This is a genomic window from Phaeovulum sp. W22_SRMD_FR3, from assembly GCF_052113705.1.
Lineage (GTDB): Bacteria > Pseudomonadota > Alphaproteobacteria > Rhodobacterales > Rhodobacteraceae > JBGQOG01.
Genome location: NZ_JBGQOG010000003.1, coordinates 56,282 through 112,156 on the forward strand (window position 1 = coordinate 56,282; position 55,875 = coordinate 112,156).

General features: G+C 64.8%; 52 protein-coding genes (2 of these 52 only partly in view). 16 read left to right on the forward strand and 36 right to left on the reverse strand.

The genetic code is table 11. The features are described 5' to 3' along the window. From ACEN2S_RS04735 to ACEN2S_RS04770, 8 genes are all read right to left on the reverse strand, one after another. On the reverse strand, positions 1 to 678 hold the 5' portion of the coding sequence (locus ACEN2S_RS04735) for an SDR family NAD(P)-dependent oxidoreductase (RefSeq protein ID WP_441863065.1). Its footprint begins 24 nt before the window's first position; 678 of the gene's 702 nt are visible here — the first part of the coding sequence; it begins with the start codon at positions 676 to 678; its stop codon lies beyond the left edge, outside the window. 96 nt (positions 679 to 774) lie between these two features. Next, complete coding sequence (locus tag ACEN2S_RS04740) at positions 775 to 1,806, reverse strand: DUF475 domain-containing protein (protein WP_441863068.1); 1,032 nt, start codon at positions 1,804 to 1,806, stop codon at positions 775 to 777. Between the two features lies 1 nt (position 1,807). Beyond that, positions 1,808 to 2,776 carry a 2-hydroxyacid dehydrogenase gene (locus tag ACEN2S_RS04745; RefSeq protein WP_441863071.1) on the reverse strand — a complete coding sequence of 323 codons (969 nt, stop codon included), beginning with the start codon at positions 2,774 to 2,776 and terminating at the stop codon, positions 1,808 to 1,810. Next, positions 2,773 to 4,398, reverse strand: coding sequence for an ABC transporter ATP-binding protein (locus ACEN2S_RS04750; RefSeq protein ID WP_441863074.1), 1,626 nt, complete (start codon positions 4,396 to 4,398; stop codon positions 2,773 to 2,775). The genes ACEN2S_RS04745 and ACEN2S_RS04750 overlap by 4 nt, the downstream gene beginning before the upstream one ends. Beyond that, on the reverse strand, positions 4,391 to 5,314 hold the full coding sequence (locus tag ACEN2S_RS04755; RefSeq protein ID WP_441863076.1) for an ABC transporter permease: 924 nt from the start codon (positions 5,312 to 5,314) through the stop codon (positions 4,391 to 4,393). Before ACEN2S_RS04755 ends, ACEN2S_RS04750 begins: the two co-directional genes overlap by 8 nt. A gap of 7 nt (positions 5,315 to 5,321) precedes the next feature. Next, entirely contained in the window at positions 5,322 to 6,236 is a 915-nt protein-coding gene (locus tag ACEN2S_RS04760; protein ID WP_441863078.1) for an ABC transporter permease, read from the reverse strand. 60 nt (positions 6,237 to 6,296) lie between these two features. Beyond that, the gene (locus ACEN2S_RS04765; protein ID WP_441863080.1) at positions 6,297 to 7,796 is read right to left on the reverse strand and encodes an ABC transporter substrate-binding protein; all 1,500 of its coding nucleotides are present in this window, start codon (positions 7,794 to 7,796) and stop codon (positions 6,297 to 6,299) included. A 195-nt stretch (positions 7,797 to 7,991) separates the two neighbouring features. After that, positions 7,992 to 8,864 (reverse strand): DMT family transporter, encoded by an 873-nt coding sequence (locus ACEN2S_RS04770; RefSeq protein ID WP_441863082.1) that lies wholly within the window; start codon positions 8,862 to 8,864, stop codon positions 7,992 to 7,994. 207 nt (positions 8,865 to 9,071) lie between these two features. On the opposite strand from ACEN2S_RS04770, the gene ACEN2S_RS04775 reads away from it, so the two are divergent. Next, positions 9,072 to 10,001, forward strand: coding sequence for a LysR family transcriptional regulator (locus tag ACEN2S_RS04775; protein WP_441863085.1), 930 nt, complete (start codon positions 9,072 to 9,074; stop codon positions 9,999 to 10,001). 31 nt (positions 10,002 to 10,032) lie between these two features. Here ACEN2S_RS04775 and ACEN2S_RS04780 read toward each other — a convergent pair whose 3' ends face one another. The 5 genes from ACEN2S_RS04780 to araD are packed head-to-tail and all read right to left on the reverse strand — an operon-like array spanning position 10,033 to position 15,684. Continuing rightward, on the reverse strand, positions 10,033 to 10,743 hold the full coding sequence (locus ACEN2S_RS04780; protein WP_441863087.1) for a ribonuclease activity regulator RraA: 711 nt from the start codon (positions 10,741 to 10,743) through the stop codon (positions 10,033 to 10,035). 11 nt (positions 10,744 to 10,754) lie between these two features. Continuing rightward, positions 10,755 to 12,266: an aldehyde dehydrogenase (NADP(+)) gene (locus ACEN2S_RS04785; RefSeq protein ID WP_441863089.1), complete on the reverse strand. Its 1,512-nt coding sequence runs from the start codon at positions 12,264 to 12,266 to the stop codon at positions 10,755 to 10,757. A gap of 22 nt (positions 12,267 to 12,288) precedes the next feature. Continuing rightward, positions 12,289 to 13,026 carry an SDR family oxidoreductase gene (locus tag ACEN2S_RS04790; RefSeq protein ID WP_441863091.1) on the reverse strand — a complete coding sequence of 246 codons (738 nt, stop codon included), beginning with the start codon at positions 13,024 to 13,026 and terminating at the stop codon, positions 12,289 to 12,291. A 3-nt stretch (positions 13,027 to 13,029) separates the two neighbouring features. After that, on the reverse strand, positions 13,030 to 13,929 hold the full coding sequence (locus tag ACEN2S_RS04795; RefSeq protein ID WP_441863093.1) for a dihydrodipicolinate synthase family protein: 900 nt from the start codon (positions 13,927 to 13,929) through the stop codon (positions 13,030 to 13,032). 12 nt (positions 13,930 to 13,941) lie between these two features. Further along, positions 13,942 to 15,684: an L-arabinonate dehydratase gene (gene araD, locus ACEN2S_RS04800; protein WP_441863096.1), complete on the reverse strand. Its 1,743-nt coding sequence runs from the start codon at positions 15,682 to 15,684 to the stop codon at positions 13,942 to 13,944. A gap of 265 nt (positions 15,685 to 15,949) precedes the next feature. On the opposite strand from araD, the gene ACEN2S_RS04805 reads away from it, so the two are divergent. Genes ACEN2S_RS04805 through ACEN2S_RS04820 form a run of 4 tightly spaced genes read left to right on the forward strand, consistent with a single transcriptional unit; the run spans position 15,950 to position 20,071 of the window. Next, positions 15,950 to 16,993: a hypothetical protein gene (locus ACEN2S_RS04805; protein ID WP_441863099.1), complete on the forward strand. Its 1,044-nt coding sequence runs from the start codon at positions 15,950 to 15,952 to the stop codon at positions 16,991 to 16,993. A 57-nt stretch (positions 16,994 to 17,050) separates the two neighbouring features. Further along, on the forward strand, positions 17,051 to 17,470 hold the full coding sequence (locus ACEN2S_RS04810) for a tripartite tricarboxylate transporter TctB family protein (RefSeq protein ID WP_441863101.1): 420 nt from the start codon (positions 17,051 to 17,053) through the stop codon (positions 17,468 to 17,470). An 11-nt stretch (positions 17,471 to 17,481) separates the two neighbouring features. After that, a complete protein-coding gene (locus ACEN2S_RS04815) occupies positions 17,482 to 18,975 on the forward strand; it encodes a tripartite tricarboxylate transporter permease (protein WP_441863103.1) in 1,494 nt (497 codons plus the stop codon). Between the two features lie 55 nt (positions 18,976 to 19,030). Continuing rightward, positions 19,031 to 20,071 (forward strand): LacI family DNA-binding transcriptional regulator, encoded by a 1,041-nt coding sequence (locus ACEN2S_RS04820; RefSeq protein ID WP_441863106.1) that lies wholly within the window; start codon positions 19,031 to 19,033, stop codon positions 20,069 to 20,071. Here ACEN2S_RS04820 and ACEN2S_RS04825 read toward each other — a convergent pair. From ACEN2S_RS04825 to ACEN2S_RS04870, 10 genes are all read right to left on the reverse strand, one after another. Beyond that, positions 20,068 to 20,319, reverse strand: coding sequence for a hypothetical protein (locus ACEN2S_RS04825; RefSeq protein ID WP_441863108.1), 252 nt, complete (start codon positions 20,317 to 20,319; stop codon positions 20,068 to 20,070). The two genes, ACEN2S_RS04820 and ACEN2S_RS04825, sit on opposite strands and share 4 nt — an antisense overlap. 159 nt (positions 20,320 to 20,478) lie before the next feature. Next, positions 20,479 to 20,964, reverse strand: a complete 486-nt coding sequence (locus ACEN2S_RS04830) for a hypothetical protein (protein ID WP_441863111.1) — start codon at positions 20,962 to 20,964, stop codon at positions 20,479 to 20,481. A gap of 694 nt (positions 20,965 to 21,658) precedes the next feature. Continuing rightward, the gene (locus ACEN2S_RS04835) at positions 21,659 to 22,774 is read right to left on the reverse strand and encodes an ABC transporter ATP-binding protein (RefSeq protein ID WP_441863113.1); all 1,116 of its coding nucleotides are present in this window, start codon (positions 22,772 to 22,774) and stop codon (positions 21,659 to 21,661) included. A gap of 31 nt (positions 22,775 to 22,805) precedes the next feature. Next, positions 22,806 to 24,230, reverse strand: a complete 1,425-nt coding sequence (locus ACEN2S_RS04840) for an NAD(P)/FAD-dependent oxidoreductase (protein ID WP_441863116.1) — start codon at positions 24,228 to 24,230, stop codon at positions 22,806 to 22,808. Position 24,231: 1 nt separating this feature from the next. Continuing rightward, positions 24,232 to 25,086, reverse strand: coding sequence for a PfkB family carbohydrate kinase (locus ACEN2S_RS04845; RefSeq protein WP_441863118.1), 855 nt, complete (start codon positions 25,084 to 25,086; stop codon positions 24,232 to 24,234). A gap of 121 nt (positions 25,087 to 25,207) precedes the next feature. Continuing rightward, positions 25,208 to 26,041, reverse strand: a complete 834-nt coding sequence (locus tag ACEN2S_RS04850; RefSeq protein ID WP_441863120.1) for a carbohydrate ABC transporter permease — start codon at positions 26,039 to 26,041, stop codon at positions 25,208 to 25,210. Next, the gene (locus ACEN2S_RS04855; RefSeq protein WP_441863122.1) at positions 26,038 to 26,946 is read right to left on the reverse strand and encodes a carbohydrate ABC transporter permease; all 909 of its coding nucleotides are present in this window, start codon (positions 26,944 to 26,946) and stop codon (positions 26,038 to 26,040) included. The genes ACEN2S_RS04850 and ACEN2S_RS04855 overlap by 4 nt, the downstream gene beginning before the upstream one ends. Before the next feature lie 38 nt (positions 26,947 to 26,984). After that, positions 26,985 to 28,289: an ABC transporter substrate-binding protein gene (locus ACEN2S_RS04860; protein WP_441863124.1), complete on the reverse strand. Its 1,305-nt coding sequence runs from the start codon at positions 28,287 to 28,289 to the stop codon at positions 26,985 to 26,987. A 46-nt stretch (positions 28,290 to 28,335) separates the two neighbouring features. Then, positions 28,336 to 29,349 carry an SIS domain-containing protein gene (locus ACEN2S_RS04865; RefSeq protein WP_441863127.1) on the reverse strand — a complete coding sequence of 338 codons (1,014 nt, stop codon included), beginning with the start codon at positions 29,347 to 29,349 and terminating at the stop codon, positions 28,336 to 28,338. 224 nt (positions 29,350 to 29,573) lie between these two features. Further along, positions 29,574 to 30,623 carry a LacI family DNA-binding transcriptional regulator gene (locus ACEN2S_RS04870; RefSeq protein ID WP_441863130.1) on the reverse strand — a complete coding sequence of 350 codons (1,050 nt, stop codon included), beginning with the start codon at positions 30,621 to 30,623 and terminating at the stop codon, positions 29,574 to 29,576. 444 nt (positions 30,624 to 31,067) lie between these two features. Between ACEN2S_RS04870 and ACEN2S_RS04875 the strand changes: the two genes are divergently transcribed. The 5 genes from ACEN2S_RS04875 (at position 31,068) to ACEN2S_RS04895 (ending at position 36,333) form a co-directional block, all read left to right on the forward strand. Further along, positions 31,068 to 32,108, forward strand: a complete 1,041-nt coding sequence (locus ACEN2S_RS04875; protein ID WP_441863133.1) for a helix-turn-helix domain-containing protein — start codon at positions 31,068 to 31,070, stop codon at positions 32,106 to 32,108. Between the two features lie 194 nt (positions 32,109 to 32,302). Continuing rightward, positions 32,303 to 33,265, forward strand: a complete 963-nt coding sequence (locus ACEN2S_RS04880) for an efflux RND transporter periplasmic adaptor subunit (protein WP_441863135.1) — start codon at positions 32,303 to 32,305, stop codon at positions 33,263 to 33,265. Then, on the forward strand, positions 33,262 to 33,969 hold the full coding sequence (locus tag ACEN2S_RS04885) for an ABC transporter ATP-binding protein (RefSeq protein WP_441863137.1): 708 nt from the start codon (positions 33,262 to 33,264) through the stop codon (positions 33,967 to 33,969). Before ACEN2S_RS04880 ends, ACEN2S_RS04885 begins: the two co-directional genes overlap by 4 nt. Next, complete coding sequence (locus ACEN2S_RS04890) at positions 33,966 to 35,111, forward strand: ABC transporter permease (RefSeq protein ID WP_441863140.1); 1,146 nt, start codon at positions 33,966 to 33,968, stop codon at positions 35,109 to 35,111. The genes ACEN2S_RS04885 and ACEN2S_RS04890 overlap by 4 nt, the downstream gene beginning before the upstream one ends. Positions 35,112 to 35,115: 4 nt before the next feature. Further along, the gene (locus ACEN2S_RS04895; RefSeq protein WP_441863142.1) at positions 35,116 to 36,333 is read left to right on the forward strand and encodes an ABC transporter permease; all 1,218 of its coding nucleotides are present in this window, start codon (positions 35,116 to 35,118) and stop codon (positions 36,331 to 36,333) included. A gap of 203 nt (positions 36,334 to 36,536) precedes the next feature. On the opposite strand, the gene ACEN2S_RS04900 is transcribed toward ACEN2S_RS04895, so the two are convergent. Genes ACEN2S_RS04900 through ACEN2S_RS04910 form a run of 3 tightly spaced genes read right to left on the reverse strand, consistent with a single transcriptional unit; the run spans position 36,537 to position 40,512 of the window. Continuing rightward, positions 36,537 to 37,721 carry a zinc ribbon domain-containing protein gene (locus ACEN2S_RS04900; RefSeq protein WP_441863144.1) on the reverse strand — a complete coding sequence of 395 codons (1,185 nt, stop codon included), beginning with the start codon at positions 37,719 to 37,721 and terminating at the stop codon, positions 36,537 to 36,539. Beyond that, positions 37,718 to 38,908 carry a thiolase family protein gene (locus ACEN2S_RS04905; RefSeq protein WP_441863146.1) on the reverse strand — a complete coding sequence of 397 codons (1,191 nt, stop codon included), beginning with the start codon at positions 38,906 to 38,908 and terminating at the stop codon, positions 37,718 to 37,720. Before ACEN2S_RS04905 ends, ACEN2S_RS04900 begins: the two co-directional genes overlap by 4 nt. Then, a complete protein-coding gene (locus tag ACEN2S_RS04910) occupies positions 38,905 to 40,512 on the reverse strand; it encodes an AMP-binding protein (RefSeq protein ID WP_441863148.1) in 1,608 nt (535 codons plus the stop codon). The genes ACEN2S_RS04905 and ACEN2S_RS04910 overlap by 4 nt, the downstream gene beginning before the upstream one ends. On the opposite strand from ACEN2S_RS04910, the gene ACEN2S_RS04915 reads away from it, so the two are divergent. From ACEN2S_RS04915 to ACEN2S_RS04925, 3 genes are all read left to right on the forward strand, one after another. Next, positions 40,486 to 41,520, forward strand: a complete 1,035-nt coding sequence (locus ACEN2S_RS04915; RefSeq protein WP_441863150.1) for a LysR family transcriptional regulator — start codon at positions 40,486 to 40,488, stop codon at positions 41,518 to 41,520. The genes ACEN2S_RS04910 and ACEN2S_RS04915 overlap by 27 nt on opposite strands. Positions 41,521 to 41,858: 338 nt before the next feature. Beyond that, positions 41,859 to 42,161 (forward strand): SH3 domain-containing protein, encoded by a 303-nt coding sequence (locus tag ACEN2S_RS04920; RefSeq protein WP_441863152.1) that lies wholly within the window; start codon positions 41,859 to 41,861, stop codon positions 42,159 to 42,161. 286 nt (positions 42,162 to 42,447) lie between these two features. After that, entirely contained in the window at positions 42,448 to 44,817 is a 2,370-nt protein-coding gene (locus ACEN2S_RS04925; RefSeq protein WP_441863154.1) for a Hint domain-containing protein, read from the forward strand. Between the two features lie 105 nt (positions 44,818 to 44,922). Here ACEN2S_RS04925 and ACEN2S_RS04930 read toward each other — a convergent pair whose 3' ends face one another. From ACEN2S_RS04930 to hppD, 3 genes are all read right to left on the reverse strand, one after another. Continuing rightward, complete coding sequence (locus ACEN2S_RS04930; RefSeq protein WP_441863155.1) at positions 44,923 to 46,506, reverse strand: ABC-F family ATP-binding cassette domain-containing protein; 1,584 nt, start codon at positions 46,504 to 46,506, stop codon at positions 44,923 to 44,925. 300 nt (positions 46,507 to 46,806) lie between these two features. Next, a complete protein-coding gene (locus ACEN2S_RS04935) occupies positions 46,807 to 47,160 on the reverse strand; it encodes a Rieske 2Fe-2S domain-containing protein (RefSeq protein ID WP_441863158.1) in 354 nt (117 codons plus the stop codon). A 45-nt stretch (positions 47,161 to 47,205) separates the two neighbouring features. Continuing rightward, positions 47,206 to 48,321: a 4-hydroxyphenylpyruvate dioxygenase gene (hppD, locus tag ACEN2S_RS04940; protein ID WP_441863160.1), complete on the reverse strand. Its 1,116-nt coding sequence runs from the start codon at positions 48,319 to 48,321 to the stop codon at positions 47,206 to 47,208. 128 nt (positions 48,322 to 48,449) lie between these two features. Here hppD and ACEN2S_RS04945 point away from each other — a divergent pair, with 128 nt between their 5' ends. Beyond that, positions 48,450 to 48,911, forward strand: coding sequence for an Lrp/AsnC family transcriptional regulator (locus tag ACEN2S_RS04945; protein ID WP_441863163.1), 462 nt, complete (start codon positions 48,450 to 48,452; stop codon positions 48,909 to 48,911). Between the two features lie 159 nt (positions 48,912 to 49,070). On the opposite strand, the gene ACEN2S_RS04950 is transcribed toward ACEN2S_RS04945, so the two are convergent. The 6 genes from ACEN2S_RS04950 to ACEN2S_RS04975 form a co-directional block, all read right to left on the reverse strand. Then, the gene (locus ACEN2S_RS04950) at positions 49,071 to 49,829 is read right to left on the reverse strand and encodes an aldolase/citrate lyase family protein (protein WP_441863166.1); all 759 of its coding nucleotides are present in this window, start codon (positions 49,827 to 49,829) and stop codon (positions 49,071 to 49,073) included. Next, on the reverse strand, positions 49,813 to 50,640 hold the full coding sequence (gene hpaH, locus ACEN2S_RS04955; RefSeq protein ID WP_441863169.1) for a 2-oxo-hept-4-ene-1,7-dioate hydratase: 828 nt from the start codon (positions 50,638 to 50,640) through the stop codon (positions 49,813 to 49,815). Before hpaH ends, ACEN2S_RS04950 begins: the two co-directional genes overlap by 17 nt. After that, entirely contained in the window at positions 50,634 to 51,512 is an 879-nt protein-coding gene (locus ACEN2S_RS04960; protein WP_441863171.1) for a fumarylacetoacetate hydrolase family protein, read from the reverse strand. The genes hpaH and ACEN2S_RS04960 overlap by 7 nt, the downstream gene beginning before the upstream one ends. Before the next feature lie 120 nt (positions 51,513 to 51,632). Then, a complete protein-coding gene (gene hpaD / locus ACEN2S_RS04965) occupies positions 51,633 to 52,613 on the reverse strand; it encodes a 3,4-dihydroxyphenylacetate 2,3-dioxygenase (RefSeq protein WP_441863174.1) in 981 nt (326 codons plus the stop codon). Between the two features lie 69 nt (positions 52,614 to 52,682). Beyond that, entirely contained in the window at positions 52,683 to 54,194 is a 1,512-nt protein-coding gene (gene hpaE, locus ACEN2S_RS04970) for a 5-carboxymethyl-2-hydroxymuconate semialdehyde dehydrogenase (protein WP_441863177.1), read from the reverse strand. A gap of 9 nt (positions 54,195 to 54,203) precedes the next feature. Continuing rightward, a complete protein-coding gene (locus ACEN2S_RS04975; protein WP_441863180.1) occupies positions 54,204 to 54,593 on the reverse strand; it encodes a 5-carboxymethyl-2-hydroxymuconate isomerase in 390 nt (129 codons plus the stop codon). 102 nt (positions 54,594 to 54,695) lie between these two features. Between ACEN2S_RS04975 and hpaR the strand changes: the two genes are divergently transcribed. Further along, a complete protein-coding gene (hpaR, locus tag ACEN2S_RS04980; protein ID WP_441863183.1) occupies positions 54,696 to 55,157 on the forward strand; it encodes a homoprotocatechuate degradation operon regulator HpaR in 462 nt (153 codons plus the stop codon). Between the two features lie 57 nt (positions 55,158 to 55,214). Beyond that, positions 55,215 to 55,655 (forward strand): MarR family winged helix-turn-helix transcriptional regulator, encoded by a 441-nt coding sequence (locus tag ACEN2S_RS04985; protein ID WP_441863186.1) that lies wholly within the window; start codon positions 55,215 to 55,217, stop codon positions 55,653 to 55,655. Between the two features lie 60 nt (positions 55,656 to 55,715). Here the strand turns inward: ACEN2S_RS04985 and ACEN2S_RS04990 are convergent, their stop codons facing one another. Beyond that, positions 55,716 to 55,875, reverse strand: partial view of a TRAP transporter large permease gene (locus ACEN2S_RS04990; protein WP_441863188.1) — the end only. It continues 1,151 nt past the right edge of the window; 160 of the gene's 1,311 nt are visible here — the last part of the coding sequence; its start codon lies off the right edge, out of view — the gene reads right to left on this strand; the stop codon is at positions 55,716 to 55,718.

The following is a 55,875-nucleotide window of genomic DNA, read 5'->3' on the forward strand; positions in this document are numbered from 1 at the left end:
GAGAATTTCCTGTCCGGTGATCGCGCCCGCCGGAGGGGAGAGAAGAAAGCCGACGAGGGCGGCGACCTCTGCCGGATCAATCATCCGGCCAAGCGGCGGCAGACGCGGGGCCTCGCGCGCCCGCGCCGGATCGCGCAGCATGGGGGTATCGGTCGCCCCCGGTGCCACGATGTTCACCGTAATCCCGCGCGGTGCCAGTTCCGCCGCGACCGAGCGCACCAGCCCCGAGAGCGCCGCCTTGCTGGCCGCATACAGCGCCCGCCCCGGTGCCCCGCGCGCCACCCGGCTGCCGATGACCACGATCCGCCCGCCCTCCGGCAACCCCGGAGCCAGCGCCGAGATCAGCCGGGCCGAGACTTCGACATGCAGCCGCCACATCTGTGCGCCCGCGTCAAAGTCAAAATGCGCGAGCGGGCCAACGCGCAGCAGCCCCGCCGCATGCACCACGGCGCCCAAGCGCCAGCCCGCCTGCTCCGCCATCTGCGGCACCGCCGCCAGCGTGTCGGCACTTGCCTTTGGGTCCATCAGATCCACCGCAACATGCCGGTAAAGTGGCCCCATGTCCGGCGGTGCGCGCCGGGAAAGCCCGATCACCGGACGCCCCGTGGCCAGCAGCGCCTGCGCCACGGCATAGCCAATCCCTGAACTGCTGCCGGTGACCAGAACGGCGGTTTCCATGGCCGGATCCTTTCCCGTGGTTTCACCCCGCGCGAGGGGCGGACGTGCCTCTCCGATCCGGGCCAAGGGCCCGGCACACCTGGCCGTGATGTCAGATCACCCTTCGTCGTGCGGATGCCGCCGGTGGTGCAGCGAGGACAGCAGCGACAGGGCGATAAACCCGGCCCCCAAAAGCCCGGTGATCACCTCGGAGACATGCATGAGGGTTTGCGCGAACATGATGAAAGACAGGATCAGGATCGACCAGAAAGCGCCATGTTCGAGATAGCGGAACTCCGCCAGCGTCTTGCGCTCGACCAGCATCAGCGTCATCGAGCGGACATACATGGCGCCAATGCCGAGACCGATGGCGATCAGGAACAGGTTCTGCGTCAGCGCAAAAGCTCCGATCACCCCATCAAAGCTGAACGAGGCATCCAGCACTTCGAGGTAGAGAAACGCCCCGAGGCCGCCGCGCGCCACATCGCCGGACATCTGCGCCCGGTCCAGCACATGCCCCAGAATATCGACGCCGAGGAACGTCAGCAGCCCCCAGATCGCGGCGAATAGAAAGCGGCCGCGTTCTGCGTCGGGCAGTTGCGTGCAAAACACCATCATCATCGCCAGAACCAGCGCCACTTCCATACCGCGCACCGAACCACAGCGCCGCATCTGCCGCTCGATCGCGGCGATCCAGTCCACCTCCTTGGCCTCGTCGATGAACCAGGACAGCGCCACCATCATCAGGAATGCACCGCCGAAAGCCGCAATCGACAGATGCGCATCCTGCATGATCTGCGCGTAACGGGCGGGCTCGGCCACCGCCAGATGGATCGCCTCCCAAGGCCCGATCCGCGCCGCGATCACCACAACGGCGAGGGGGAACAGCACCCGCATCCCGAAGACCGCGATCAGAATGCCCCAGGTCAGAAAGCGCCGCTGCCAGACCGGGCTCATCTTCTCAAGCTTTGAAGCGTTGACGATGGCATTGTCGAAAGACAGGCTGATCTCCAGCACCGCGAGGATCGCACCGATCATCAGCATGCCCAGGCCCCCGCTCAGGCTACCCGTGGCACTCCATCCCAGCCAGAAGGCCGCGCAGAGGCCGAGGAAGGTGACGGCATAGGCCCAGCCGAAATACCGCAGCATCTCAGGCCCCCTGCCGCGCCGGGCTGGGCAGGGTGACCGGGGTCAGCAGGGGCGCCCCGGCGTAAAAGGCCGCCAGATTGTCGACCACCAGCTGCGCCATCGCATCGCGGGTTTCGACCGTGCCCGAGGCATGGTGCGGATAATGCGTGGTGTTGGGCAGGGCCGTCAGCCGCGGATCGGGGTCGGGTTCCGAGGCATAGACATCCAGCGCCGCATGGCCGAGCGCGCCGGAGTTCAGCGCCGCGATCAGCGCCTCTTCGTCCACCACCGACCCGCGCGAGACATTGACCAAAAGACCCTCCGGCCCCAGCGCCGCCATGACTTTCGCGTCAATCAGATGCCGGGTGCCCGCCCCGCCAGCAACAATGACGATCAGCGTGTCACTCTCGGCCGCGAGCGTCAGCAGATCGGGCTGATAAGGCCAGGGCACATCGCGCGGGCGGCGGTTGAAGTAGCTGACCTTCATCCCCATCGCCCCGGCGCGGTGGCCGATGGCCTGCCCGATGGTGCCCATGCCGACAATGCCCAGCCGCTTGCCGCTGATGGTGCGCTGCAAGGGGAACATGCCCTTGCGTGCCCAATCGCCGCTGCGGACATAGGCATCGCCCGGCACCAGCCCCCGCCGCGCGGCCAGCGTCAGCAAGATCGCCAGATCCGCCACATCATCGCTGAGCGCCACCGATGTATTGGTCAGCGCCACCCCATGATCGGCCATCGCCGCCAGATCAAAGCTCTCATAGCCTGCCGAGGAGCAGGCCACGAGTTTCAGCGCGGGCATCGCCTCGACCATTTCGCGCGTCAGATGCGCATGGCCATTGGTCACGATGGTGGCGCATTTCGGGCCGTGTTCGGCCAGAAAGGCGGCCTTGTCCCCGGCCAGATCATAGCGGTGCAGCGTGTAGAGCGCCTCCAGCTGCGCCATCGCTTTGGGGCGCTGCGGATAGAGCATCATCACATCGGGTTTGGTCATAGCATCATCTCCTCGGCCTGCCGCGTGGCGCGGCGGCGTGCTTGCACCTCTGGATCGGGGTCCAGCGAGGCGGCCAGCAAATTACGGGTATAGTCTTCGCGCGGGGCCTCAAAGATCTGACGAACCGGGCCCTGCTCCACGATCCGCCCCCCCTGCATCACGATCACCCGGTCGGCAAAATCACGCACCACCGGCAAATCATGCGCGATAAAGATATAACTCAGCCCGAACTGGCCCTTCAACCGGTCCAGAAGCTCGATCACCTGCGCCTGCACCTGCACATCCAGCGCCGAGACCGCCTCGTCACAGACGATCACCCGGGGTTCGAGCGCCAAGGCCCGCGCAATCGCGATGCGCTGCCGCTGGCCACCGCTGAACTGATGCGGATAGCGGTGCATGTGCTCAGGCCGCAGCCCCACCTGTTCCAGCAGTTCCGCCACCCGCGCCCGCCAGCGGTTGCGGGGCAGGATGTCGGGATGTATCGCCCAAGCCTCGGAAATCAGGCTGTACACTGTCATTCGCGGGTTCAGGCTTTGTGTCGGGTCCTGAAACACCATCTGAATGTCGCGCCGCATCTTGAACAATTCCTGCGGCGGCAGGGTCAAGAGATCGCGGCCCTGATAGAGCGCGCGGCCGCCGCTGGCCTCTTCCAGGCGCAAGAGAAGCCGTGCCGTGGTGGATTTGCCGGATCCGGATTCGCCCACGATCGCCAGCGTTTCCCCGGCGCAGAGATCAAAGCTGACGCCTTTCAGCGCCTGAAACGCGCCGTAGCTCTTGCTGATATTCTCCATCCGCAGGATCGGATCGGTCAGCACCGGCACCTCGTGCATTTTGCCCCGCCCCGGCGCGGCACCGATCAGCCGTTGCGTGTAGGGATGCGTCGGATGGGCATAGACCTCGGCCGCCGTTCCCTGTTCGACAATCTCACCGGCATTCATCACGACCACACGGTGCGCAATCTCGGCCACCACCCCCAGATCATGGGTGATGATCAGCAAGGCCATTCCCGTCTCGCGCTGCAATTGCTCCAGAAGGGCCAGGATCTGCGCCTGCACGGTGACATCGAGCGCCGTGGTCGGCTCATCGGCGATCAGCACATCGGGCCGCAGCGCCAGCGCCATGGCGATCATCAGCCGTTGCCGCTGCCCGCCCGAGAACTGATGCGGATATTTCTGCGCCGCCGCCGCCACATCCTGAATGCCGACCTTTTCCAGCAAGGACAGCGTTTCACGTTGGGCATCGGCGCGCGTGGCGCCATGCACCACCAGCGCCTCCTCAATCTGCCAGCCGACGGTGTAGACCGGGTTCAGATGACTCAGCGGATCCTGAAAGATCATCGCAATCCGCTTGCCATTGATGGCGCGCCGCTCAGAGGCGCTCATCTTCAGCAGATCGCGCCCCTCGAACAGGATCGCGCCATTGGTGATTTCGCCCGGCGGGCAATCGATCAGATCCATCACCGCCGAGGCCGAAACCGACTTCCCCGACCCGGATTCGCCCAGGATCGCCAGCACCTCGCCGCGGTTGATCGACCAGCTGACATGGCGCACCGCCTGCACCGGCCCGCGCGCGGTGTGAAAGGTGACCGACAGGTCGCGGACTTCGAGCAAGGGCTCAGACATGTTTCTTGCCTCCCATTTCCAGACGCCAGCGCTGGGTCGGGTCCAATGCCACCCGCAGCCAGTTCGACAAGAGATTGAGCGAGAGCGTGGTCAGAATGATTGCCAGACCCGGCCAGAAGCTCAGCCACCAAGCGTTGGTCAGATAGGGCCGCCCCTGGCTCACCATCAGGCCCCAGGTGATTTCGGGCGGCTGGATGCCGATCCCGAGGAACGAGAGCGAGCTTTCCGCCAGCATGACAAAACTGAAATCCAGCGTCGCAATGGTCAGGATGGTGGGCAGGATCATCGGCATGATGTGGCGCGCAATGATCCGGCCACTGCTGGCCCCCATCACCTGCGCGGCCTGCACGAACATCCGCTCGCGCATTTCCAGCACTTCGGCGCGGGTGGTGCGCAGATAGACAGGGATCCGGGTGATCGCCAGCACCAAGATCAGGTTGGTGACCGACGGCTCCAGCATATAAAGCACGATGACGGCGAGCAGGAGCGAGGGAAAGGACATGATCACATCCGCCAGCCGCGGGATCGCCTCGCCCAGACGGCCGCGGGAATAGCCCGCGATCAGGCCCAGCGTGGTGCCGATCAGCGCCGAGGCCAGCACCGCCCCCGCCGCCACCGCCAGCGTATTGCTGGCCGCCACGATCAGACGGGCCAGCAAGGGCCGGCCCAGCTGATCGCCGCCGAGGATCATCATCAGCCCCTGCGACCAATCAAACGGCGGCGCATTGCGGCCGCGCAGGTTTTGCTTGGTGGCCACCGCATCCAGAAGATGCGGGCCGACGAGCGCGCAGACCACCACCACGATCAGAAAGAGAGCCGCGAAAAAGGCGGGCTTGTCCGCCCAGAGCAGCTTCAGGCTTTGCTTGAAAAAGCCGGGCTCGGGGGCGTCCTTGGGAAGGGTGTGAGTTTCGGTCATGGTCATTTCAATACCGGATACGGGGATCGAGCGCCGCATAGGCGAGGTCGATCAGGATGTTCATCAGGAAGATCGCGAAAGCGGTGACCATGATCGCGGCCAGCACCACGGTGAAATCCCGCTGCAGGATGCTGTCGATCATCAGCTTGCCCACGCCGGGAAAACCAAAGATCGTCTCGACCACCACGGCGCCGTTCAGCATGCCCGCCGCCTGATCGCCGATGACGGTGATCACCGGCAGCATCGCATTGCGCAACGCATGCACAAAGATCATCGCGCGCGGCGCGACGCCCTTGGCGCGGGCGGTTTTCACATAGGCCGAGCCGAGCGCGTTGATCATCGAGCCGCGCACCACCTGCAGGATCAGTCCGAAGGGGCGGATCGAGAGCACCGCCACCGGCAGCACCCAATGCAGGGCCGTGCCGGTGCCTGAGGTGGGCACCAGCCCAAAGCCCAGCGAAAACACCACGATGGCGACGATGGCAATCCAGAAATCCGGTGCCGCCGCCCCGATCAGCGAGCAGAAGGTGGCGATGCGGTCAAACACCCCGCCCACGCGAAACGCCGCGAGCGAGCCAAGCACGATGGCGCCGACGGTGACGATCAGCATGGTGATCGCCGCCAATTGCAGCGTCCAGCCAAAGGCCTGCACCACGACACCCAGCGCCGGTTGCGCGCGCCGGATTGAATCGCCGAAATCAAGCCGGAGCAGGTCCAGCACATAGCGCCCGAACTGGGTGATCAGCGGATCGTTCAGCCCATGCAGCGCGCGGAAATTGTCCCGGGCCTCCTGGCTGGCATCAATCGGCAGGTACAGATCCGTCGGATCCCCGGTCAGGCGCGACAGGAAGAAGACGGCAACGATCAGCAAGAGCAGCGAGATCGCGCTCGACACCGCCCGTTTCGCAAGAAAATGTTTCATGGCTGGCCCGTATCTGAAGGGGGCAGCGGGGGGCACGCGCACCGCGCCCCCCGCATCAGATTACTTGAACTTGATCTGCGCGAGTTGCAGCTCAGAGTTCGTCGCGATGGTGGGCGTGAAGTCCAGCCGCTCGGACACGCGGCTGAAACCGACCATGTGGAACAAGAACACATCCGCCGAGAGGTCATGCGCCCGCTGGAAGACCTTGCGCCAGGCCTCGGCACGCCCGTCACCCGCCGTCTCGGTGGCGACCGCGATATCCTTGTTCAGCTCTTCATCGCAGATGCCCGATTGCAGACCGTCACAGGCATATTTGAAATACATCGAGAAAACCGGATCGCCGCGGTTGTTGTCATGCATCGCCGCAACCATGGCGGGCTGTTCACCGGCCGCGAAGGGTTTGGAATAGTATTTCACCCATTCCGCGACTTCCTTCATCTCCAGCTTCACATTCAGCCCGGTTTCCGAGAACATCTGCTGCAGGGCTTCCATCACCTCGGTCACATTCGGGTAGTTGCCCAGACGCCCGATCAGCAGGATCTCCTGATCCACCGGCACGCCATCGGCCTTGGCCTCGGCCACCAGCTTTTTCGCGGCCTCGACGTCAAAGGGCGGCACGCCCAGATCGACATCGGCACCCAGTGCGGTGGGCGGCGTCATATGGGTGGCGATGCTCGCATCCGCCGGGATCAGCGTCCCGAGGAAGGCCGCGCGGTCCACCGCCATGTTCAGCGCCTGCCGGATACGGATGTCATTCAGCGGCGCAATGCTGCTGTCGATCCGCAGATAGGTGGTTTCCGAATTCGGATAGGAGAAGTCGGTTTTCGGATTGCTGGCGTCATTCTGGCTGATCAGCGGCACGATATCCGCCTCGCCCGCCGCCACCATCGCAGCCCGCACCGCATCATCCGAGCGGAACACATAGGTGGCTTGCGTCACCGCCGGCTGTTCGCCCCAATAGCCATCGCGGCGCTTGAGAATGATGTTCTGTCCCGCATTCCATTCCGCCAGCACATAGGGGCCGGTGCCCACCGGATTGCGGGTGAATTCCATCGGGGTTTCCGACGGCACCATCGTCATCGTCGAGAACAACAAGGGCAGGATCGGCTGCGCCGGATCCGAGGTGATCTCAACCGTGGTGTCATCCACCACATTGGTGGTCAGCTTCATGCCGCCAAAGAATTTCGCCCCGATCTCGCAGCTCAGCTGGTCCGAGGTGGTCCGCTCGATCGAATGCACGACGTCGGCGGCATCAAAGGCGGTCCCATCCGAGAAGGTCACGCCCGGGCGCAGGTGAAAACGCCAGGTGCCGTTGCCCATATCCTCCCAGCTTTCCGCCAGACGCGGCATCAGCTTGCCGTCCTCGGTGTTCAGCTCGGTCAGGGTTTCCGAGACGTTTTGCAGCAACACGCGGCCGATATTGGACTGCGAGGTCATGCAGGGCTCGACCGTCTCCAGCTCTTCATTCAGCGCGATGATGATGTCCGTATCCGCGGCGAAAGCGGGAACCGACAGGGTAAGCAAAGCCGCCCCGCAAAGCAGGCCCGTCCGATAATTCATTGTATTTCCTCCCTAAACACACGGCATTTGTTGTGGTCTCAGCGGCCGCCGTCGCACGCCGAGCATCTTGTGGACCCCCAGCGCCTGCGCGCCGCTCCTCGGGTCAACATTGATTTTACGGGGATCGCAGGGTCCGTCGACACGTATCTGTGCCCCATTGATCCAATCTCGCTATCACTCGCACCCTCCCGGGTATCACAAAACCTCCAAGGCAGGTCGTGCCCGCGCGGAGGCGGCCATGACGATGATGGCAACGAAAATCAGCGAGGCACCGATCCAGGTGGTCAGCGGCGGCACCTGCGCAAAAGCGAGCCAGGCCAGCGCCGCGACACAGGGGAGGCGCAGGAAATCCACCGGCGCCACGAGGCTGGCATCGGCCAATTGGAACGCCCGCGTCACCCCCAGTTGCGAAAAGGTGCCGATCACGCCTTGCAGCGCCAGAAGGCCCCATTGTTCGCCACTCGGTGACGTCCAGAAAAAGGCGGCGGGCACGGCGGCAACCGGCACCGAAACGATCAGATTCCACGCCACCAAGGTCTCGGCGCTGTCGCTGCGCCCCATGACTTTCAGCATCAGTTGAATCGCCGCGGTGAGTGCCGCCGCCAACAGCGCGAAGGCCAGCGCCCGCTCTTCGCCCAGGCCCAGAGCCGGTGCCAGGATCACGACAATCCCGATGAAGCCGAGCAAAAGCCCGGTCAGCCGCAGCGGCCCCGGCCGTTCGGACAACAGCGCCCAGGCCCCCAGCGTCACGAACAAAGGCGCGGCGAACCCGATCGCCGTCACCGTCGCGAGAGGCGCCGCCTGCATCGCGGCAAAGCCCGCGATCAGCGAGCCCAGTTTCAGCACCGCGCGCAAGAGATGCGCCCCGCGCGCCTGCGTCCGCAACATCTGCGGCCGCCGCACGATCAGCGGCAGCATGGCGATCAGGCCAAAGGCAACCCGCGTGAAACCGATCATGAAAGGATGAATCTCGCCCGCCAGCAGCCGCACGATGGCGCTGTCAACAGCCCCCCCGATGGCAACCATCGTCATGATGGCAACGCCCATCATCGCCCTGCTGCCGTGCATTCTTCCCCTCCCCAGGTTCCGCGCTCGCCCCTTCAGGCTTGCCGATTTTTGTAATTTTGTAAATAACTTGTTATTATTCCGTAAGCCATTGTTTTTGTTTATATAATATTAATTATATCTGGACTTATCTGTCAAATTCTGAAAAACAGAACAAGTATAGACGATCCGGAATCACGCCTGCCCCCAGAATCGAACGGAGGAAATGACATGAGCCGCCACACGATCGAACTGAACCAGTTGCGCCATTTCGTGGTGGTCGCCGAAGAGCTGTCCTTTCGTCGCGCCGCGCTGCGGCTGAACATCACCCAGCCACCGCTGTCGCGGCAGATTGCGCTTTTGGAACACACGCTGGGCACCCAGCTTTTCGACCGGACCAACCGCGCCATTCGCCTGACCCCGGCGGGCCGCCGGTTGCTGCTGGAGGCCACCGACATTCTGACCCGCACCGAAACCGCGATGCTGGCCGTGCGGCAGGCGGCGCGGGGCAAAGCGGGCGAAATCAAGATCGGTTTTGTCCCCTCTGCCTGCATCGAGGTCATTCCGCAGATCACGCGGCGGCTGCGCGACCGGATGCCCGATGTGACGGTGACCCTGTGCGAAGTGATGACCGCCGAAGGGATTGAGATGCTGCAGGCGGGCAGCCTTGACCTCGGCATCATCCGCCTGCCGCGCCGAAGCCCGGGCCTGCCCCTCGAAAAGCTCTGGAGCGAGCCGTTCATCCTTGCGGCACCGCGCAACCATCCGCTGCTCGCGCAGCGCAAAATCACCCTTGATGACCTGCACGAAATTGACTTCATTGGATATTCCAAAGAGCGCGGAGGGTTCTTGGCCGAAGTGGTCGAGGGTTTCCTGAGCGCGCGCGGCATCTCGCCCAACACCCTTTATGCGGTTGCCCAGAGCCATACGGTGATGGCCCTCGTCAATGAGGGCTTTGGCGTGGCCCTGGTGCCGCGCTCGAATGGCCGCATCGCCATGGCCAACACCGTGATGCGCGATATCGATCTGCCTGCGGATGATCTGCATTCTGACCTCTACTTGGCGTTGCGCCCGAACCAGCCCGAGCCGCTGTTGCGCGATGTGGCGGAGCTGATCCGCGCAGAACTGACCCCCCACATCCTGCCCCGCCCGAAGGAATAAGGGAGCCCGTCGCCACGCGCGCCCCCGGCTTTCAGCGCCCCTGAGCCTGCCGCCAGGCGGCAAATTCCGCGGCAAATTCCGGCTTGGTCTGCGGATAGAGCCCGATCACCGGCGTGCCGGATTTGACCTTTTCCACCACAAAATCCTCATAGACGGTCATCTCGACCGCCTCTGCCGTCACCTCATCGGCAATCTCGGCGGGGATCACGATCACGCAATCGGCGTCACCCACCACCACATCGCCGGGAAAAACCGCGACATCGCCGCAGCCAATCGGCACATTCAGATCATAGGCTTCGTGCAGCGTCAGATTGGTCGGGCTGGAGGGGCGGCTGTGATAGGCGGGGATCTCCAGCGCCCCAATCACCGCCGCATCGCGAAAACCGCCATCGGTCACCACGCCCGCAACGCCGCGCATCTGCAGACGCGTCACCAGAATGTCTCCTGCCGAGGCCGCCCGCGCATCCTTGCGGCTGTCCATCACCAGCACATGTCCCTCGGGGCAGCTTTCTACCGCCACGCGCTGCGGATGCGCGGGGTTGCGGAACTCCACTAACTGGTTGCGATCCTCACGCGCCGGGATGTAGCGGAGCGTGTAGGCCGGGCCGACCATGTTGCGGCCTTTGAAACCGAGGGGGTTCACCCCCTGGATCACCTGATTGCGCAGCCCGCGCTTGTAAAGCGCCGTGGCCAAAGTGGCGACCGAAACGCCCATCAGCGCCTCACGGGTGGTTGGATTCATCGTCTTCTCCCTCATGCCAGATCTGCAGGCAGTACGGACTGCGGCAGGTTTTGATAGCTCACCGGGCGCAGGAACCGCCGGATCGACAACGTGCCGACCGAGGTTGCGCCAAAATTCGTGCTGGCCGGATAGGGGCCGCCATGCACCATCGCGTCACAGACCTCGACCCCGGTCGGAAAGCCGTTGGCCAGGACACGCCCCGCCATCCGCTCAAGGATGGGCAGCAATTGCCGCGCCAAGGCGGTATCGCCCGCATCCAGATGCAGGGTCGCGGTCAGCTGGCCCGCAAAACTGCGGGCAATCTCCAGCATCTCCTCCGGGCTTTCGACGGTGACCAACAGGCCAAGCGGGCCGAAAACCTCTTCGGCAAGCTGATGATTTTGCAGCCAATCCGATGCCTTCACCGCAAAGAGCGCCGGGATCACGGACCGCGCCTCGCAGTGCCCCGCAAGCCGCGCCTCCACCTGTGGCAGGGCGGCGATCCGGTCATGGCCCGCACGATAGGCCGCCGCGATCCCCGGCGTGAGCATCACCTGCGCCCCCACGGCAGAAAGCGCCTCCTGCGCCGCCGCCAGCACGGCTCCGGCCTGTGCCGCCAGCACCACCGCAATTCCCGGATTGGTGCAGAACTGCCCCGCCCCCATCGCCAGACTGCCCGCCCAGCCCCGGCCAATTTCGGCCCCGCGCGCTGCCACAGCCTCGGGCAAGAGAAACATCGGATTGACCGAACCCAACTCGCCAAAGAACGGGATCGGGTCGGGTCGCGCGGCACAAAGATCAAAAAGCGCCCGCCCCCCGGCGAGCGAGCCGGTGAAGCCCACCGCCTTGATCCGCGGATGCGTGACCAGCGCGGTGCCCACATCGCGGCGACCGCCCTGGATCAGACTGAACACGCCGGGATGCAGGCCGCAGCGGCGTCGCGCGGCCTCAATCGCCTCGGCCACAATCTCGCCGGTGCCGGGATGCGCCGAATGGCCCTTGACCACGACCGGACAGCCCGCCGCCAGCGCCGCGGCCGTGTCGCCACCCGCCGTGGAAAAGGCCAGCGGAAAATTGGAGGCGCCAAACACCGCCACCGGCCCCACCGGCCGCTGCATCAGCCGGATTTCCGGGCGCGGCGCGGGCTGCCGGTCGGGCAGCGCCGCATCGGTCCGCCGGTCGAGATAGGCCCCGTCGAGGATATGCTGCGCGAAAAGGCGCAACTGGCCGGTGGTGCGGCCCCGCTCTCCGTTCAGCCGCGCTTCCGGCAGGCCGGTTTCCTGCGTGCCGATCTCGGTGATCTCGGCGGCGCGGGTCTCGATTTCCTCGGCGATCGCGGTCAGAAACGCCGCGCGGGTCTCGCGGGAAGCGTAGCCATAATCCCAAAACGCCGCCTCTGCCGCCTCGCAGGCGCGGTCCACCAGATCCACCGTGCCCACGGCAAAATCATGCGCCGGCCCCTGCGCCGGTTCCGAGCGGAAATGCTGATCGCCGCCGATCCATTCGCCTGCGATCAGATGTTTGCCGTGCGGTGTGTATCCCATTGTTTTTCCTAAACTTCCGTCATCAGCCGCGCCCGATATAGGGCATGGAGGAGGCCATCAGCGTCATGAATTGCACATTGGCTTCGGCTGGCAGGCTGGCCATGTTCACCACCGCCTGTGCCACATGCTCGGCATTCATCATCGGCTCGGGGCGTATGCTGCCATCCGCCTGCGGCACGCCGCGGGTCTGGCCCTGCGACATCTCGGTCAGCGCATTGCCGATGTCGATCTGCCCGCAGGCAATGCCAAAGGGCCGCCCGTCCAGCGAGAGGGTCCGCGTCATGCCGGTGACCGCATGTTTCGAGGCGGTATAGGCGATGGAGCCGGGCCGCGGCACATGCGCCGAAATCGAGCCATTGTTGATGATCCGGCCGCCCTGCGGCGCTTGCCGCCGCATCCGCGCAAAGGCGGCGCGGGCACACAGGAACATGCCGGTGATGTTGACATCCGTCACCCGCCGCCAATCGGCGAGGGTCATCTCGTCGATCAGCACCGATTTCAGCCCCTGGCCCGCATTGTTGAACAGCGCATCAATCCGCCCCCAGGCTTTCATCGCCCGGTCGAAGGCCGCCTCAACCTCGGCCTCCTGCGTCACATCGCAGGGCAGGATCAGCGCGCCCGGCGCACCCTCGGCGCTGTCGATCAGCGCCTCTTCGCGCCGCCCCAGCAAGCCAACCTGCCAGCCCGCCTTGAGAAAAGCCCGCGCCGTGGCGCGCCCGATCCCGCCCGAGGCGCCGGTGATGATGATGGAGGGGGCCATCCCTCAGCGCAGCCCGTTGGCGGCAATGAATGCCCCCAGCTTGTCCTGTTGCGCAGGCGTCAGCGGCCAGGCCGAGGGCGGCCGCGTCGGCCCGCAATCGCGCCCCAGTGCCATCAGCGCCGCTTTGACGCCGGTGACATTGGTGCCGTTCATCTCTTCGGCACGGATGTCCTCAAAGGCTTTCATCCCCTCGATCAGCGCATTGGCGCCGGTGTAATCGCTAGCCTCCAGCGCCGCATGGATCGCCAGCGAGCGTTCCGGCCAGACGTTGATCAGCCCGGAGGTAAAGCCCCGCGCGCCCACCGCATAGAGGGCGGGTGCCCAAACCTCGGCCAAGCCCCCCACCCAGACAATCTCCGGCGCGCAGGCGGCTTTGGCTTCGGCCAGTTTCAACGGGTTCGGCGTCGCCCATTTCACGCCCTTGACGCCCGGCACCGCGCAGAGATCGGCAATCGCCCGCGTCCCAATCGCATCATTGCGCAGATAGAGCATCATCGGCAGCCCGCCCGAGGCATCCGCCACGGCATTGAGGTAGTCCACCACGCCGCGCGGCGCGACAAAGGGATCGGGCGGCTGATGCACCATCAGCGCGGTGGCGCCCGCCTCGGCACTGGCGCGCGCCAGACGGCAGGCATCGCGGATGCCCCGCCCCACGCCGCCCAGCACCGGCGCGCGGCCATCGACCATGTCCACCACTTCGCGGATCATCACGCAGGCCTCATCGGTCGTCAGCGCGTAAAACTCGCCGGTATTGCCGTTCACCACCGGCATGTGGAGCCCCGCCCCGAGGGCGCGGTCGATGATTGGTTGCAGCTTGGCGGGCGCAATCTCGCCCGCAGCGTCATAGGGGGTGACAAGGATGCCGGAAATGCCGGTCAGCGCCTGATCGAGGGTAAGGGTCATGTCCCGCTCTCCTTAATAAATGTCCGGCTCGCCCGCGGCCTGGCCGAAGTCGCGTTCGAGATAGTCAAAGTCGCAACCCTTGTCGGCCTGGGTCACATGGCGCGAGAACATATAGCCCCAGCCCCGTTCATAGCGCGGCGCGGGTGCCACCCAGGCGGCGCGGCGGGCGGCGATCTCGGCGTCATCCACCAGCATGTCAAGCCGCCGGTTCGGCAGATCGAGGCGGACAAGGTCGCCGGTTTTCAGCAAGGCCAGCGGCCCGCCGATAAAACTCTCAGGCGCCACATGCAGGACGCAGGCGCCATAGGAAGTGCCCGACATCCGCGCGTCCGAAATCCGCAGCATGTCGCGGTGGCCCTGCTTGATCAGCGCCTTCGGGATCGGCAGCATCCCCCATTCCGGGAAACCCGGGCCGCCCAGGGGGCCCGCATTGCGCAGCACCATCACCGTATCGGGGGTGACCTCCAGATCCTCGTCATCCACCGCCTTTTTCATCTCGGGGTAGCTGTCAAAGACCAGCGCCGGTCCTTCATGCACATGGTATTTCGGATCGCAGGCGGCGGGTTTGATCACCGCGCCATCGGGGCAAAGATTGCCGCGCAGAACCGCCAGCGAGCCTTCGTGGTAGACCGGGTTCGACAGCGGGCGGATCACATCGTCGTTGTACACCTGCGCCCCTTCCAGATTTTCCCCGATCGACTTGCCGGTCACCGTCAGCGCCGTGCAATCCAGCCGCGCCTCCAGCTGTTTCATCAGCGCCCGCAGACCGCCCGCATAGTAGAAATCCTCCATCAGATAGTCTTTGCCCGAGGGCCGGACATTGGCGATCAGCGGCGTCTCGCGCCCCAAAGCGTCCAGATCATCCAGCGTCAGATCCACCCCGGCGCGGCGGGCCATGGCGATCAGATGCACCACCGCATTGGTTGAACAGCCGGTCGCCATTGCCACGATGGCCGCATTGCGCACCGAAGCCTCGGTCACCACCTTGGCGGGGGTCAGGTCTTCCCAGACCATCTCGACAATCCGCCGCCCGCAATCCGCCGCCATCCGCTGATGGCCCGAATCCACCGCCGGGATCGAGGATGCCCCCGACAGGGTCAGCCCCATCGCATCGGCAATCGCCGTCATCGTCGAGGCGGTGCCCATCGTCATGCAGACCCCGGCCGAGCGGGCAATGCCGCCCTGCAGGCCCAGCCATTCCGCGTCCGAGACATTGCCCGCGCGCCGCTCGTCCCAGTATTTCCAGGCGTCCGAGCCAGACCCGAGCGGTTTGCCCGCATAATTGCCGCGCAGCATCGGTCCGGCGGGCAGGAAAATCATCGGCACCCCCGCCGTGATCGCTCCCATCACAAGGCCCGGCGTGGTCTTGTCACAGCCGCCCATCAGCACCACACCATCCAGCGGATGCGCGCGGATCTGCTCTTCGGTCTCCATCGCCAGCATGTTGCGGTAGAGCATCGAGGTCGGCTTGTTGAAGCTCTCATCCACCGACAGCGCTGGCAGCTCGACCCCGAGCCCGCCCGCCTGCGCAATCCCGCGCTTCACATCGACGACCCGGTCGCGGAAGTGCGCGTGGCACGAGTTCAGATCCGACCAGGTGTTCAGAATGCCAATGATCGGACGGCCCAGAAAATCCTCTTCGGAATAGCCCAGCTGCATCATCCGCGAGCGGTGTCCGAAGCTGCGGAGATCGTCCGGCGCGAACCAGCGCGAGGAGCGTAGGGACTCAGATGTTTTGCGCGGGACGCCGGTCATTGCAGGGGGTTCTCCAGATCATTCTGCGCCGTCGCCCGGCGCCTTTACCCGTTGATGTATTCGCATACATTTTTGGGTGTCAATCAGAAATCGAAGAAAAACGCCTTATTTTGCGTGCGGAAAGATTCCAAGTTGACAGGGCAATCCCCGGTGTTGCATTTCAATGTATGCGAATACATTACCGCATCACATTGATCGTCTGGCTGATGGAGCAGGCAGCCGATCACCACAGCCGCCGCAGCGATGCGGTATCAGGGAGGCCTCTATGAAACTCACCCGCAGAACGATTCTCGCCACGGCCGCAGCTGGCATGTTGCTGGCGCCGCTTGCCGCCACCGCACAGGACCTGCCGCGCAACATCCGCATGGTGATCGGTTCGAATTCGACCGGTGGCGATACTTACCAGAATGCCGCGATTCTGGCTGACGCCCTCTCGGCGCAGCTGGGCGTGAACATCAAAGTGGATGCGGTGGGTCCGTCAGAGGGCCTCAAGGCGCTGGCGCGCGACAGCCGTGGCACCACGATCATGCTGTTCCACGATCAGGCCTTCCTGCAAAACCTCTACGGGGTGCAGGGCTCGTCGGACATTTTCACCGAATTCGCCGTGGGGCCGACCATCGCCATCAACCCGGCCAATGCCTATCTGGTCCCGAAAAACTCGCCCTATCAGACCATGGAAGACATTCTGGCGGCCGCCGCGGCGGGCACCAAGGTCCGCGTGGCGATCCAACCCGGGGGCGTCTCGGAGATCGGCTTCACCGCGATGAAGAACGCCGCCCGCCTGCGTGCGCCCGGCTCCGAGGCCAATCTGGTGGCGGTCAACACCGGCTCGCAATCGGACAAGAACCAGGCGCTGTTCGACGGGCTGGCAGATGTGATCAACGGCTCGATCCAGGCCAATGAGCAGTTCACCCAGCTCGACGCCAGCGATCAGAAATCCATGCGCTTCATCTGGCTGACCTCCAGCCCCGAGGCGCTGCAACAGGCCCCTGAAGCGGGCATTGGCGCGACGACCCGCGAGATGCTTCTGGATTACACCTCGCCCAAAACCTCGGTGCCGTTTGATGCCAGCAAGGACTTTGTTTTCGATAAGGAGTTTTTCCTGATCTACAACAAGGACATGGCCCCGGCACAGATGGATGCGATCGATGCCGCGCTGACCGCGCTTTATGACGCGGGCGACATCCAGAAACGCCAGCTCGAGGCGTTCTTCACCCCCGACTTGCGCCTGCGCGCCGATGCCGCCGCGCATCTGGAGAAGAAGAACGGTGAATACGCGGGCATCATCGCCACGCTCAAGGGCAACTGAGCCCCGCGGGGGGTGGCCGCAGCGCCGCCCCCACCCCGACCCTGACAGGAGCGCATGATGGGCAGCCTGACCCACGTCACCATTGATTTCTCGACCTCCCACCTAATCTTTCCCAAGCTGATCGGCACCATCCTGCTGTTCCTCGGCATTGCCATCGCGCTGACCCGGCGTGGTGCCATCGCCGGATCCGGCAAGATGTGGGCCCGCACCTTTGCCGAAATGGACAAGCCGCGCTTTCTGGGCACACTGGCGCTGACCATCGTCTATTTTTCCGCGATGGAGCCGATTGGCAATGTCTGGCCGAACACCGGGCTGGGCTTTCTGATCTGCTCGATCCCCTTCGTCTTCCTCTCGGGCGCCATTTTCGCGCATGACCGCAGCCCGCGTGGCCTCGCGGCGCTGGCCCTCATCGCCGTGATCGCGCCCACCACCGTCTGGTGGCTGTTCTCGTCAATCTTTTTCCTCACCCTGCCCTGAGCGAGGCCGCCATGGAAATCCTTGGGTTCATCACCCCTCTTTTCGTCCTGTTGATCTGTGCTGGCACCTTTGTCGGGATCATCTTCGGCGCCATCCCCGGCATGACCGCGACCATGGCCGTCGCCGTTTGTCTGCCGCTGACCTATTCGCTCGGCCTCAACAACGGCCTCGCCCTCCTGCTCGGCCTCTACGTGGGGGGCATCTCCGGCGGCCTCGTGCCCGCCATTCTGCTGGGCATCCCCGGCACGCCCTCCTCGATCACCACCTGCTTTGACGGCCATCCGATGGCGCAACGTGGCGAGGGCGAAAAGGCCCTGCGCATCGGCATCATCAGCTCTTTCGTCGGCGGCATCATCTCGCTCGCCGCCCTCTATCTCTTCACCCCGACGCTGGCCGATTTCGCGATCAAATTCTCCTATGTCGAGAAATTTCTGGTCATCCTCTTCGCCCTCACCGTGATGGCGGCGCTGAGTTCGGACATGCTGCTGGGGATCTTCTCGGGCTTTCTCGGCATCTTCATCTCGCTGATCGGCGTCTATGACACCACCAACGGCGGCAATGGCGCCTTTCGCCTGATCCCGCCGGGCACGGAATACTGGCTGGAATCCGGCTTTTCGCTGCTGCCGGTGTTGATCGGCCTCTTTGGCCTGACCGCCATTCTCGAAGAGGTGGAAAGGGGCATGCCCAAGGGGCAAAAGCTGTCGGATCTGAAAGTGGGCGCGAAGGCGCGGTTCTCGTTCGGCGTGTTCAAGGGCCAGATCGTCAACCTGATCCGCTCCTCCTCCATCGGCACCTTTGTCGGCATTCTGCCGGGCGTCGGCGGCTCTGCCGCCTCGATCCTCAGCTACACCGCCGCCAAGGCCAGCTCGTCGCATCCCGAGACCTTTGGCAAGGGCGAGCCTGCGGGCATCATCGCCTCGGAATCCGGCAATAACGGGCTGACCGGTGGCGCGCTGGTGCCGCTCTTGTCGCTGGGCATCCCGGGCGACAGCACCACCGCGCTCTTGATCGGGGCCTTCGCGCTGCAGGGCGTGCAGGTCGGGCCGCTCTTCATCGGCAACAATCCCGAGACCTGGAATGCGATGATCGTGGCAATGCTGATCGCCAATATCGCCATGTTCGGCATGATGTATGTGGCCATCCGCTATTTCGCCCTCGTCGTGGCGATCCCCAAGCACATCCTTTACCCCGTCATCCTGATGATGTGCGTCATCGGCGCCTATACGATCAATTACGGCATCATCTTTGACGTCTGGACGCTGCTGATCTTTGGTCTTTTCGGCTGGCTCGCGGTGAAACTGCGGCTGGAAGTGGCCCCGTTCATCATCGGCTTCATTCTGGGCCCCTCGGCCGAGATCTACTTTGTGAAATCGCTGGAGAGTTTTGGCGATGTGACGATCTTTTTCACCAAAAGCTGGATTGCCATGCTGCTCTGGGTGCTGATCGCCGGATCGGTGGCAGGCTCGGTGATGCTGTCGCGGCGCAACAGGCGCCTGTCAGAGTAATGCCCCTGCTGTCAGCCCCTTGCGGGGGGCTGGCCTGCTCTGCGATAAGTTGGCCATGACCAAGAACAGCCCCGCATTCCCGCGCAAACCCGGCGCGCACACCGAGATGGTGACCATGACCACCGTCGGCCGCCTGGCGGGTGTGTCGCAGGTGACCGTGTCGCGGGCGCTGTCGAACCCCGAGAAAGTCTCGCCCGAGACGCTCAAGCGGATCCGTGAGGCGATCACCCTGACGGGATTTGTGCCCAATGCGCTGGCGGGGGCGCTGGCGTCGCGCAAAAGCGGGCTGATCACCGCGCTTGTCCCCTCGATCACCAACATCGTCTATTCCAGCCTGCTGCACGGGTTTTCCGAGATCATGCGCCGCGAAGGCTATCAGATCATGCTGTCGGAAACCGGCTTTGATCCGGCCGATGAAGAGGCGCTGATCTTCACCCATCTCTCGCGCCGCCCCGATGGCATCTTGCTGACCGGCATCCATCACACGCCCGAGGCGCGGCGGATGCTGCTGAGCATGGGGATTCCGGTGATCGAGATCTGGGACATCACCGAAACGCCGGTGGATTGCTGCGTGGGCTTTGCCCATAGTGCCACGGGCCAGGCGGTGGCAGATTTTGCGATGCAGGCGGGCTATCTCCGAGCCGCCACCGTCAGCGCCAGCGATGAGCGCGCGCTCCGCCGCCGCAAGGCCTTTGCCGAGCGGTTTGCCGCGCGCAGCGGGACAACGGTTGCGCGGATTGATTACGCCGAAGGCCCCGCGACGCTGGAACGGGGGCGCCAATCCTTGCGCGATCTGATTGACCAGCACCAGTTTGCCAAGGGCGTGGTCTTTTGCAGCTCGGATCAATATGCCCATGGCGTGTTGATCGAAGCGCAGGCGCGCGGGCTGCGCGTGCCCGAAGATATCGCGGTCATCGGCTTTGGCGATCAGGATTTCGCCGCCCATACGGCCCCGGCCCTGACCACGGTGCGGGTTGACCGTGACGCGCTTGGCCGCGCGGCCGCCAATGCGCTGCTGGACCGGTTTCGCGGCGCGCAGGATCTGGCCAGCGTGATCGACGTCGGCTTTGAAATCGTGCGCCGCATCTCGGCCTAGCCCCCCGGCTCGTACAAGGTGCCGCGCGGCAGCCCGAAATCCGCAAGATCCTGCTGCACCATGTCGCGGGGCGCGATCTTGCCATGCATCGGCACCACGGCGGAGCCGAGCGCGAGAAGCAGCACCGGTATTTCGCGGCGCTCGGGCCACAATCGCTGCGCGATGGCCGCGATGGCCCAGACGGACAGCGCCGTCAGCAGCGGGTTCAGGAGGCTGATGCCGCCAAAGGAAGGCATCAGCGCCAGCAAGATGGCATGCCCCGGACGGTATTGGCTGCCCCAGAGCCCCCGCGCCTCATTGGTATATGCAAAGTACGGCTGGCAACTCTGGTGATAGGGCAGGCTGTCAGAGGACAGCGGCGCGAGGAACTGGCCGTGACGCAGGATCTCGGCCTGAAACTGCGAAAGTTATTCATCCGGCGACACTCCAGAGCCCTGAAAGACCCAGCGCGCGATCATCCAGCTGGCAAGGGCACTGCCCAATGCGAGGACGATGACGGCACGGCGGGCCGCCACCCGTCCGACCGCGCGGTGGTCGCTGAGCGGTCCCCTGCGGGCAAGGATCAGGGCCCCACCACCAAAACGCCAAAGGTGATGGCCCCCGGCAAATCCCGCGCCACAAACAACATAAACGTCACGATGACCTCGACATTCGCTGTGTCGGGACTGACGATCCCCGACGTCGTCCGGAAACGCGCGAATGCCACCCCGAGCACGGCCGGGCACAGGGTCAGCCCCACAATCCACCGCGATGAGACCCGGCAGCCGCAAGATCCCGGACAAGGCCGGGTTACCGACATACCTGTTTTTCCACGGCATCGCACCCGGCTTGACCTCGCCCTTGAAACGCGAGCCCATGCACAGCTCAGCACCCTCAAGCAATCTGCCGGTCATCGCAGCGCTTCGACGGAATCATACGCGCAACCGCTGTCGCCCCTCATCAGATATTCGGCACGGGCGGCGCGGAAACCGCCCATCCGCGCCGCGCCACAGCCCCGCTCGGCGACCGGCACGACGCGCGCGCCCGTGCCTGACTGCCGTCGGTGCTGCCGGTATCGGCCACAATGACCTCTCCGGTCAGGCCCTATTGGGCCGTGATCAACGCGGGGGCTTCGAGTGAGCGGTGCAGGCAGCGCTCAATGGTCAGCGCTTCATCGAGCCAAGGGAGCACGATCGCGACCGAGACTGATGACATTTTCATTGTTTCGATACCCGATATTTTACGTCTTTGCGGCTCAATTTTTTAAGTTTCCGATACGGTTACGTCCGACCAATGGCGCTTGTTGCCAGTTTGGTGGCGCCGCAGGTTCGCGCCCTGACCACGGGCGTTCAAAGGCGCGCACCGCGCCTTGCAGGACGCAGTCGCGGCGTTTGAGCCGGGAGTGGGGTGCCCGGGGCAATCCCGCGGCGCAGGGGATCGTCACAGCCACCGCATGACGCGCCCCGCCAGCCCGCCGAATTGCGAGGTGGAAGAGGCCGGGCGCAGCAGGATCAGCGGGCGGGGCGTGGTCCGCGTCGCTTTACAGCGCCCCTGCCTCTGCGAGCGGGCACCCTCCGGGACCGCCCGCTGGCGTGGCGGCATGCGCCATCACGCGGCCCGCTCCGCCTGAAGTGCCACGGCTGCGCCCTCTGCATCAAAGAGGCGCATCGCGGCGGGATCCGCGTTCAGACCAACCCGCATGCCCTCGGAGAGTGCTGCCATGCCGGGCACTTTGACAATCAGCGGCGCGGCCCCCTGCCCCGCTGCGGCAACCTCGACATGCACGATCTGCACCTCTCCCAGCTGTTCGATCAGCGAGATCTGTCCCTGCAGCAGAGCCGTTTCGCCCGTGCAGAGCCGCAGATCTTCGGGCCGGATCCCAAGGTGCATCTGACCTCCCACATAGGCCCGTGGCACGTCCAGCGGCGGGCGCAATGCCGTACCATCTGCCAGCCGGAACACCGGGCGCGGCGCCGCTGCCTCCAGCGTCACCGCCAGCACGTTCATCGCGGGCGAGCCGATAAAGCCTGCCACGAACAAATTGGCCGGGTGACGGTAGAGATCAATCGGGCGGCCGATCTGCTCGATCTTTCCCCCCCGCAACACGACGATCCGGTCGGCAAGGGTCATCGCCTCGACCTGATCGTGGGTGACGTAGATCATCGTCGTCTCCGGCATCGACTTTTTCAGCTTGGCGATCTCGACCCGCGTCGCCGCGCGCAACGCCGCATCGAGGTTCGAGAGCGGCTCATCGAACAGGAACACCTTCGGGTCGCGCACAATGGCCCGGCCAATGGCCACGCGCTGGCGCTGTCCGCCCGACAACGCCTTGGGATGGCGCTGCAAGAACGGGGTCAGCTGCAATTTATCCGCCGCCGCCTGCACGCGTTCGGCAATTTCCGCCTTTGGCAGACCCGCGATCTGCATCCCGAAGGCCATGTTCTGAAACACGGTCATATGCGGGTAGAGCGCGTAAGACTGAAAGACCATCGCAATGCCGCGCTCGGCCGGGGGCACATGGTTCATCAACGTGCCCCCGATGCGCAACTCGCCCGATGAAATGTCTTCGAGACCGGCGATACAGCGCAAGAGGGTGGATTTCCCGCAGCCCGACGGGCCGACAAAGGCGACGAATTCGCCCGCCTGAATGTCGAGATTGATGCCGTGCAGCACCGGCAGGTTGCCATAAGATTTGCGGACATTGCGCAGCGTCAGATTGGCCATGGTGTTCCCCTTGGGTCGGATGGGGCGCGGTTCAGGCGCCCGGGGTGAGAGAGGACAGCAGGCGCACCAGCGCGCCCGGCCGGCGATTTTCGATTTCGGCATCGTTGCGCAGGCGGATCGCATGCCGCACCACGCGCGCGCCCAGATAGCGAAAGGGCTCGGGCGGCAAAGCGGTGCGGCGCTCCAGCCCGACAAGGCCGCTGCGCGACCATGGGTCATCGCGGCCGAGCACAAGGCTGGCCAGGATACGGCCGGCCACCGGGGTCTGCGCGATGCCGGTGCCGTTGAAACCAACCCCGAAGAGAATATCCGGCTGACCCGACAAATGGCCAAAAACCGGCAGATGCTCGGCCATACAATCAATCGGGCCGGTCCAGTCATGGGTGATCCCGACCCCGGACAAATCCGGGTAAACGCGGTGCAATTCGCGGATGTTGTCGGCACGGACATCGGCCTTGCCGCCCGGGGTGCGGCGGTTGAAATCCGCCCCGAAGGCCCCGGCATAGGCAACGCGGCCACTGCCCCGGCCAAAGATGACGCGGCCTGCCGCCGTGCGCTGATAATAAAGCACATGGGATTGCGCATCGCAGATCGACTCGCCTTGCGTCCATCCGATACGGTCCAGAAGATCCGGCACCGGCGCTGTCGCAATGATCTGGCTGTCAACGACATACATGTAGCGCCGCAGTTCCGGAATCGCCGCGCCCCAGGCGTTCGTTGCAATGACCACCTTTCCCGCCGTCAGCTGGCCACCGGGGGTGCGCAGCCTGCAGGGTTTGCCCGCATCGATATGATCGACCGGGCTTTGCTCATGGATCACCACCCCGCGCCGTTGCGCGAGCGCCCGCAACCCCAGCGCCAGCTTGGCAGGCTGAACGCTGCCCGCGCGCGTCTCTTCGACCCCGATGTAGGACACGGAGGAACCCGTCCGATGCCGGAGCGCTGCGGCAGAGATCGGGCGAAGCGGGCTCTCTCCCTGCGCCGCAGCGCCGGACACCGCCTGCAGCCAGGCCCCTTCCTGCGCTTCAGAGCTGGCGGTCCACAACCAACCGTCCAGCCGCAGATCCATATCAACGGTTCCCGAAGCCTGCAGCCCGGCCAGCTCATCAATCGCATCGGTCGTTGCCCGGCAGAGCCGCACCGCATCCTCGGGGCCGACGAGGCGGGTCAACAGGTCGATCTCGGCGAACCAGCTGTGCACCTGCCCGCCATTGCGCCCCGAGGCGCCGCCGCCGCAGATGTCCGCCTCCAGAATGGTCACCCGCAGATCGGGGGCCTGCTCTTTCAGGCGCAGCGCGGTCCAGAGGCCGCAATAGCCGCCCCCGATGATGGCCACATCGCAATCGGCGGCCCCGGAAAGCGGGGCGGAGGCAGGTGCCGCGCCGGCATCCTGCAGCCAAAAAGACCGGTCTGCCGCGGCGGCAATGGCAACGGGGCGAAAGCTGTAACGTGTCATGTCATTCCTGTGCCGTGGCGATGACCCCGGCATATTGCTGCCAGAGCCAGGTGGGAATCGGCGCGAGAGGTTGCGGAAAGCCCCCCTCATGCGCGCAGGTTTCGGAGGCCGCTTTCGCCGCGCGGGCGAGGGCTTTTGCAGCCGGGAGGCCTGCCACGCAATAATCGGCCAGAAAGGCGGCGATGAAGCTGTCACCCGCGCCGCAGGTGTCGATCACCGCCACCGGCTGCGCCGCCACCGCATGCAGGGTCTGGCCGTCGTGGAAAAAGGCACCGCGCCGCCCGCAGGTCATCACCACCTGCCGGGCGCCACCGGCCAGAAAGCCCTCGATCAGCGGCAGCACCGGCACGTCAGCCCGCTCGGGCCCCGAGGCAAAGACCAGCGGCACCCCCGCGAGGTCAAGCGCCCGATGTGCCGTGGATACATCAACACTGAAGGCCGCCCCCCGCGCGCTCAGGTGCCGGACCAGATCCTGCGGCGCATTCGTGCCCAAATGCACCCAGTCCGCCACCTGCAGGGCGGCCAGCCGCAGCGCATCCGGCATATAGTGCAGACCCACACCCAAATCCTCGAGCAGGAAGCGCCGGTCGCCCTGCCGGTCCTGCAGCAAGGTGACGGCGGTCCGGCCCGGCCGACGCTCGCAATCGGCGGGGTCAAGGCCCGCCCCGGCAATGGCGCGCAGGATCGTGTCGCCCTCGGCATCGGGTCCGACCACGCCGAAATACCGCGCCTCAAGGCCCCGACGACGCCACTGCACGGCCACGTTCAGCGCATTGCCGCCCACCGCCATCTGGTTGCGCGAGAGATAGGCATCCAGACAATTGTCCCCCACCGAGATCAGATGCGGCCCGGTCATGCCGCACCCCCTTGCTGTGGCGCGGGGCTTTGCACGCGCGCTGCGTCAGGGCTTTGGACCCCGCAAGAAGGCGCAAGGGGCATTGCCGCCCGTGATCGGGATGCATGATGCAGAAAGTAGGTCATTTGCCGATCCCCTGGGTCAGGCCGCGGATGAAATACCGCTGGGTCAGGAAGAAGATGAGAACGATGGGCAGCGCCGAAATGGTCATCGCCGCGAAAACGGCCGCGAAATTGGTGCCCTGTTTCGACATCATCGAGGTGAGGCCCACGGGCAGGGTCTGCACGCCGGGACTGTTGGTGAAAATCATCGCGAAGAGATATTCGTTCCAGGCGAAAAGAATATGCAGCACCACGCAGGACATCAGGATCGGCTGGCAGAGCGGCAAGATCACGCGGCGAAAAATCTGACCCGGCGACGCGCCGTCCATCATCGCCGCTTCGTCCAGATCGCGTGGCAGATCAAGCATATAGGCGCGGATCAGGAAGGTGGTGAAAGGAACCCGAAACGCGGTATAGAGCAAGATCAGGGCGGCATGGCTGTCGTAGATGCCCAGGCCTTGCAACATGCGGACCAGCGGCACCAGCGCCACCGTCGGGCTGAGCATCATCCCCCCCAGAATGAAGCCGACGATCAGCGGCTTGCCCGGTATCTCGGTGCGGGTCAGGCCAAAGGCGGTCCAGGCGCTGATGAGCACGGTCGCGATGGTCGAGACCAGGGTGACAATCAGACTGGAGAGCAGATAGCCCTGCGTGGCCTGCCAGGCCGCCAGATAGTTTGCAAACGACCAGCTTTGCGGCAGCGCGAACGGATCACTGAAGATCTGACTGTTCGACTTGAAGCCGCCAAGGGCCATCCACAGGAGCGGATAGATCACCAGAATGCCCATCGCCACCAGAAAGGCCCAGAGCATGGCCCGCAGCACGACGGGCCAGAAATGACGGTTGTTGTTCATGCCATCACCCTGCGTTTGCGGGTGTACCACAGCTGCGCCACACCACAGAGCATGGTGACCGCGAAGATGAGCGAGCCGATGGCCGCCGCATAGCCCATGTCATTTTGGTTAAAGCCCTGCTCAAACAGCCATGTGCCCAGAACCTGACTGGAATTGTTGGGGCCGCCTGCGGTCATCACCATGATTTCGTTGAAAACCTGAAAGGCGCCGGTCGTGGTCACGATGATCATCATGCCCGTCATCTCGCGCGTCATCGGCAAGGTGATCGACCACAGCTGCCGCAGCGCGCCCGCCCCATCCATCCGCGCAGCATCATAGAGCTCTTGCGGGATCTTCTGGATGGCGACCGAAAACAGCAGCGTTGAATAGCCAAAACCCTGCCATTGGCTCATCGCGATCACGGCATAGATCGCGGTGGACGCATCGCCAAGCCAGACGCGGGAATGATCCGCCAGCCCCAGCTGCGTCAGCACCGCGTCCAGAATGCCGATGTCGGGCTGATAGATGAAGTAGAACAACAGCCCCGTCACCGTCGTCGAAATGGCCGAGGGGATGAAATAGACCGCCCGCCAGATTGCGCGCCAACGGTTCGTGCGCAGGCTTTCGATGATGGCCGCCAGGCAGAAGGCACCAAAAACCTGAAACAGGATGGAGAGCAGCGCATAGGCCGTGTTGTTCCACAGGGCGGTTGCGATCACCGGATCAGAGGCGAGACGCCGGTAATTCTCCAGCCCGACAGGGGTCACCTCGCCGGTGAAAATATCCTGCTGCGTGGTGCTGACCAGAAAGTTGTTCAGGATCGGATAGTAAACGAACCAACCCACGATCCCCAGCGCCGCTGCCACCCAGCGCAGCGACCAGAGCGCCATCATCACCTGCCGGGCCGGGTGGGGCGCGCTCTTCACGCGCCCCGTCAGCACAGTTTCCGGATACTGCCCCATTGTTACTTGGCCGCTTCAGCGGCGGCGCGCACCGAGGCCACAACCTCTTCGGCGCTCATGTCACCGCCCGCAAAGGCCTGAATGCCGCTGAGCCATGCCGCCGCCACTTTCGGGTGGTTGACCGTGTCCAGCCACTGAATCAGATAGGACGCCTTCGCGATATCCTCCAGCCCGGCCACCACCGCGGGATTCATCGTCGCGGGGTCCGCACCACCGATCACCGCGCTCGGCTGGCCAAAGGGCGGCGCCGAGAGGATTTTGCCGTTTTCGGGCGTGGTGACAAAGCGCATGAAATCCAGCGCCAGCGGCACATTCGCCGAGGCCGAAGAGATCATATAGCCCTCGGGTGCGCCTTCCAGCGCATTCGGGTCGCCCTTGGCATCCGCCGGGGCCGGCAGCCGGAAGAAGCCGAATTCCTCGGGCTTCAGCGTTGTCGTTGTGCTGGCCGCATTGTCGAATTCGATGATTTCCTGATAGTACATCGCCGCTCTGCCATCGCTCAGCGCCTGAATGGCGGTCTGATATGAGATGCCGTTCATCGATTTGCCGACCGAGCAATGCTCGGCGATCTGACCGAACTGGTTCAGGGCGGCAACATAACCGGGATCGTCATAGCGGGCCGTTGCCGGATCGAAATCCTGCTCCAGCGTCGCGCGCGGCACATTGTAGGCCAGCAACTGACCGATGTAGTGCACACCGACCCACGGCTCCTTGTTGCCGATGGCGATCGGGGTGTAGCCCGCCGCGCGCAGCTTGTCACAGACCGTCAGCAAACCCTCCAGATCGGTCGGCACCCCGACACCTGCCTTGGCGAAAGCGGTTTTGCTGTAGCCCATGAACTTGGCATCGAGATAGAGCGGGATGCCGTAGTTCTTGCCGTTATAGACAAAGGCGTCGACCGCCGCCGGTGCCAGGGTCTTGCCCCATTCGGTGCCCTCCCCGATCACCGGCGTCAAATCCACTGCCCGTTGCCCGCGCACGAAATTGCCTCCCCAGGTTCCGGTCCAGGAGAAGAAGACATCGGGCACCGCATTCGAGGCGACGAGCGTCTTGGTCTTGCCCTTCACGCTGTCATCGTCTTCCTGAATAAGCTCGACGGAAACGCCCGGATGCGCAGCCTCATACGCCTTTGCCAAGTCGACAAAAAAAGCCGCGAGGCGCTGTGTCCCGAATTTGGTCATCACCTTCAGCGTACCATTGTACACGACAGGCGCCGCCGGATCCGCGACAATGGTCTGTGCCGAAACGCCACCGGCGCCAAGGGTCGTCATCGCGGCGAGGATCGCCGTCTGCAGGGACCGTTTCATCTTCCTCTCCTTTTGTTGGACCTTTTTTGTTTTGGTCAGCGCGGCATCAGTATTCGACGCGCTTGTAATAACGGCGGGTGGTCAGCGGGTGGTCGCGCAGCACCTCCAGATGCGCGCTCAGCCGTTCCAGCAAAGTCGCCAGCACAATCGGCGAGATCATCGCGCGGACCCGGGGCGAAATGCCCGGCAGCTCGACCTCGGCGGTGTCCAGAATCCACAGCTTGTCGGTGTAGCGGCGCACGAAACGCTCGACCCGGTCGCCGATCGGGCGCAAGGCATCTTCGCCCTTGAACAAGAACACGCTGACGCCCGGCTCGACCAGTTCAAGCGTGCCGTGGAAAAAATCGGCGGCATGGACTGGGCGGGTCCGGATCCATTGCATTTCTTCCAGAATGCACATGCCATAGTAATTCGCCTCGGGCCAGGCCGAGCCCGCGCCCGTAAAAATATGCCAGGGCTCGTTCTGGATGCTCCGGGCCAGGGCGGCGGCCTGCGCCTCATAGGTCTCCTTGGCAGCGACGAGCAGCGCGGGCAGGGTTTTCAACTCGGCGATGATCGCATCGTGATCGGCAAGCGCACCTGTCTCGGCCAAAAGCGCCAGCGCCAGGATCTGCGTCTGCAGATAGAAAGATTCCGACGACGTGTCATCCTCGGCGAAATTGGTGAATGTATGGGTCGCGTCGCGCGCCAGCGGCGTATCCGCATGCCCGGTCAGGCTCAGCGTCGTGACGCCGCGCGCCTGCAGGAAGGCCAGCAAGTCGACACTTTCGCGCGTGGTGCCCGACAAGGAGGGGATGATCACCAAAGCCTTGTCATCAAGGCCCGACGGGGGATCCAGCACCACCTGCGCCGGGTGGCAGGCGGCGACCGGGAAAGTGGAGCAGCGCTGCAGCAAATCGATGGCGGGCAATGTCAGCAACTGAACGCCGCCCGTGCCCATAAAGTACACCCGCTCCATCCCCTTGGCCAACAGGTCGCGCATCAGGGGGCGCGCCATCTCGGCAATGGCGACCGCGCCGCTTTGAATACGAATAAAGCGGTCTTTGTCAAAATTCAGCATGTCACGTCCTTCTCATCGGCCGGGCTTTGTGCCCCGGCCCGGGCTTGTCTGCGGCGCAAGGCCGCCGGTATCATCTATGTGAGAACGATCTCACATCGGATCAAAAAAAACCGGTCGCAGCATCCCCCGCGGGATGAGAGACCGATCTCACAAACCACGTTAGACACGGCTTTCCGGGTCTGGCAAGTATTTTTTCGCGGGATTTTACGCGCGCCGAAATCGGCCTAGGGGTGCGTCTTCGACCGCTCTGTCAAGCGGGAGACGGAACCGCGCACGATCAGCCGGGTCGGAAAGCGGGTGTGGCGCGGCGCGCTGTCATCGCCCGCAATCCGGTCCAGCATCATCCGCACGGCCAGGGGGCCGATCTGCCCAACAGGCTGGGAAACAACCGTAATTTGCGGATCAGTGAAGGTGGCAAGATCAAAGTCATCAAAGCCGACAAGCGAGATATCCTGCGGCACGGACAGCCCCATCGACCGCAAGGCCAAAAGGGCGCCTGTCGTCATCAGACTGTCGAGGGTGAACAAAGCCGTTGGCCGGTTGGGCTGACTGAACAGGCGGATCGTGGCGTCAATGGCATGTTCCACGGTGGATTGCGAAACCGCCATGAGGCGGGGCTCAACCGCAAGTCCCGAATCAGTCAATGCGCGCCGGTACCCCGTGAGACGCTCTTGCGCGGTGACAATGCGCGAGTCGTCATGGATGACCCCGATGCGCTGATGACCATTGCCGATCAGATAGCTGACAGCCTCATAGGCCCCATTGTCATTGTCGACCGAAATCACGTCGCAGGGCACGCCGGTGACCGCCCGGTCAATCAGCACCAGCGGCATCCCCTCCTCCGCGATCCGGATCAGATGGTCATTGCCCACCGCTGAGGCCGGCGCCACGATCAGGCCCCGGACGTTCAGCGCACAAAGACTGTCCAGCAACTCCTGCTCTTGTTTCAGATCCTCTTCGCTGGAGGCGATCAGCAGACTGTGCCGGCTGCGGCGCAGTTCAAAATCAATGTCATGTGCGATATGGGCGAAGAAAGGGTTCTGGATGTCCCCGGGCACAAACCCCACAATCGGCATCTGCCCTTGCCGCAACGCCTGCGCCACACGATTGCCGCGATAGCCCAGCCGCGCCGCCGCTTCGGCAACCCGCAGCGCGGCGGCCTCGCCGACATAGCCATAGCTGTTCAGCGCCCGCGCGGCCGTCGCGCGCGAGACATTGGCCGCCGCCGCGACGTCCTTAATGGTGACCGCCCGGGAAGGCGTCTTTTCTGCCATGCGGTATTCCTGCCCTTATTGGCCCTTACAGAGCCTTCCGAGCCTGAAAAAGCAAGCCCGTAAAGCGCTTGCGGGCCCGCAGATGCAAGCACGCGCGCGCGGCCAAAGGTCGCCCCTCCGCAATGGCCGATGGCCGCCCGCCCCAGTACCCGCCCCAGTACCCGTACCCGCCTTGCGCCGCCCGCAATAAACCGCGTGAGGCTCCTGTTCACCCGCTGCGCGGCGGGGCTCAGCCCGCCAACGTGCCGGGGCACAGCCTGACATACCCCGCGGCCCGACGGACCGCTCCGCCTGCCGCCGACAGGCGTCAGCCCCGGGCAGCAGCGCCGCAGCCTGCCCCCGCGCGAGCGGGTTTGCGCGGTGCTGAAACATGATAGAGGTCGCACCATACCGGTTTATCCGGCATCTTCCGCCGGTCCTGCCCTATATTTTGCGAAGTCATTCATGCTGTCCATTCCCCTGCCCTTCGTCGTTGCCATTCTGCTGATCTTCCTTCTGGCCGAGGTGGTGCGGCGTGATGACGGCCTGTGCGCGGGCGGCGCACCGGGGAACACGCCTTTTCTTGTGCTGATCCTCGTCAGCATCCTGCAATCGGTGCTCTCGGGCCTGCGCTGGGGCTATGGGGTGCAAGAGGTAGCCTATCTGATGCCCGTCATCGCGGCAACGGTGCCGCCACTGGCCTATGCCGGGGTCTCGCAACTGGTGCGTGCCAGCCCGCTGTCGGGGCGGGCACGTCTGATCCTGCACATGCTGCCTGTCGCGCTGATCGTGCTGCTGCTTCTGGTCTGGCGCGATGCGCTGGATATCGTGCTTGCCCTGATCTTCATGGTCTATGCGGGCGCCATTCTGGCCCTGATGCGGACGGGAACCGATGCGCTGCAGCGGCTGCCGTTCGAAAACGCCACACCGGCTTTCCGCTCCATCCTTTTCGCGGCCTGTGCGCTGCTGTTCTCCGCCGCGCTCGACATCTATGTGTTTCTTGATTTCTCGGAGGGGCGGAGCCGCCATGCGCTGACGATCATCACCCTGGGCAACCTTGCCGCGCTGATCATCCTGTCCCTTGCCGCCGCCATTGCAGGCCGCAACCCCTCAGCGGACGCGGAACCCGAAGCGGCCCCGGGCCCCGAGGGCGACGGCGACCGTGACACCATGGACAGGGTCACGCTGCACCTGCGCGGACGACAGGTCTACCGCGATCCCGAGCTGACACTCGACAGGCTCGCGCGCAAGGTACTGATCCCCGCGCGGCAGATTTCGGGGGCGATCAACCGGACCACCGGCAAGAATGTGTCGCAATATGTGAATGAATACCGGATCGCAGAGGCCTGCCAACATCTCTCGGAAACCGACAAGCCGGTGACCGAGATCATGTTCGACGTGGGGTTCCAGACCAAATCCAATTTCAACCGCGAATTCCGGCGTGTCACCGATATGACGCCGATCCAATGGCGTGAAAAGCACCGCGCGGCGGCGCCTCAGCCCTGATCCCGCCGTGCTGAATCGCGATATTGCACCGACCGGAACGCGTTTCAGGACGCTTTTGATGTCTGGCCAGCCAATCTGGCGGCATGAACACAGACACCCAACACCCCCCGCATTTCGCCGAGGCGCTGCGCTCCCTGACGCGGACGCCCTCACCTGACCCGTCACCTGTCCCCGGCGCATTCCCTTGGCAGCGGATGCTCGCCGTCGCCGGTCTGGCCTGTGCCGCCATGGGCGCATATGTCGCCATCGGCCAGTTTGCCGCCCCCCCGCGCGCGCCGGAGGCAATGACCGCCGCCGCGGTTCCGGCCTCTATGCCGCCCGCGGCCACATCAGCCGTGCCCCATCTGGCGGCTTCGCGTGAGATCACCGGGTCGGGCTATGTCATCGCCCCACAGCAGACCGCGGTCTTTGCCCGCGGCGAAGGGCGCGTGACCGCGCTGCTGGTGCAAGCGGGCGATGTGGTGGCCGCCGGACAGCCCCTGATTGTGCTGAGTGACAGCGCCACGGACTTTGCACTGGAGCAGGCACAACTCGCACGCCGGGCAGCAGAGCTCGCCCTTGCTGCGCGGCGCATCGAACGGACGCAGGCCGAAACATCACTGGCCCGTATCACGGCCCTGGCTGCCGGTCAGGTCGCGTCGCGGCAGCAGTTGGAAGAGGCGCAGACCGCACGCGATCTGGCCGCGAACGCGCAGCTGCAGGCGCAGCAGGGGCAGCAAGAGGCCGATCTTGCCGTCCGGATCGCCGAGGAACAGCAGGCCGACCTGACCATCCGCGCGCCAATCGCGGGCACGGTGACCCGCCTTGACACCCGTCTCGGCGACAGCGTTCTGGCGCGGGCCGACAGTCTGCGCGAGGGGCAAAGCCTCGCGACCATCACCGACACCGCCCATCTGGTGATCGAGGCTGATGTGGCGGAAACCAGCATCGCCCTTTTGCAGGCGGGACTGCCGGGCGAGGCCATCCTCGATGCCTTTCCGGCCATCCCCTTTCCCATCGAAATCCAGCGGATCGCACCGGTCATCGCGCCCGAAAAGGGCACGGTCACCCTGCGTCTGACACTGACCGACCCGCCCCCCGGCATCCGCCCGGCGATGGCGGCGCGGATCCGGATCACCACGCGACACAACACAAAAGAAGGAGGCTTTGACCAATGACCGACAGTTTGCACAACGCGCCCTATATCACCCTCAAAGGCCTGACGAAGGGTTTTCGCATCGGCACTGAGACGGTGCCGGTCTTCACCGGGCTGGATCTGACCATTCCGCAGGGCGATTTCGTGGCCATCATGGGGCCGTCGGGCTCGGGCAAATCGACCCTGCTGAACATGCTGGCGGGGATTGAGAGCCCGGATGCGGGAGTGGTGCAGATCGCGCAGGCCCGGCTCGACCGGATGGGGGAAAGCGCGCGGTCCGCCTGGCGCGCGCATCACATGGGGATCGTCTTTCAATTCTATAACCTGCTGCCGATGCTGACGGCGGCCGAGAATGTCGAACTGCCCCTGCTGCTGAAACCCCTGTCCGCCAAAGAGCGCCATGCGCGGGTGGAGAAAGTCCTTGAACTTGTGGGCCTTGCCGGGCGCGGGTCGCAATACCCGGCCCTGATGTCGGGCGGCCAGCAACAGCGCGTGGGAATTGCCCGCGCCATGGTTTCCGATCCCGACCTTCTGCTCTGTGATGAGCCTACGGGCGATCTCGACCGCGCCTCGGCGGATGCGGTGCTGGAAATGCTGGGCTTTTTGAACCGCGAATTGGGCAAGACCATCGTCATGGTCACCCATGACCCGCAGGCCGCCAGCCATGCGCGCCACACGCTGCATCTGGACAAGGGCCGGTTCACCGATGCCCGGAGGGCCGCATGATGGGCTGGTTCCGACTTGCCAGACGCAATGCCGGGCGCAAGCCGCTGCGGATGCTGCTGCTGACCATCTGCATTGCCATTGCCTTTCTGATTTACGGGCTGACCGCCAGCTTTCAGAACGGCAGCCAAAGCGCCGCCGCCGCCAGCGACGACATTCTGGGGGTGATGAGTGCGGGTGGCCGCGGCCAGAGCCTGCCGATGGCCTACCTGTCGCGCCTCGAGGCAGCGCCCGGTGTTGCCGAGGTGACCTATCTGACCCGGATCCGCGGCTTTGCCGGGGTGGAGACCAATGTCATCGCCATCAGCGCCACTGACCCCGACCGGGTGGCGCGGGTCAATGGCCCGGATCTTGGCCTGACGCCGGATCTGCTGGCCGCGCTGACGGCCGCGCGCGACAATGTGCTGGTCGGGCGCGCCCTCGCCGAGGCGCAGGGCTGGCGTGTCGGGCAAAGCATCACCGTCACCGCCTTTCAGGCCGCCACCAAAGACGGCAGCCGCGACTGGCGTTTCCGGATCGGCGGCATCTTCGAGGGGGCCTCTGCCGCCAGCGACACCTATTTCATCCTCGCCCGCTATGATTATGTGAACGCGATGCGCGCGGCCGGGACGGACAGGGTCGATGCCTTCGTCGTCCGGCCCGCAGAGACGGTTGCCCCCGGCGATCTGGCACGCGCGATTGATGCGCTTTTCGCCAATTCGGCGGCGCCCACCCGCACGCAGACCGAAAAACAGTTTCTCACGGCCTTTCTGCGCCAGCTGGCCGATGTCGGCCTGATCATCACCCTTGTGGTCGGGGCGGCGTTCATCACCCTTCTGATGATCGTGATCAACACCCTGACACTCGCGGTGCGCGAGCGGCGATTTGAAATCGGCGTGCTGAAAACACTGGGCTTTTCACAAAGCTGGATCCTGAGCCTGATCCTGGGCGAAACGCTGTTCATCTTCATTCTCGGGGGGGCGAGCGGCCTCGCGCTGACCAAAATCGCCACGCAGTTCACCGGCGCCAACCTTGGCCTCGTGCTCGCGCCAAAGATCATCGGTCAGGCGGTGCTCCTGATCCTCGGGCTGGGGTTGGTGTCGGGCCTGGTCCCCGCCCTCAGCGCCCTGCGCATTCCTGTCACCGCGGCTTTCAGAACAAGGTAATCCCATGTCCTCCACTTTCAGACAAACGCAGGTCATGCTGCGCGCCAATCTACTGAGCTTGCCGCGCCGGCTGGCGGTTTCTCTGTCGATGACCCTGTCGGTCGCCCTTGTGGTCTGCGTTCTGGCCGGGTTCCTCGCGATGGCGGCCGGGTTTGAGCAGACGCTCAAAGCCACCGGATCACCAACGGTTGCGGTCGTGCTCGGCGGCGGCAGCAATCAGGAAACCGGGTCAGACATCCCGCCAGAGACATTGCGCAGTATCATGGCGCTGGGCGGGCCGGTCGGAGTGCGCCGTGATGCGGGCGGCAATCTGCTTGCCTCGCGCGAGGTCATCGTTCCGGCGGCGGTTGGCCCGATGTCAGCGGATCACCGGGCAGAGGAAAGCGGCACAGTGCTGGCGCTGCGCGGCATGGATCTCGCGGGGCCAAAGGTCAGGGACGGCGTAGACCTCTCGGCAGGCCGCTTGTTCACCCCCGGCACCCATGAGATTGTCGTGGGCGCCGGTCTGGCGCAACGGATCTCCGGCTTTGATCTGGGCAAGAGGGTGCGGCTGGGCGCGCTGGACTGGACGGTCGTGGGCCACTTCAGCGCGCATGGCGGCGCGTTTGAATCCGAAATCTGGGCCGATCTCGACAGCGTCCGCGCCGGTTTCGACCGGCAGGGCGAGGTGCAAAGCCTGCGGCTGCGCCTCGAGTCACCGGCCGGGCTTGCGGCCTTGCAGGCGGCCCTTGCCCGCCTCACCACGGCGCCGCTCGTCGCGGTCTCCGAGGCTGACCTTTATGCCGGACAATCGGGGCGCACCGCAGATCTGATCCGGCTCTTCGGCTGGCCGCTGGCACTGTTGATGGCCGTTGGAGCGACGGCAGGCGCGCTGAACACGATGATGAGTTCGGTGGCCGACCGCAGCGTCGAAATTGCCACGCTGCGCGCCCTCGGCTTCAACCGGACCGCAGCCTTCTGCGCCACCTGGACCGAGGCGGCGGTCTTGGCGCTGGTCGGTGTTGCGGTGGGGATCGCCCTGTCCTGGGGGATATTCAATGGCTGGCAGGCAAGCACGCTCGGCGCGAACAACGCCCAGATGGGGTTTTCATTGCAGGTCACCGGCCGGGTGATGCTGACCTCCGGGATACTGGGGCTGGCGATCGGATTGCTCGGCGGCGCGCTGCCCGCCCTCGCCGCGACACGGCTGCCTTTGACGGCGGCGTTGCGGGCGGCGGCCTGAATCAGCGGAACGGAAGGCGCGCCCTGCCCGGCAAGCGCGGGGCGCGCCGCAGAAGGCCAGAGCCGGTGCCGTGGAACCCCGCGCACAACCCCCAACCTGCGTTGCGGCAGGCGCAAGCGGTGCCCCCCGCCCGGTGGGCACCGCCGGACGTTTCACCAGTGTCCCTCTGACCTTCGTCCTCTGCGCGACAGGTCAATCGGCGCTCAGGACAAGGTCTTGAACGCAAATCCCCTTTCGACGCTTTTCGGGTTCTCCTCATAGCGCTGCACCAGATCAACGGCATGGTCACCGACGATCAGTTCCTCCCGGCCTTCGCGCAATGCTGCTGCCAGTGATTGCGCCAGTGCGGCAGGGCGCAGCATCGGCACCTCCGGCATGAACGCACCCCCTCCCGTGAGGGGACCATGGAGGACATGCATCACCCGCAGGCCAAAGGGCAGACACTCCATCCGCAAGCAGGTACTCAGCGACAGGGCAGCGGCATGCGCCGCGCCGTAGCGCGCAAGCCCGGGCGGACAGATAACACCGAATACCGACAGCAGATTGACCCAGCCGAGCGGACGCGCTGCCGCCGTCGTCTGGCTGGCGCGGTGGAAAAACATCGGTGAGAAGGCCTGGATAAGCCGGTCCAGACCCTCCGCGATGATCGACATCGCCCCCTCTGCATCGCGCCCCGGCGGCGTCGTGGCTGCGGGCAGATCGGTTGTCGTGATCAGAAGATCGACGGTGCCGCCAAGACGCGCGGCACAAGCCCTGACGTTCTCCGGCTGCGAGAGATCCAGCGCCACCGGCGTCACCAAACCGGCAAGGTCCTCTGGCATCAGGCCATCCGCAGAACCGCCCAGAACCTCGGCCGCGCCTTCCGCCCGCAGCATCCGTGCCAGATCGCCCGCGGCGGGGTGGCGCATATCCGTGATCAGAACGCTGCGGCCCTGTGGGCTCATCGTCATCTCCATCCAATGGGGGTCCGCCGACGGCGCCGCCCGTTCGGGGGCTGCGTACAGAACGGCCTGCCCGGCACGGTCAAGCACAAGCCGGACGCAAACCTGATCACCGACCCGCGCATCAGGGTGCAGAAAAGCCAGCGCGCTGGCCTCCGCGCCAAAGGCGAGCAACCCGGTGACCCAGGGCTCTCCCGCGCGAAAATAGGGCGCCACGGGGGCAAGAACCGTGGTGCAGGCAATCACGGTCGCGCGGGCGGATGCGCAGTCAGGCACGATGTCGCCAAGACAATGCGGGCAGGCCTCGCGGATCGGCCAGGAGATCCGCGCGCAGTTCCGGCATCGCGGCAGCATGAACGCGCCCCGCGCGGCGGCCCGGGTCAGCAGATGCGCCGCCGTGCTGCGCAGAACCGGCGGCAAATCAGGATGCTGGGTGCGCAGGGTCATGCCGCCTCCAGAATGGCGGCACCGGATCCCAGACCGCGATCGTAGTTGATCATCCCGAAACCCGACACGAGGGCGCGCTCTGCCGCCCGGACCTGTCGGCCCCCGGCGGTTCGCGTCAGTTGGCGCAGGGCCTCGACCATGCCGAGATGACCGCCCGCACATCCCGCCTGCCCGACCGAAAGCTGCCCGCCTGACGTATTGTGTGGAAAGCTGCCCTGACAGGTGAAATCATGCGCGCCGATAAATTCGGACAGCTCCGCCGGTTTGCAAAACCCCAGATCGGCGAATTGCATGGCGCTGATGATCGGATAATCATCATAGGTCTGCACCAGATCGACCCCTTCCGGCCTGGTGCCCGCCTGGTGCCACAGCTGGTCGATGTCGCGCAGCCAGCCGCCCCGCAGCATGACAGGATCATCGGGAAAACCATTGTGACGCTCGATCAGCGCGGTGACCCGGGCATAGGCCAGCCCCTGGGCCCGGGCGGTCTCTTCGCGCATCACCAAAAACCCCTCGGCCCCGGCACAGGGCATCACGCAGTCAAACAGATGGATCGGCGGCGCAATCGGGCGCGCCGCAAGATATTGCGCTTCGGTCAGCGGGGTTTTCATCATCGCCCAGGGCGTCAGCAGCGCATTCGCCCGCTGCGCCACCGCGATCCTGGCCAGATCGGCGCGCGACAGGCCGGTTTGCGCCATATAGGGCCCGGCGATCAGCGCGAAGCTGACATTTGGCCCGCCGGTTCCATAGGGATAGACCGCGTCCTGCGAGAAACGCGAGAAGGTTTCAAGGCCGGACCGAAAGCCGGTCGGCGCGTTGGTATCCGCCGCAATGCAGGCCACCACATCGACATCCCGGGCCTGCACCGCCCGCGCCGCCCGCCGCAGCGAGACAATCGCCGCCACCCCGCCCAGAGGCACAAAATCCAGATGCCGGGGTGAGAGGCCGAAATGCTGCGTCAACCCTATGGCGCTGTCCGGTGCCAGCGTAAAGCTTGCCACGGAAAGCCCGTCAAAGGACTGATGCGAACACCCGGCACCTTCGGCCAAGGCCCGCAGCGCCTGTGCCACCCACCATTGCGCGGGCCGGGTGGAGTAACGCTCATAAGGGACGGTTACCGGAACCGTGATCACCACATCCCGATAGGCCGCAGGCGCGCGGTCCGACACCGTCCTGCGGGTGTTCATGCCAAAGGTTCCGTGCGCAGCCGGGCCTTCAACGCCCGCAGGTCAAGCGCCGCGCCAGCCTTCACCGCCGCCTCTGCATTCGCCTTGATCACACCACGCTGCAGCTTTTGCGTCGAACTCAGCGGCAATGCGGCGCAGAACTGCAGGAAGCCCGGCAATTTGTGATAGGACAGCCGCCCTGCCAACCGGCGCATCAGCGCTTCGGCATCCTGCCCGCCCTTTGCCACCACAAAGGCAAAAACCTCTTCCTCGCGCAGCGGATCGGCCACCGGCGTGACCGCCACGCCGGCCACACCCGGATCGCTCGCCATCACCGCCTCGACCTCCAATGCCGAGATGTTCTCACCTGACCGCCGGATGATGCTTTTCTTGCGGTCCAGAAAATAGAACAGGCCGCGGGCGTCGATGCTGAGAATATCGCCGGTGTGAAACCAGCCGCCTTCCCAGGCCGCTTCGGTCGCATCCGGGTCTCCGAGATAGCCCGAGAAGAACCCTTTTCGCGGATCGGCCCCGGCGGAGCGCACCAGCAGCTCACCCGCCTCCCCCACCGGAACGTCATTCCCGGCGCCATCGACGAGGCGCCATTCCATCTGCGGCACGGGCAGCCCGATGCAGCGCCCCGCAGGCACCGCGCCCACGCAAGAGGTGTCAATGACGCCCGCCCCCCCGGTTTCGGTCATCGCCCAGCCTTCAATGATCGGCAGACCGAACCGCGCCTCAAACTGGGCCTTATGGTCTGCCTCGACGCCCGGCCCAAAGGTAAAGCGCGCCCGGTGCGCGCGGTCATAGGGCCCGGTCGCGCGCTTCAGCAAAATGGCGGGGATGACGCCCAGCGAATGCACGATGGTCGCGCCGCTTTCCGCAATGGTTTGCCACCATGTCCCGGGGTGAAAGCGGTCCAGCGGGACGATGGTGCCGCCGATGCGGATCATGCCCACCACGGTGCAGCCAAGGGCGTTCATGTGAAAGAAGGGCAGCGGCGTCAGCGAGACTTCCGCGCCCGGCGTCATCGCCGCGACACCGCCCATCGAGGTGTACCACTGCGCCACACGCATGAAATAGTCGTTCGACAGAATGCAGGCCTTGGGCTTGCCCGAGCTTCCAGAGGTGAACAGCAGCGCCGCCTCGTCCTCCGCGCGCCCCTCCCCGGCGGCCCGTCTGGTCCTGGCTTCGGGGATGGCCTCGCCCAGAAGCGCGACCGGGATGCTGCTGCCCCCGGCCTTGGCGAGCAGGGGCCGGAACGGCGCGACGGTGAAGACGCTTTCAACGCCGGAGGTCGCGAGCTGATGCGCCAGTTCCTCGGGGCGCATGTCGCCGTTCAATGGCGCGACCGAGGCCCCGATGGCATTCAGCGCCAGCCAGTGCAGCACGAAATCCGGCCGGTTCTCCAACAGCAGCGCCACGCGCGATCCGCGCCCGTAGCCCGCCGCGGCATAATGCGCGGACAGGGCCGCCACACGCTCCGCGGCTTCACCATAGGTGATCGAAAAACCGTCCGGTGCCCAGGGCAGTTGCGCAGAAGCCGGCGCCCTCAGCAAGACATGCCGGGGGTCTGATCGGGCCGAAGCGGTGAAGGCATGGAAAGGCGTCACAGGATTTTTCATGGTCACTCTGTTCACTCTCGTTGCCCGGAGGTTACGAACAGATGTGCATGCGTTCCAATTCAATCGATTGCCGCTACTGATAACCATATGCTATCAATTGGCATGGAACTGAGACAGCTGCGATATTTCATTGCGATTGCCGAGGAAGAGCACTTCGGCCGGGCGGCAGCGCAGTTGCGGATCGCGCAACCGGCGCTGAGCCGACAGATGAAGCTGCTGGAAGCCGAATTGGGATTTGATCTTTTCGACCGTCTTCCGCGGGGCGTGCAACTCTCCGGCGCGGGCCGGTTCTTCCTTGAAGAGATCAGGGCGATTGATGCGCAGCTTCTGCGCGGCATTTCCCGAACCAGGTCCTTTGTGAAGGGCGACATCGGCATCTTGCGCCTCAGCCTGATCGAGAGCAGCGCCTGGCATGGGGTGGTGCCGGATGTGTTGCGCCTGTATCGCGCGCGGTTTCCGGAGGTTGAGATCGCCCTATCGACCATGGGGACCGAGGCGCAACTCGCGCGGTTGCGCCAACGGCTGACGCATGCGGCCATCGTGTATAACCCGTTGCAGATCGACGATTTATGCGCGGTCGAACTGGCGCGACAGAGCATGGTGCTCGCGATGCCGCAGGAGTGCCCCCTGGCCCGTCTGCCCCGCCTGCGCATCCGCGACCTGACGGGATATCCGCTGATCGGGTTTGACCGGTCGGCAAGTCCGAAACTCTACGACGATTTGCAAAAGGCGCTGACAGAGCTCGAGTTCACGCCCAATTTCATTTCCGAGCCGGCCAATGAATCCGAGATGCTGGCGCTGGTGAGCGCAGGCGCCGGGTTGGCCTTCACCAATGCATCGCAGCAATGGCGCCAACCCCATTCCATCAGATTTGTCCCGGTCGATGACCTGAAGGTGACAATGAGCCTTCAGCTGGTCTATCGCGATGATGACCGCTCCCCCACATTGACCAACTTCCTGCAGATCCTGCGCGACCATCTGGCGCTTTCCGGGACGCCCCGGACCTGACAAGGGCGGGCATGGGCCACCATCTCAGACCTTTCGCAAATGGCCATTCACCGGCACGCCCCCCGCGCGTCCGGGGCCACAGTGCCGCACGGCACGACGCTGCATGGTAGGGAACCGCAGAGAACCTGCCGCGCGGCAGTCGCGCGCCCGCCGGAGGCGACCGCCATGCATCGGCCCTCCGGCCCATGCCGTTGGCAGGCAAGACCGACGGGACAGAGCGGAAAGCCGCCCGTTCTGGCACGTGGCTCCACAATATCGCTTTCGGCAGGTCGCGGATTGTTTCCATCGTCAATCGGTCCCGGTACAAGGCGGGTAGCGGCACCGATCAGGAGAGAAAAATGTGCAGAACCCTTCTTTTTGTGTTGGTCACAGCCCTGCTGGGGCCGCTTTTCGGGACCATGCCCGCCACCGCCGGGTCGCTCGGGCGGTATGAAGTTTTCGGCGTCGAGGGCGAGGATATGCTCAAAATGCGCGCCGGGCCGGGGATTGGCTATATCGTGATCCTCGGGCTGCCGAACGGCACCCCACTGCGGGTGCATGACTGTCAGTCGACCGGGGGAACCCGTTGGTGCAGCGTCTCGCTGGAAAAAGCCCGCGGGGTGAAGGGCTTCGTTTCTTTCGCCTATCTGCGGAAACGGTAGCCTGCCGGGCGTATCCGTTTGGCCAAGCGCCGCGCGGACCGACAGCGCGGTGGGCGTGTTCAGAGCGCGCGCTTGCCCCCCTTCCGTCGAGGTTCCGTTCCGCCGTTACCCCGCGGCATCGACGTCACAGCGCTTCGGCATGGAGGCGGGCGTTCATGCGCCGGAACCCTGCCGCAGAAACTCTGCAGCACTCAATAAAACCTCCATTTTTCAAAGGTCCTTAACGCCGTTTTAGCACGCGGCGCGGCATAGTCCGCGCGCAGCCATCTTGCGTGAGGACATGGTCATGGCGCCGACCAATGGGACAACCGGCAATGACTCTCTGACGGGCACCAGTGGCGCGGATTCCATCATTGGTGGGGGCGGCAATGACACCATCCGCGGCGGGGCGGGCAATGATGTCATCAATGGCGGCGGCCCGCTGCCCACCGAGCAGCTGACCAACGGCCATTTCACGAGCGGCTATTCGGGCTGGAGCGCAACCGGCGGCGGCATCTTCAGTGGCGGCGGCTATATTTTTGACGCCAACAACACCTCCGGCACCCTGACACACACGGCCACGCTGTCCGGTCTGAAAACCGGCCCCGGCACACAGGGCGCGGCGCAAATCGCCTTTAAGATGGCATGGAACGATTCCACGCCAGCCTCCACCACCGGCGTCACCACCGTCGAAGTGCGGATCAACGGCGTCACCTATGCCACGATCTCCACACCGAACGGCGATGGCACGCTGGCCACAATCACCTATTCCAATGGCGCAACCGGTCCGCTGTCCAGCATTGCCGAGACCAACGCCTGGAACGGGCCCTCGACCAACATCACCATCAACCTGCCGACATCGGTGGCCGACACCGGCACGCTGACCTTCTTCACCAATGTCGGCGGGTCGGATGACATCTTCCTGAGCGATTTCAGTGTCCTCACCAATGTCACCACGCCGAGCGGCGATGACTCTCTCGACGGCGGTGACGGCAATGACACGATCTTTGGCGGTGATGGCAATGACACCATCTCGGGTGGCGCGGGTGCGGACAGCCTGTCCGGCGACACCGGCACGGACACGCTGGACTACGCGACCTCGGGCGCCGGGGTCTCGGTCAACCTCGCCAGCGGCGCGGCAAGCGGCGGTGATGCCGCTGGCGACACGATCTCGGGTTTTGAGAACCTGACTGGGTCCGCCTACAACGACAGCCTCACCGGCGATGCGGGCGCCAATACCCTTTCGGGGGGCGGTGGGAATGACACCATCTATGCCGGGGGCAACAACGATCTCGTTCTCGGCGGCAGCGGCAATGACTCGCTCTTTGGCGAGGCGGGCAATGACACGATAGATGGCGGCACCGGCGCCGATTACCTCTCGGGCGGCGCGGGCAACGATCTGCTGATTGGCGGCGATGATGCCGATACGATCAGCCTCGCGGATGGCTTTGGCACCGACACGATTGTCGGCGGTGAAGGCGGCACCGACAACGACCTGATCAATGCCAGCACGATGACCGCAAACACCACGGTCACCTTTTCGGGCGCCGAGGCCGGGACGATCAGTGACGGAAGTAACAGCGCCAGCTTCAGTCAGATTGAGCGGATCACCCTCGGCTCGGGCAATGACACCGTCGTGGGGGGCAGCGGCAATGACAATGTTGACGCCGGGGCGGGCAATGACCTGCTCTCGGGCGGGGCGGGCAACGATACGCTGGCGGGGGGGTTGGGCAATGACACGCTCTCCGGCGGGGCGGGAAATGACTCGCTGACCGGCGGCGCCGGCAATGATGTGTTCCGGTTTGATCGCGCGGGTGGTGCAGATTTCGTCAGCGATTTCAGCGTGACGGACACGGACCACGACGGTCACTATGATGATCAGCTGGACGTCAGCGCGCTGCGTGATCTGCAGGGAAACCCGGTCAATGCCTGGGATGTGACCGTCAGCGATGACGGCTTTGGCAATGCCGTGCTGGCCTTTCCCGAAGGCGAAACCATCACCCTCTATGGTGTGACGCCCGCGCAGATGGCCACGGCGCCGCAGCGCCACGCCGCGGGCATTCCCTGCTTCACCCCCGGCACAAGGATCGAGACCCCCACCGGGCCGGTGGCGGTGGAGCTGCTGCGCCCCGGCCAGTTGGTGCGCACCCTGGATCATGGCGATCAGCCCATCCGCTGGGTCGGCTGCCGCAGGCTGAGCCCGGCAGATCTGGCGGCCTGTCCGCAGCTGCGCCCGGTGGTGATCCGCAAGGGCGCTTTGGGAAATGCGCGGCGGATGCTGGTGTCACCGCAGCACGGATTTCTGATCGGCGGGCGTCTGCTGCGCGCCAAACATCTGGCGGCACAATGGGGCAGCAAAATCGCCCATGTGGCGCAAAAGGCCGAGAGCGTGACCTATATCCACTTCCTCTGTGACCGCCACGAAATCGTCTTTGCTGACGGCGTCGCCACCGAAAGCCTCTATCCGGGTCCGATGGCGCTGGGGTCTCTGGGACTTGGCCCGATGCTGGAGCTGCTGGCCATATTCCCGACCCTTGCCGCCGGTCTGACCGATCGCGGCGGCACCGAAAGCGCATATGGCCCCCCTGCCCGCAGCTACTGGCGTGAGAAAGGGCCGAACCGCCCCGCGTTCTCCCTGCCGTCCGGCGCGGCGGGCGGGCCGATGCCCCTTGCGTGAAGGCCGAAGGACAAGGCCCCCGCGGCGCGGGCGGGCACCCGCGCGCATTCTGGCTCTGCCGATGCGCCGTCTGACCGGCGGCCCCGGGCTGCCCCGGCAGTGCGCTCAAGGGCCCAGATGCACTGTTCTGTCGGCTGCCAGCGCAGCGAGGAACCGCGCATCATGGCTGACCACCAACAGCGCCCCATCATAGCTGGCAAGCGCGGCCTCCAATGCGGCAATACCCTCCAGATCCAGATGGTTCGTCGGCTCATCCAGAAGCAACAGCGCGGGCGGCGGCACCGCCCCCAGCACGCAGGCCAGCCCGGCCCGCACCCGCGCGCCCCCGCTGAGGTCACCCGCCGGGCGCAACGCATCCTGCGCCCGAAAGCCAAATCGCGCCAAGGTCGCATGCGCCAGATGCGCATCCGCCGCAGGGTTCAGCCGCCTGAAATTCGCCTGCAGGCTCTGCGCCGGGGCAAGACATCCCAGATGCTGATCGAGGAGGGCAAAGCCGACCGCCACCTCAACCGTACCGCGATGGGGCGCAATCTGACCCGTCACCAGATTGAGAAGCGTGGTCTTTCCGCTGCCGTTCGGCCCGGCGATCACCACGCGTTCCGCGCCGGTCAGCTGCAGCGACATATTCCGGATCACCGGGCAGAGCGGATCATGACCGCCGGTCACGCCATCCAGCCGCAGAACGCTTTTGCCGGGCAGAAGGCCGGTCGGCGGGATCTCCATCCGCAGGGACTGCAAAACCTCCACTTTCGCCCGCGCGACGCAGACCGCCGCATCTGCCGCCGCGCGCCGCGCTTTGCGCAGGCGCAAACCCGCGCCGCCCGAGGCCTCGGCACGGCCTTTGGCGGCATCCATCAGGATCTTTGGCTGATCGCCCTTTGCCCGTGCCCTGTGCCCTGCGCTGTCCTTGCGCGCCTTGCGCTCTGTCGCGCGTTGCGCCTGGCGATCCGCCTCGCGGCGGGCCTGTTGCGCCTGTGCCAGATCGCCCGCCGCCACTTGCAATGCATGCTCTCTGGCGTGGCGATACGCCGTGTAATTGCCGCCATAGCGGGTCACAGCTTGCGGTGTCAGCTCCAGGATCGCATCCATTTCTTCCAACAGCTCACGGTCGTGGCTGACGATGATTGCGCCCTTTTGCCACCCCCGGATCAAATCGATCACGGCGCGGCGGCCCGCCCGGTCGAGGTTGTTGGTCGGCTCGTCCAGGAGCAAGACATCCGGCGCCGCGACCATCAGCGCCGCCAGCGCGGCACGACTGCGCTGGCCGCCGGACAGCGTTGTCATCCGCGTCTGCAGCCCGACGGAGAGACCGCATTGCTCCAGCGCCCTCTCGATCTTAACGGGCAATGCCCAGTCCGCCTCCGCCAGTTCCGCCGCAGATGCGCCACCCGCTTCCGCGCGCCGCAGCAGCGCGAGATGTGACCGGGCGCCAAACAGATCGGCAATGGTCTCATCGGGGTGCGGCAGCGCGTCCTGTCGCATCCGCGCGACAGGACCCGTCACCTGCACCTGCCCCGAGGCCGGGGCAAGCTCACCCGCGATCAGGCGCAGCAGCGTGCTCTTGCCGGTGCCATTGCGTCCGACAATGCCGGTGCGCTCAGGGCCAAAGGTCAGATCAAGGTCGGTGAAAAGCGGTGTGCCGTCAGGTGTGGACCAGGACAGCCGGGACAGGGAAACCAATGCGGGCATGGGGCAGAACTTCTCGCAGCGAAACCGAAAGGGTGAAGGCGGCGGGGTTCAGGTCCATGGCGAAAAAGGCTCCGTTCTTTGGTTGTAGCGAACGTAGGGACGATGGCGGGCCCGTACAAGGCCGCTGCAAGGCGGCTGCAAGGCGGCGCGGCGGCCAAACCCCGCAACGCCCGGTGATCCGAGGCGCGGCAGCGGCCTGCCCACGGCACAACGCACCCCATCGGTCACCTCAGGACGGGGTGGTCGGCGCATGCCCGGGCCCCGGGGCGGGGCCAACCGCCTCCCCCTGCAGCACAACCATCAGGGACCGATCAGGATCCGGTCCCCATCTTCGATCAGTGGCACGGCATCCAGCCCGCAATCCGCCCCGGCAATCGCGGCGCCGGTTGCCGCGTCAAACTGCGCGCCATGCGCGGAGCACATCAGTTTTGCCCCATCCGCGGACAAAAGCTGCCCGCTGCGGTAGTCCAGAGGCAGATATTGGTGTGGACAGGCGTTCACATAGGCCCGCAGTCCGGCCCCGCTGCGCAAGAGCACCAGCGGAAACCGGCCCGCGGCGGTCTCCACGGTCCGTGTCACCACGCCCGTCACCTCTTGCGAGAAGCACACAAAGGTTCCCGCAGGCGGCGCTGCGGCATAGTCGGTCCAGCTCATCTTGATCTCCGAAGCCAGCCCCGGGGCAACGGGGCCGATGCGGTTTCAGGCCGCCGGTTCATCGGCGGTCAGCACGCCACGGCGGATCTGATCCTCCTCGATCGACTCGAACAGAGCTTTGAAATTGCCTTCGCCGAAGCCGTCATCGCCCTTGCGCTGGATGAATTCAAAGAAGATCGGGCCGATCACGGTTTTCGAGAAAATCTGCAACAGAACCCGCGTCTGGCCGCCACCCACCACGCCTTCGCCGTCGATCAGGATCCCGCGTTTGCGCAGGCGGTCCAGCGGCTCCTGATGCCCGGTCACCCGGCGGTGCGACATCTCATAATAGGTGTCGGGCGGCGCGGGCATGAAGGCCATTCCGGCCTCGGCAATCCGGTCGGTGCTGCCATAGATATCCTCGGTGGCAACGGCGATGTGCTGGATGCCCTCACCCTTGTATTCCTTGAGATATTCTTCGATCTGGCTGTTCTCGTCAGCGCTTTCGTTGATCGGGATGCGGATCTTGCCATCCGGCGAGGTCAGCGCGCGCGAGGTCAGCCCGGTATGCTTGCCCTTGATGTCAAAATACCGGATCTCGCGGAAGTTGAACGTATCGGCATAGAACCGGTACCAGGTGTCCATATTGCCGCGGATGACGTTGTGGGTCAGGTGATCAAGGTAGTAAAAGCCAAAGCCCTCGGGCTTGGGGTTAACCTCGCCCAGCCAGTCAAATTCGCCGGAATAGCAGCTGTGCTCGCCGCCATAGGTTTCGACGAAATAGAGCAGCGAGCCGCCGATCCCGATCACCGCGGGCACATCGAGCGATTTGCCCGGCCCGGTATATTCGGTCGCGCCCAGCTCGACCGCGCGGCGCAATGCGTGCTGCGCATCGACCACCCGCCAGGCCATCGCGGGCGCGCAGGGGCCGTGATCGGCCACGAAACGCGCAGCATGGCTGTCCGGCTCGGCGTTCAGCAGGTAGTTGATGTCCCCCTGACGGTAGAGGGTGATCGCCTTGCTTTGGTGTTTCGCCACCGGCACGAAACCCATCTGCCGAAAGATCATATCCAGCGTGGCGGGTTCCGGATGCGCAAATTCGACGAATTCAAACCCATCCGTGCCGGCCGGGTTCGTGGCGCTGATCGTGGCTTTCGGCGCGGAATGCGGAAAGGGTCCCATGGTGTTTCCTCCTGATGTTGGCTTGCCATCAGAATCCCATATTTCCCGTGCAAAAGGTGCGTAAAAGAGGTATTCAGGATCCCGGTATCTGCACATTTCGTGCATCACTCGAACCCCGGATGCGAAGAATGAGCATAGACAGCTTTGACATTGCGATTCTATCCGCATTGCAGGCCGATGGGGCAATGACCAATGCGGCCCTTGCCGAGATCGTCAATCTGTCGGCCTCGCAGATCTCACGGCGGCGCAATACGCTGGAGCAATCGGGCTATATCGAGGGCTATGGTGCGCGGCTGAATGCGGCACTTTTGGGCTTTGCGATGCGGGCGGTGACGCGGGTCAATCTGCGCAGCCACGGACAGGGCACCGAGGATGACTTTGCCCGCTTTGTGGCCGCTCAACCGCAGATCAACGCGGCTTTTTCGGTCTCGGGGGATGCGGATTACGTTCTTGATATCCGTGTGGCTGATCTGGGGGCCTTCGCCGATTTTATGCATCATCACCTGCTGCCACATCCGCAGGTGGCGCAGGTGCGCTCCGAAATCGTGCTCAAGACATTGAAGGACCGCGGCGGGGTGGTGCTGCGATAAGCCGAAAGCCCGGCGCAGACCGGAGGCACGGCGGTCGGTGAGGGCAAAGCCATGCTGGCGGCGGCGGCACGGCTCAGCCTGCTCCCCCCAAAGGCTGATTTCCGCGACCAGATCGCGCAGATCAGACGATGCCATGGGGGGCCTGCGCCCTGCGCCGGTTCAGAATGCCTGCCGCAAGGCCCGCAGGCCCGCGTTCAGCACCCCCACATCCGAGCCGACGGCCAGAAAGGCAACGCCGCTGGCCGCATAGCTCTGCGCCAATGCCCTTTCCGAGGTGAGAATGCCCGCCGCACGGCCCGCGGCGCGGATGCGCGCCAGCGCGGCGGTGACAACCGCCTGCACCTCGGGCGCGCCGGGTGCCCCCCGGTGCCCCATATCTGCTGCGAGATCGGCGGGGCCAATAAACACCCCATCCACCCCCTCAACCGCCAAAATAGCGTCGAGCGCGGCAATCCCTGCCCGGCTTTCCACCTGCAGCAGCAGACAAACCTCATCATTCGCACTGGCCAGATAATCGCTCACCGCGCCATATCCCGAGGCGCGTGCCAGCGCCGCCCCCACGCCCCGCACCCCCTCCGGCGCATAGAGCATTGAGCGGACGGCCTCGCGCGCTTGTTCCACGGTTTCGATCATCGGCACCAATATGGTTTGCGCGCCAATATCGAGCATCTGCTTGATCCCGGCACGGTTGTCGTCGCGCACCCGCACCACGGCAGAGGTTTTATCCCCCACCGCGCGCAATTGCCCGAGAATGTCGCGCAATCCATTCGGCCCGTGCTCGCCGTCGATCACCAGCCAGTCAAACCCGGTCTGCGCCGCGAGTTCGGCCGCCGAGGCATCGCCCAGCCCGACCCAAAGGCCGATCTGCGTGTCGCCCGCCTTCAGCCGCGCCTTGAAACGGTTATGCGGTGCGGGCATCGGCGGCTCCTCCCTCAAAGGCAACCGACACATGGCCAAAGGCGCCGAAATCGGCGGCAATCACCGTGCCCGGCGGGCACTCGACGGGCGCGATGAACGAGCCTGAGAGCACCACCTGCCCGGCCTCGATGCGCTGGCCGTACTGGCTCATCCGCCGACCGAGCCAGACAATGCCCATCACCGGATCATCGAGCACGGCCGCCCCCAGCCCCGTTGCCACCACCTCATCATTCTTGCGCACAATCGCACCGACCCAGCGCAGATCAAAGGCCTCTGGCGCATGCCGCTGCCGCCCCAGCACGATGCCGCCATTCGCGGCATTGTCCGCGACGGTGTCAGAGATGCGGCGGGGCTGTTGCGTCAGCGGATCTGTGCGCAGAATGCGCGTATCAAGGATCTCGATCGCCGGAGCGACGCATTCGGTCGCGGCCAGCACATCCGCGCGGGTGATATCGCCAGACAGCGGCGCCTTCATCACAAAGGCAATCTCGGTCTCGATCCGCGGCTGAATAAAGCGGCGCGCGGGCACGGTGGCGCCATCGGCAAAATCCATGTCATCATAGATTACGCCGCTGTCGGGCGTCTCGATGCCAAGCGCCTCCTGCATCACCCTGGAGGTCAGGCCGATCTTCCAGCCGATCACCCGCCGTCCGGCGGCCAGCTTTCGCGCCATCTGCGCCGACTGGATCGCATAGGCATCGTCCAGCGTGATGGCTGGATGCCGCAGGCTCAACAGGCCAATCTGCGTCCGGCTTTCCTCGGCCATGAGCAAATCCGCGGCCGCCTGATTGATCTCAGCGGCACTCAGCATCGCTCATCCTCCACCCCGTTCGACAGACAGCCGATCCCCTCGGCCTCCACCTCGATCACATCGCCGGGCTTGAGCCAGACGGGCGGGTCGAACCGCGCCCCCGCCCCCGTGGGGGTGCCGCAGACGATCATGTCGCCCGGCACCAATGTGGTGAAGGTCGAGACGTAACTCACGATATAGCGGAAATCATAGATCATTCGGGAGGTGCGGTCCTGCTGGCGGATCTCGCCATTGACCCGTGTGATCAGGGCGATGTCGTCAAGCTGATCGGCGGTGCGGAACGGCACCAGCCAAGGCCCGATGGACCCCGAGCCATCCCAGTTCTTGCCCTGCGTCACGTTGAATTTCGCATGGCGCACCCAGTCGCGGATCGTGCCCTCATTGCACAGGGTCAGCGCGGCGATATGGTCATAGGCGTCTTCGCGGGCGATGCGGCGTCCGGCCTTACCGATCACGATCACCACTTCGCCCTCATAATCCAGCTGCGGGCTTTCGGGCGGCCGGATCAGGGCCTGACGGTGCCCGGTAAAGCTGCGCGCAAAGCGGATGAAGATCGAGGGACGCCCCGGGGCCGCCTGCCCGTCCTTGTATTCCGCGTTGCGGTCAGGAAAATTCACCCCGATGCAGATCAGCTTTTCGGGATCGGCAATCGGGATCAGGAATTCTACCTCTGCCTCGGCAAAGGCGGGCGCGCGCCCTTCAGCGGCGGCGATCACCTCCTCAAGCGCGCCCGCCTCGATCACCTCTTTCAGGCCTGCGAAGCGGCTGCCGTAATCCGGCGTCAGGTCAATGATACCCGCCTCGGTGACAACGCCAAAACGCGCGGCCCCCTTGGCGCGAAAGGCAGCGATGCGGGCAGGAATGGGTTTCATGATGGCGCTCCTTGCGCGGTTCCGCCGAAGCAGAGTGATGTGAATGTGCCGACAGGCCCGCCCCGCCGTTGCGCCGCCCCGGGCGCGCACAGCGTCCGGGTGGCGCGGCGGGATGCCGCCTCACGGGGCGATGATCGGCGAGGCTGTGAGCACGGCCGCATCCGGCATGATGTTCTGGAAGGTGGAGCCATGTTCGAACCACGAACGCGGCGCGGGCGCGCCCCAGAGGGTTTGGCGCTGCGGATCCTTCAGATCCCATTTGATCGGCTCAAGATCGGGGTCAACCGTCTGATAATCCGAGCAATAAATCTCAATCCGGTGCCCGTCGGGGTCCAGCACATAAAGGAAAAAGGCATTGGAAATCCCGTGCCGTCCCGGGCCGCGCTCAATATTGCCGACATAGCCGGTGGTGGCCATCAGATCGCAGAGGTCGATGATGTTGAGCGGTGTCGGCACCCAGAATGCCGTGTGGTGCAGACGCGGGCCGGTGCCGCTGGTGAAGGCGATGTCATGCACGCCGCCCTTGCGGTGCGTCCAGGCGGCCCAGAGTTTCCCGCTCTCCTCATCCTCGGTGTATTCGGTAACGCGGAAGCCCATCTGACCGTAAAAGGCGACCGCTTTGTCCACATCGGTGGCAAAGCAGTTGAAATGGTCGATCCGCAGCGGTTTCACCCCGTGGTAGAGCGCGTAGTGCTGATGGATCGGCGGCAGGCGGTCCATTTGGAAATAGAGCTCAATCGGCATGCCAAAGCAGTCATGCGTGCGCAGGGTGCGGCCCTGATAGGGACGCTCGACCCAATCGGTCCTGTGACCTTGCGCCTTGAACCAGGCCTCGGCCTTGTCCAGTTCGCCCTCGTCATAGACCTTGAAGCAGAGCGCGCGGATGTTGCTCTCGTCGGATTTCACCAGCACCAGCGAATGGTGCCCGCGCTCTTCCATCGCCCGCAGGAAGATGTGCCTGTCATCCTCATCGGTGACCTGCAGCCCCAGCGTGTTGACGTAAAAGGCACGGCTGGCGGCCAGATCCCGGACGCCGAAAACGGCATGGCTGAGACGGATGATGTTGAAGGGCGGATAAAGGGTCGGCGCCGGTATCGGCATGGTCTCTCTCCCTGAAAGAAGCTGCGGGGGGCGGCTCTCCCAAGCCGCCCGGATCGGTGGACTGCGGGCTCAGCCGCCGAGTTTCGGAATGTGGTGGAGACGCCGCGGCAGGCAGACGTTCACCGTCTCCATGTAGAAATCAAACGACCAATCGCCGCCGTCGCGCCCGATACCCGAGGATTTGACGCCGCCAAACGGGGTCGGCAGGTGGCGCACGTTTTCGGAGTTCACCCAGATCATGCCCGCCTCCAGCGCATCGGTCATCCGCATCGCGCAATTCAGATCATTGGTCCAGAGATAGGCGGCAAGGCCATATTGCACGTCATTGGCCAGTGCCAGCGCCGCCGCCTCGTCCTGAAAGGGGATCGCGGTCAGTACGGGGCCAAAGATTTCCTCCTGCGCCACGGCCATGTCATTGGTTGCGTTGGTGAAAAGCGTCGGGCGCACGAAACATCCCGTCTCGCCCATCTTGACGCCGCCCGCAGCGATGGTCGCGCCCTCTCTGCGGGCTTTGTCGAAATACGAGATCACTTTGCGCTCATGCTCGGGGTGGATCAGCGGGCCGACCACGGTTTCGAGGTCGAGCGGATGGCCCACCTTGATCCGCTCCGCCACCTCGGCCACCCGGGCGGTGAAGGCCTCATAGATCGTCTCCTGCACCAACAGCCGCGAGGATGAGGTGCAGCGCTCGCCGTTCAGCGAATAGATCATGAAGGTCGCCGCATCGACCGCCCGGTCCAGATCTGCATCCTCGAACACGATCACCGGATTTTTGCCGCCGAGTTCGAAATGCACCCGTTTGAGGGTTTTCGCCCCCTGCGCCATGATCATGCTGCCGGTGCGGCTTTCGCCGACAAAGGCGATGGCCTTGATGCCGGGATGCTCGGTCAAGGCCTTGCCCGCCTCTTCGCCAAAGCCGTTCACCAGGTTCAGCACACCTTGCGGCAGCCCGGCCTCTTCGGCGATCTCTACCAGCAGTTTGGCGGTCATCGGCGAGAATTCGGCGGGCTTGTGCACCACGGTGCAGCCCGAGGCGAGCGCCGGGGCGATCTTCCAGGTCGAGAGCATGAAGGGCGTGTTCCAGGGCGTGATCACCCCCACCGGGCCGATCGGGCGGCGTGAGGTGACGTTCAGCTGATCGGCGGTGCGCAGGCTTTGCCCATCCTCGGCCTGCGGCGCTTTATCGGCAAAGTAGCGGAAGTTTGCCGCTCCCCGCAGCGCCGCCTTGGACATGAAGCGCAGGGCCTGACCAGTGTCCATGCATTCGGTCAAGGCGATCTCATCGGCGCGGGCCTCAATCCCCTCAGCGACCCTGATCAGGATCTTGCGCCGCTCAGACCCCGGCATTTTGCCCCAGGTTTTGAACGCCTCGGTCGCCGCCGCCACGGCGGCATCGACATCGGCCGCGCCCCCCCGCGCCACCTGCGCCAAGGGCTTCAGGTCAACCGGCGAGATCGTCGTGAAAGTCTCGCCCGAGAGGGCAGGCTGACTGCGGCCACCGATGTGGTTCAGCACGCCCCCGGCGGCGAAACGCGCCAAATAGGCCTCGGCGCGGGCGATATTGTCGGTCAGAACGCTCATCTTGGGTCCTCAGCTTTGTCCCGGCAGGCGGGCGTGAATGGGAGTGTCCTTCCAGCTCAGACCCGGGTCGATGACCCTGATTTCGAGCGAAAGGGCGAAATACTGCGTGGCCAGCGGCCCGGCGAGCGCGCGCTGCGCGGCGGCAAAGATCGCATCGCCCGCCGCGCGCAGCGCCTCGGGGCTGCGCCCCGCGCCCACCGCCAGCGTCAGCGCCGCGAAATCATTCCCGGGCAGCCCATCGGCCAGCACGACGTGATCTGCGCAATGGGCGCGCACCCGGATGCCTGCCAGCGGGAATATCCCCGCCGCTACCATGGCCGCAGAGGCCGCGCGGCACAGCGCCGCAACATCGGCCCGCGCAGCAAGGCCGGGCGAATATTCGATGGTGAGATGCGGCACGATTCTCCTCCTGGGCCCTTTCATTTAACATGTTAAGTTTATCCTCGCTTGTCAAGCAAGCCGATTTCGAACATGTGAAGTAATTGTCGGAAGGGGTGCACAATGGATCAGCCGGAACAGCGCGACAGGATGGAACTGGCCGAGACACGGCGCACGCTGCCGATTGCGCTGTTGCGGGCCCGCGAGGCGGTGATGGAACGCTTTCGCCCGATGCTGAGCGCGCATGATGTGACCGAGCAGCAATGGCGCGTCATGCGCGTCTTGCAAGAAACCGGCGGCAGCGACGCGAGCCAACTGGCACAGGCGGCCTGCGTTCTGCCGCCCTCGCTGACGCGGATGCTGCGCAGCCTTGAAAGCCGTGGTTTCATCGCCCTGAGCAAAGACCCCGACGACGGGCGTCGCGCCCTGATTGCACTGACCGCCGCGGGTCAGGCCTTCTTGCAGCAAGTCTCGCCGGAAAGTGCTGCAATTTACGCCGAGATCGAGGGCCGCATCGGGCGCGAGCGCATCGCGCATCTGCTGGATGAGATTGAAGCGCTGCTTGCGGCTTTGTCCGAGGATTGATCGATTTCGTTGCTCTCGCAACGAAATTCGGCCAAGTTACGGAAAACGGAGCGCCCGATGCAGCTTGAATCCTTTTTCCCCTATCAGCTTGCCATCACCGCCGAAGCCTTTTCGCGTCAATTGGTTGAGGTCTATGGCCGCGCCTTTGGCCTCACGCGGGAGGAATGGCGGCTTTTGTTCCTGATCGACGGCGCGGGCGAGATCACCTCGCTCGATCTCGCGCGGCGCTCCTCGCTCGACAAGGTGCAGATCAGCCGGGCGGCGCAGCGGCTGGAAGACAAGGGCATGATCTCGCGGATGGTGGCGGGCGAAGACCGGCGGCTGCGGCGCTATGCGATGACCGACGCGGGGCGCGAGATTTTTGCACAGGCTTTTGCGCAGGTGCGGGCGCGCGCCGACCGCGTGCTCGCGGAATTGGCGGAGGCGGATCGCGCGGCACTGGAGCGTGGGCTGGAGGCGCTGCGGACCGCTTGCGCCCGTGTCGCGGCGCAGGGCTGACGCCTCGGCGGCGCAGTTTTGGCGAAACGGGGGCCGCAGCCCCCGCCCCATGTCACGCCCCTATTGCAGCATCCACAGTGAGATGATCGGGAAAGCCACGATCAGGGTGATCCGCACGATATCGGCGACCCAGAACCACAGGATCCCGCGGAACATCGTGCTCAGCGGCACATCGGGCAGCACCGAGCGCAGCACGAAGACATTCATCCCCACCGGCGGG

What these genes read in the sequence shown, in the direction of transcription:
- ACEN2S_RS04740 (WP_441863068.1), bottom strand. Translation starts at nt 1,806, where the DNA reads ATGCTGCGGTATTTCGGCTGGGCCTATGCCGTCACCTTCCTCGGCCTC.
- ACEN2S_RS04745 (WP_441863071.1), bottom strand. Translation starts at nt 2,776, where the DNA reads ATGACCAAACCCGATGTGATGATGCTCTATCCGCAGCGCCCCAAAGCG.
- ACEN2S_RS04750 (WP_441863074.1), bottom strand. Translation starts at nt 4,398, where the DNA reads ATGTCTGAGCCCTTGCTCGAAGTCCGCGACCTGTCGGTCACCTTTCAC.
- ACEN2S_RS04755 (WP_441863076.1), bottom strand. Translation starts at nt 5,314, where the DNA reads ATGACCGAAACTCACACCCTTCCCAAGGACGCCCCCGAGCCCGGCTTT.
- ACEN2S_RS04760 (WP_441863078.1), bottom strand. Translation starts at nt 6,236, where the DNA reads ATGAAACATTTTCTTGCGAAACGGGCGGTGTCGAGCGCGATCTCGCTG.
- ACEN2S_RS04765 (WP_441863080.1), bottom strand. Translation starts at nt 7,796, where the DNA reads ATGAATTATCGGACGGGCCTGCTTTGCGGGGCGGCTTTGCTTACCCTG.
- ACEN2S_RS04770 (WP_441863082.1), bottom strand. Translation starts at nt 8,864, where the DNA reads ATGCACGGCAGCAGGGCGATGATGGGCGTTGCCATCATGACGATGGTT.
- ACEN2S_RS04775 (WP_441863085.1), top strand. Translation starts at nt 9,072, where the DNA reads ATGAGCCGCCACACGATCGAACTGAACCAGTTGCGCCATTTCGTGGTG.
- ACEN2S_RS04780 (WP_441863087.1), bottom strand. Translation starts at nt 10,743, where the DNA reads ATGAATCCAACCACCCGTGAGGCGCTGATGGGCGTTTCGGTCGCCACT.
- ACEN2S_RS04785 (WP_441863089.1), bottom strand. Translation starts at nt 12,266, where the DNA reads ATGGGATACACACCGCACGGCAAACATCTGATCGCAGGCGAATGGATC.
- ACEN2S_RS04790 (WP_441863091.1), bottom strand. Translation starts at nt 13,026, where the DNA reads ATGGCCCCCTCCATCATCATCACCGGCGCCTCGGGCGGGATCGGGCGC.
- ACEN2S_RS04795 (WP_441863093.1), bottom strand. Translation starts at nt 13,929, where the DNA reads ATGACCCTTACCCTCGATCAGGCGCTGACCGGCATTTCCGGCATCCTT.
- araD (WP_441863096.1), bottom strand. Translation starts at nt 15,684, where the DNA reads ATGACCGGCGTCCCGCGCAAAACATCTGAGTCCCTACGCTCCTCGCGC.
- ACEN2S_RS04805 (WP_441863099.1), top strand. Translation starts at nt 15,950, where the DNA reads ATGAAACTCACCCGCAGAACGATTCTCGCCACGGCCGCAGCTGGCATG.
- ACEN2S_RS04810 (WP_441863101.1), top strand. Translation starts at nt 17,051, where the DNA reads ATGGGCAGCCTGACCCACGTCACCATTGATTTCTCGACCTCCCACCTA.
- ACEN2S_RS04815 (WP_441863103.1), top strand. Translation starts at nt 17,482, where the DNA reads ATGGAAATCCTTGGGTTCATCACCCCTCTTTTCGTCCTGTTGATCTGT.
- ACEN2S_RS04820 (WP_441863106.1), top strand. Translation starts at nt 19,031, where the DNA reads ATGACCAAGAACAGCCCCGCATTCCCGCGCAAACCCGGCGCGCACACC.
- ACEN2S_RS04830 (WP_441863111.1), bottom strand. Translation starts at nt 20,964, where the DNA reads ATGACCGGCAGATTGCTTGAGGGTGCTGAGCTGTGCATGGGCTCGCGT.
- ACEN2S_RS04835 (WP_441863113.1), bottom strand. Translation starts at nt 22,774, where the DNA reads ATGGCCAATCTGACGCTGCGCAATGTCCGCAAATCTTATGGCAACCTG.
- ACEN2S_RS04840 (WP_441863116.1), bottom strand. Translation starts at nt 24,230, where the DNA reads ATGACACGTTACAGCTTTCGCCCCGTTGCCATTGCCGCCGCGGCAGAC.
- ACEN2S_RS04845 (WP_441863118.1), bottom strand. Translation starts at nt 25,086, where the DNA reads ATGACCGGGCCGCATCTGATCTCGGTGGGGGACAATTGTCTGGATGCC.
- ACEN2S_RS04850 (WP_441863120.1), bottom strand. Translation starts at nt 26,041, where the DNA reads ATGAACAACAACCGTCATTTCTGGCCCGTCGTGCTGCGGGCCATGCTC.
- ACEN2S_RS04860 (WP_441863124.1), bottom strand. Translation starts at nt 28,289, where the DNA reads ATGAAACGGTCCCTGCAGACGGCGATCCTCGCCGCGATGACGACCCTT.
- ACEN2S_RS04865 (WP_441863127.1), bottom strand. Translation starts at nt 29,349, where the DNA reads ATGCTGAATTTTGACAAAGACCGCTTTATTCGTATTCAAAGCGGCGCG.
- ACEN2S_RS04870 (WP_441863130.1), bottom strand. Translation starts at nt 30,623, where the DNA reads ATGGCAGAAAAGACGCCTTCCCGGGCGGTCACCATTAAGGACGTCGCG.
- ACEN2S_RS04875 (WP_441863133.1), top strand. Translation starts at nt 31,068, where the DNA reads ATGCTGTCCATTCCCCTGCCCTTCGTCGTTGCCATTCTGCTGATCTTC.
- ACEN2S_RS04880 (WP_441863135.1), top strand. Translation starts at nt 32,303, where the DNA reads ATGCTCGCCGTCGCCGGTCTGGCCTGTGCCGCCATGGGCGCATATGTC.
- ACEN2S_RS04885 (WP_441863137.1), top strand. Translation starts at nt 33,262, where the DNA reads ATGACCGACAGTTTGCACAACGCGCCCTATATCACCCTCAAAGGCCTG.
- ACEN2S_RS04890 (WP_441863140.1), top strand. Translation starts at nt 33,966, where the DNA reads ATGATGGGCTGGTTCCGACTTGCCAGACGCAATGCCGGGCGCAAGCCG.
- ACEN2S_RS04895 (WP_441863142.1), top strand. Translation starts at nt 35,116, where the DNA reads ATGTCCTCCACTTTCAGACAAACGCAGGTCATGCTGCGCGCCAATCTA.
- ACEN2S_RS04900 (WP_441863144.1), bottom strand. Translation starts at nt 37,721, where the DNA reads ATGACCCTGCGCACCCAGCATCCTGATTTGCCGCCGGTTCTGCGCAGC.
- ACEN2S_RS04905 (WP_441863146.1), bottom strand. Translation starts at nt 38,908, where the DNA reads ATGAACACCCGCAGGACGGTGTCGGACCGCGCGCCTGCGGCCTATCGG.
- ACEN2S_RS04915 (WP_441863150.1), top strand. Translation starts at nt 40,486, where the DNA reads ATGGAAAGGCGTCACAGGATTTTTCATGGTCACTCTGTTCACTCTCGT.
- ACEN2S_RS04910 (WP_441863148.1), bottom strand. Translation starts at nt 40,512, where the DNA reads ATGAAAAATCCTGTGACGCCTTTCCATGCCTTCACCGCTTCGGCCCGA.
- ACEN2S_RS04920 (WP_441863152.1), top strand. Translation starts at nt 41,859, where the DNA reads ATGTGCAGAACCCTTCTTTTTGTGTTGGTCACAGCCCTGCTGGGGCCG.
- ACEN2S_RS04925 (WP_441863154.1), top strand. Translation starts at nt 42,448, where the DNA reads ATGGCGCCGACCAATGGGACAACCGGCAATGACTCTCTGACGGGCACC.
- ACEN2S_RS04930 (WP_441863155.1), bottom strand. Translation starts at nt 46,506, where the DNA reads ATGCCCGCATTGGTTTCCCTGTCCCGGCTGTCCTGGTCCACACCTGAC.
- ACEN2S_RS04935 (WP_441863158.1), bottom strand. Translation starts at nt 47,160, where the DNA reads ATGAGCTGGACCGACTATGCCGCAGCGCCGCCTGCGGGAACCTTTGTG.
- hppD (WP_441863160.1), bottom strand. Translation starts at nt 48,321, where the DNA reads ATGGGACCCTTTCCGCATTCCGCGCCGAAAGCCACGATCAGCGCCACG.
- ACEN2S_RS04945 (WP_441863163.1), top strand. Translation starts at nt 48,450, where the DNA reads ATGAGCATAGACAGCTTTGACATTGCGATTCTATCCGCATTGCAGGCC.
- ACEN2S_RS04950 (WP_441863166.1), bottom strand. Translation starts at nt 49,829, where the DNA reads ATGCCCGCACCGCATAACCGTTTCAAGGCGCGGCTGAAGGCGGGCGAC.
- hpaH (WP_441863169.1), bottom strand. Translation starts at nt 50,640, where the DNA reads ATGCTGAGTGCCGCTGAGATCAATCAGGCGGCCGCGGATTTGCTCATG.
- ACEN2S_RS04960 (WP_441863171.1), bottom strand. Translation starts at nt 51,512, where the DNA reads ATGAAACCCATTCCTGCCCGCATCGCTGCCTTTCGCGCCAAGGGGGCC.
- hpaD (WP_441863174.1), bottom strand. Translation starts at nt 52,613, where the DNA reads ATGCCGATACCGGCGCCGACCCTTTATCCGCCCTTCAACATCATCCGT.
- hpaE (WP_441863177.1), bottom strand. Translation starts at nt 54,194, where the DNA reads ATGAGCGTTCTGACCGACAATATCGCCCGCGCCGAGGCCTATTTGGCG.
- hpaR (WP_441863183.1), top strand. Translation starts at nt 54,696, where the DNA reads ATGGATCAGCCGGAACAGCGCGACAGGATGGAACTGGCCGAGACACGG.
- ACEN2S_RS04985 (WP_441863186.1), top strand. Translation starts at nt 55,215, where the DNA reads ATGCAGCTTGAATCCTTTTTCCCCTATCAGCTTGCCATCACCGCCGAA.